This is a genomic window from Mesorhizobium sp. Mes31 (assembly GCF_024519675.1).
Classification (GTDB): Bacteria; Pseudomonadota; Alphaproteobacteria; order Rhizobiales; family Rhizobiaceae; genus Mesorhizobium.
Window position 1 is genome coordinate 57,672 of the sequence record NZ_JALJRL010000008.1, and the last position, 55,807, is coordinate 113,478.

At 64.0% G+C, this 55,807-nt stretch carries 56 protein-coding genes, 1 tRNA gene and 1 rRNA gene (2 of these 58 only partly in view); 38 read left to right on the forward strand and 20 right to left on the reverse strand.

Going from position 1 to position 55,807, the window contains the following annotated elements; all coding sequences use genetic code 11:
* Positions 1-630 carry the 3' portion of a phosphonate ABC transporter, permease protein PhnE gene (gene phnE, locus NR193_RS15415; protein ID WP_256751660.1) on the forward strand. 327 nt of this gene lie to the left of the window's left edge, so the window shows 630 of its 957 coding nt (coding positions 328-957); its start codon lies off the left edge, out of view; the stop codon is at positions 628-630.
* 3 nt (positions 631-633) lie between these two features.
* Positions 634-2,001: a phosphonate ABC transporter, permease protein PhnE gene (phnE, locus tag NR193_RS15420; protein ID WP_256751661.1), complete on the forward strand. Its 1,368-nt coding sequence runs from the start codon at positions 634-636 to the stop codon at positions 1,999-2,001.
* 231 nt (positions 2,002-2,232) lie between these two features.
* On the opposite strand, the gene NR193_RS15425 is transcribed toward phnE (NR193_RS15420), so the two are convergent.
* From NR193_RS15425 to NR193_RS15435, 3 genes are all read right to left on the reverse strand, one after another.
* Entirely contained in the window at positions 2,233-3,084 is an 852-nt protein-coding gene (locus NR193_RS15425; RefSeq protein WP_256751662.1) for a sugar phosphate isomerase/epimerase, read from the reverse strand.
* Positions 3,085-3,252: 168 nt separating this feature from the next.
* Positions 3,253-4,440 carry a Gfo/Idh/MocA family protein gene (locus NR193_RS15430; protein WP_256751663.1) on the reverse strand — a complete coding sequence of 396 codons (1,188 nt, stop codon included), beginning with the start codon at positions 4,438-4,440 and terminating at the stop codon, positions 3,253-3,255.
* A gap of 149 nt (positions 4,441-4,589) precedes the next feature.
* Positions 4,590-5,645, reverse strand: a complete 1,056-nt coding sequence (locus tag NR193_RS15435) for a sugar phosphate isomerase/epimerase (protein WP_256751664.1) — start codon at positions 5,643-5,645, stop codon at positions 4,590-4,592.
* Positions 5,646-6,044: 399 nt separating this feature from the next.
* On the opposite strand from NR193_RS15435, the gene NR193_RS15440 reads away from it, so the two are divergent.
* Genes NR193_RS15440 through NR193_RS15460 form a run of 5 tightly spaced genes read left to right on the forward strand, consistent with a single transcriptional unit; the run spans position 6,045 to position 10,286 of the window.
* The gene (locus tag NR193_RS15440; RefSeq protein ID WP_256751665.1) at positions 6,045-6,932 is read left to right on the forward strand and encodes a sugar phosphate isomerase/epimerase; all 888 of its coding nucleotides are present in this window, start codon (positions 6,045-6,047) and stop codon (positions 6,930-6,932) included.
* Between the two features lie 60 nt (positions 6,933-6,992).
* Entirely contained in the window at positions 6,993-8,162 is a 1,170-nt protein-coding gene (locus NR193_RS15445) for a mandelate racemase/muconate lactonizing enzyme family protein (RefSeq protein WP_256751666.1), read from the forward strand.
* A gap of 2 nt (positions 8,163-8,164) precedes the next feature.
* Positions 8,165-8,884, forward strand: coding sequence for a FadR/GntR family transcriptional regulator (locus NR193_RS15450; RefSeq protein WP_256751667.1), 720 nt, complete (start codon positions 8,165-8,167; stop codon positions 8,882-8,884).
* A gap of 2 nt (positions 8,885-8,886) precedes the next feature.
* Positions 8,887-9,867, forward strand: a complete 981-nt coding sequence (locus NR193_RS15455) for a hydroxyacid dehydrogenase (RefSeq protein WP_256751668.1) — start codon at positions 8,887-8,889, stop codon at positions 9,865-9,867.
* A gap of 41 nt (positions 9,868-9,908) precedes the next feature.
* On the forward strand, positions 9,909-10,286 hold the full coding sequence (locus NR193_RS15460; RefSeq protein WP_256751669.1) for a hypothetical protein: 378 nt from the start codon (positions 9,909-9,911) through the stop codon (positions 10,284-10,286).
* Between the two features lie 26 nt (positions 10,287-10,312).
* Here NR193_RS15460 and NR193_RS15465 read toward each other — a convergent pair whose 3' ends face one another.
* Positions 10,313-11,602 carry an amidase gene (locus NR193_RS15465; protein WP_256751670.1) on the reverse strand — a complete coding sequence of 430 codons (1,290 nt, stop codon included), beginning with the start codon at positions 11,600-11,602 and terminating at the stop codon, positions 10,313-10,315.
* A gap of 119 nt (positions 11,603-11,721) precedes the next feature.
* Here NR193_RS15465 and NR193_RS15470 point away from each other — a divergent pair, with 119 nt between their 5' ends.
* Positions 11,722-12,069 carry a GFA family protein gene (locus NR193_RS15470; RefSeq protein WP_256751671.1) on the forward strand — a complete coding sequence of 116 codons (348 nt, stop codon included), beginning with the start codon at positions 11,722-11,724 and terminating at the stop codon, positions 12,067-12,069.
* 109 nt (positions 12,070-12,178) lie between these two features.
* Here the strand turns inward: NR193_RS15470 and NR193_RS15475 are convergent, their stop codons facing one another.
* Complete coding sequence (locus NR193_RS15475; RefSeq protein ID WP_256751672.1) at positions 12,179-13,393, reverse strand: MFS transporter; 1,215 nt, start codon at positions 13,391-13,393, stop codon at positions 12,179-12,181.
* A 184-nt stretch (positions 13,394-13,577) separates the two neighbouring features.
* Between NR193_RS15475 and NR193_RS15480 the strand changes: the two genes are divergently transcribed.
* Positions 13,578-14,564 carry an AraC family transcriptional regulator gene (locus NR193_RS15480; RefSeq protein ID WP_256751673.1) on the forward strand — a complete coding sequence of 329 codons (987 nt, stop codon included), beginning with the start codon at positions 13,578-13,580 and terminating at the stop codon, positions 14,562-14,564.
* Between the two features lie 39 nt (positions 14,565-14,603).
* Here the strand turns inward: NR193_RS15480 and NR193_RS15485 are convergent, their stop codons facing one another.
* The 7 genes from NR193_RS15485 to NR193_RS15515 all read right to left on the reverse strand — a co-directional run bounded on the left by NR193_RS15485 (position 14,604) and on the right by NR193_RS15515 (position 21,408).
* Positions 14,604-15,689 carry an ABC transporter ATP-binding protein gene (locus NR193_RS15485; RefSeq protein WP_256751674.1) on the reverse strand — a complete coding sequence of 362 codons (1,086 nt, stop codon included), beginning with the start codon at positions 15,687-15,689 and terminating at the stop codon, positions 14,604-14,606.
* 106 nt (positions 15,690-15,795) lie between these two features.
* Positions 15,796-16,899, reverse strand: a complete 1,104-nt coding sequence (locus NR193_RS15490) for an ABC transporter ATP-binding protein (RefSeq protein WP_256751675.1) — start codon at positions 16,897-16,899, stop codon at positions 15,796-15,798.
* A complete protein-coding gene (locus tag NR193_RS15495) occupies positions 16,896-17,117 on the reverse strand; it encodes a hypothetical protein (protein WP_256751676.1) in 222 nt (73 codons plus the stop codon). Before NR193_RS15495 ends, NR193_RS15490 begins: the two co-directional genes overlap by 4 nt.
* Positions 17,114-18,073 carry a carbohydrate ABC transporter permease gene (locus NR193_RS15500; RefSeq protein WP_256751677.1) on the reverse strand — a complete coding sequence of 320 codons (960 nt, stop codon included), beginning with the start codon at positions 18,071-18,073 and terminating at the stop codon, positions 17,114-17,116. Before NR193_RS15500 ends, NR193_RS15495 begins: the two co-directional genes overlap by 4 nt.
* 1 nt (position 18,074) lies before the next feature.
* Complete coding sequence (locus NR193_RS15505) at positions 18,075-18,980, reverse strand: carbohydrate ABC transporter permease (RefSeq protein WP_091583477.1); 906 nt, start codon at positions 18,978-18,980, stop codon at positions 18,075-18,077.
* Positions 18,981-19,048: 68 nt separating this feature from the next.
* Positions 19,049-20,365 (reverse strand): ABC transporter substrate-binding protein, encoded by a 1,317-nt coding sequence (locus NR193_RS15510; RefSeq protein WP_256751678.1) that lies wholly within the window; start codon positions 20,363-20,365, stop codon positions 19,049-19,051.
* A 359-nt stretch (positions 20,366-20,724) separates the two neighbouring features.
* Positions 20,725-21,408, reverse strand: a complete 684-nt coding sequence (locus NR193_RS15515; protein WP_256751679.1) for a TetR/AcrR family transcriptional regulator — start codon at positions 21,406-21,408, stop codon at positions 20,725-20,727.
* Between the two features lie 111 nt (positions 21,409-21,519).
* On the opposite strand from NR193_RS15515, the gene NR193_RS15520 reads away from it, so the two are divergent.
* From NR193_RS15520 to NR193_RS15530, 3 genes are read left to right on the forward strand one after another with little or no spacing between them, the layout of a single operon-like run.
* On the forward strand, positions 21,520-22,716 hold the full coding sequence (locus NR193_RS15520; RefSeq protein ID WP_256751680.1) for a Tm-1-like ATP-binding domain-containing protein: 1,197 nt from the start codon (positions 21,520-21,522) through the stop codon (positions 22,714-22,716).
* A gap of 10 nt (positions 22,717-22,726) precedes the next feature.
* Positions 22,727-23,593: a phosphoenolpyruvate hydrolase family protein gene (locus NR193_RS15525; protein WP_256751681.1), complete on the forward strand. Its 867-nt coding sequence runs from the start codon at positions 22,727-22,729 to the stop codon at positions 23,591-23,593.
* Between the two features lie 6 nt (positions 23,594-23,599).
* A complete protein-coding gene (locus NR193_RS15530) occupies positions 23,600-24,016 on the forward strand; it encodes a cupin domain-containing protein (RefSeq protein WP_256751682.1) in 417 nt (138 codons plus the stop codon).
* Between the two features lie 28 nt (positions 24,017-24,044).
* Here NR193_RS15530 and NR193_RS15535 read toward each other — a convergent pair whose 3' ends face one another.
* Positions 24,045-25,235 (reverse strand): Xaa-Pro peptidase family protein, encoded by a 1,191-nt coding sequence (locus NR193_RS15535; protein ID WP_256751683.1) that lies wholly within the window; start codon positions 25,233-25,235, stop codon positions 24,045-24,047.
* 374 nt (positions 25,236-25,609) lie between these two features.
* Here NR193_RS15535 and NR193_RS15540 point away from each other — a divergent pair, with 374 nt between their 5' ends.
* From NR193_RS15540 to NR193_RS15565, 6 genes are all read left to right on the forward strand, one after another.
* On the forward strand, positions 25,610-27,220 hold the full coding sequence (locus tag NR193_RS15540; RefSeq protein WP_256751684.1) for an ABC transporter substrate-binding protein: 1,611 nt from the start codon (positions 25,610-25,612) through the stop codon (positions 27,218-27,220).
* A 128-nt stretch (positions 27,221-27,348) separates the two neighbouring features.
* Positions 27,349-28,335, forward strand: coding sequence for an ABC transporter permease (locus NR193_RS15545; RefSeq protein ID WP_256751685.1), 987 nt, complete (start codon positions 27,349-27,351; stop codon positions 28,333-28,335).
* On the forward strand, positions 28,332-29,162 hold the full coding sequence (locus tag NR193_RS15550) for an ABC transporter permease (RefSeq protein WP_256751686.1): 831 nt from the start codon (positions 28,332-28,334) through the stop codon (positions 29,160-29,162). The genes NR193_RS15545 and NR193_RS15550 overlap by 4 nt, the downstream gene beginning before the upstream one ends.
* Positions 29,159-29,956: an ABC transporter ATP-binding protein gene (locus NR193_RS15555; protein ID WP_256751687.1), complete on the forward strand. Its 798-nt coding sequence runs from the start codon at positions 29,159-29,161 to the stop codon at positions 29,954-29,956. The genes NR193_RS15550 and NR193_RS15555 overlap by 4 nt, the downstream gene beginning before the upstream one ends.
* Positions 29,953-30,729 carry an ATP-binding cassette domain-containing protein gene (locus tag NR193_RS15560; RefSeq protein ID WP_256751688.1) on the forward strand — a complete coding sequence of 259 codons (777 nt, stop codon included), beginning with the start codon at positions 29,953-29,955 and terminating at the stop codon, positions 30,727-30,729. The genes NR193_RS15555 and NR193_RS15560 overlap by 4 nt, the downstream gene beginning before the upstream one ends.
* Positions 30,730-30,737: 8 nt before the next feature.
* Entirely contained in the window at positions 30,738-31,244 is a 507-nt protein-coding gene (locus tag NR193_RS15565) for an L-2-amino-thiazoline-4-carboxylic acid hydrolase (protein WP_256751689.1), read from the forward strand.
* A 27-nt stretch (positions 31,245-31,271) separates the two neighbouring features.
* Here NR193_RS15565 and NR193_RS15570 read toward each other — a convergent pair whose 3' ends face one another.
* Complete coding sequence (locus NR193_RS15570; RefSeq protein WP_256751690.1) at positions 31,272-32,054, reverse strand: DeoR/GlpR family DNA-binding transcription regulator; 783 nt, start codon at positions 32,052-32,054, stop codon at positions 31,272-31,274.
* 220 nt (positions 32,055-32,274) lie between these two features.
* Here NR193_RS15570 and NR193_RS15575 point away from each other — a divergent pair, with 220 nt between their 5' ends.
* The gene (locus NR193_RS15575) at positions 32,275-33,057 is read left to right on the forward strand and encodes a hypothetical protein (RefSeq protein ID WP_256751691.1); all 783 of its coding nucleotides are present in this window, start codon (positions 32,275-32,277) and stop codon (positions 33,055-33,057) included.
* Positions 33,058-33,179: 122 nt separating this feature from the next.
* Here the strand turns inward: NR193_RS15575 and NR193_RS15580 are convergent, their stop codons facing one another.
* Together NR193_RS15580 and NR193_RS15585 are read right to left on the reverse strand one after the other, a co-directional pair.
* On the reverse strand, positions 33,180-33,791 hold the full coding sequence (locus NR193_RS15580) for an NAD(P)-dependent oxidoreductase (protein WP_256751692.1): 612 nt from the start codon (positions 33,789-33,791) through the stop codon (positions 33,180-33,182).
* A 40-nt stretch (positions 33,792-33,831) separates the two neighbouring features.
* Complete coding sequence (locus NR193_RS15585; RefSeq protein ID WP_256751847.1) at positions 33,832-34,470, reverse strand: DsbA family protein; 639 nt, start codon at positions 34,468-34,470, stop codon at positions 33,832-33,834.
* A gap of 158 nt (positions 34,471-34,628) precedes the next feature.
* On the opposite strand from NR193_RS15585, the gene NR193_RS15590 reads away from it, so the two are divergent.
* The gene (locus tag NR193_RS15590; protein ID WP_256751693.1) at positions 34,629-35,546 is read left to right on the forward strand and encodes a LysR family transcriptional regulator; all 918 of its coding nucleotides are present in this window, start codon (positions 34,629-34,631) and stop codon (positions 35,544-35,546) included.
* A gap of 24 nt (positions 35,547-35,570) precedes the next feature.
* Here the strand turns inward: NR193_RS15590 and NR193_RS15595 are convergent, their stop codons facing one another.
* A complete protein-coding gene (locus NR193_RS15595; protein WP_256751694.1) occupies positions 35,571-37,175 on the reverse strand; it encodes an FAD-dependent oxidoreductase in 1,605 nt (534 codons plus the stop codon).
* A gap of 148 nt (positions 37,176-37,323) precedes the next feature.
* On the opposite strand from NR193_RS15595, the gene NR193_RS15600 reads away from it, so the two are divergent.
* The 11 genes from NR193_RS15600 (at position 37,324) to NR193_RS15650 (ending at position 47,565) form a co-directional block, all read left to right on the forward strand.
* Positions 37,324-37,860: a cupin domain-containing protein gene (locus NR193_RS15600; protein ID WP_256751695.1), complete on the forward strand. Its 537-nt coding sequence runs from the start codon at positions 37,324-37,326 to the stop codon at positions 37,858-37,860.
* Between the two features lie 10 nt (positions 37,861-37,870).
* Positions 37,871-38,647, forward strand: coding sequence for an aspartate dehydrogenase (locus tag NR193_RS15605; protein WP_256751696.1), 777 nt, complete (start codon positions 37,871-37,873; stop codon positions 38,645-38,647).
* Complete coding sequence (locus tag NR193_RS15610; protein WP_256751697.1) at positions 38,647-39,459, forward strand: alpha/beta fold hydrolase; 813 nt, start codon at positions 38,647-38,649, stop codon at positions 39,457-39,459. The genes NR193_RS15605 and NR193_RS15610 overlap by 1 nt, the downstream gene beginning before the upstream one ends.
* Entirely contained in the window at positions 39,449-41,197 is a 1,749-nt protein-coding gene (locus tag NR193_RS15615; protein WP_256751698.1) for a hypothetical protein, read from the forward strand. The genes NR193_RS15610 and NR193_RS15615 overlap by 11 nt, the downstream gene beginning before the upstream one ends.
* A gap of 113 nt (positions 41,198-41,310) precedes the next feature.
* Entirely contained in the window at positions 41,311-42,282 is a 972-nt protein-coding gene (locus NR193_RS15620) for a thiamine pyrophosphate-dependent dehydrogenase E1 component subunit alpha (protein ID WP_256751699.1), read from the forward strand.
* 1 nt (position 42,283) lies between these two features.
* Positions 42,284-43,258, forward strand: coding sequence for an alpha-ketoacid dehydrogenase subunit beta (locus tag NR193_RS15625; RefSeq protein WP_256751700.1), 975 nt, complete (start codon positions 42,284-42,286; stop codon positions 43,256-43,258).
* 11 nt (positions 43,259-43,269) lie between these two features.
* On the forward strand, positions 43,270-44,568 hold the full coding sequence (locus NR193_RS15630) for an alpha/beta fold hydrolase (protein ID WP_256751701.1): 1,299 nt from the start codon (positions 43,270-43,272) through the stop codon (positions 44,566-44,568).
* 105 nt (positions 44,569-44,673) lie between these two features.
* Positions 44,674-44,997 carry an NIPSNAP family protein gene (locus tag NR193_RS15635; RefSeq protein WP_256751702.1) on the forward strand — a complete coding sequence of 108 codons (324 nt, stop codon included), beginning with the start codon at positions 44,674-44,676 and terminating at the stop codon, positions 44,995-44,997.
* Between the two features lies 1 nt (position 44,998).
* On the forward strand, positions 44,999-45,868 hold the full coding sequence (locus NR193_RS15640) for a hypothetical protein (RefSeq protein ID WP_256751703.1): 870 nt from the start codon (positions 44,999-45,001) through the stop codon (positions 45,866-45,868).
* Positions 45,868-46,791 (forward strand): 3-hydroxyacyl-CoA dehydrogenase NAD-binding domain-containing protein, encoded by a 924-nt coding sequence (locus NR193_RS15645; RefSeq protein WP_256751704.1) that lies wholly within the window; start codon positions 45,868-45,870, stop codon positions 46,789-46,791. Before NR193_RS15640 ends, NR193_RS15645 begins: the two co-directional genes overlap by 1 nt.
* 24 nt (positions 46,792-46,815) lie before the next feature.
* Entirely contained in the window at positions 46,816-47,565 is a 750-nt protein-coding gene (locus tag NR193_RS15650) for an SDR family oxidoreductase (RefSeq protein WP_256751705.1), read from the forward strand.
* Positions 47,566-47,593: 28 nt separating this feature from the next.
* Here NR193_RS15650 and NR193_RS15655 read toward each other — a convergent pair whose 3' ends face one another.
* Complete coding sequence (locus NR193_RS15655; RefSeq protein ID WP_256751706.1) at positions 47,594-48,346, reverse strand: pyrroline-5-carboxylate reductase; 753 nt, start codon at positions 48,344-48,346, stop codon at positions 47,594-47,596.
* A 110-nt stretch (positions 48,347-48,456) separates the two neighbouring features.
* Here NR193_RS15655 and NR193_RS15660 point away from each other — a divergent pair, with 110 nt between their 5' ends.
* From NR193_RS15660 to NR193_RS15690, 7 genes are all read left to right on the forward strand, one after another.
* Positions 48,457-49,230 carry a GntR family transcriptional regulator gene (locus NR193_RS15660; RefSeq protein ID WP_091583545.1) on the forward strand — a complete coding sequence of 258 codons (774 nt, stop codon included), beginning with the start codon at positions 48,457-48,459 and terminating at the stop codon, positions 49,228-49,230.
* Between the two features lie 140 nt (positions 49,231-49,370).
* On the forward strand, positions 49,371-50,483 hold the full coding sequence (locus NR193_RS15665) for a branched-chain amino acid ABC transporter substrate-binding protein (protein ID WP_091583548.1): 1,113 nt from the start codon (positions 49,371-49,373) through the stop codon (positions 50,481-50,483).
* Positions 50,484-50,610: 127 nt separating this feature from the next.
* Positions 50,611-51,561: a branched-chain amino acid ABC transporter permease gene (locus tag NR193_RS15670; RefSeq protein ID WP_256751707.1), complete on the forward strand. Its 951-nt coding sequence runs from the start codon at positions 50,611-50,613 to the stop codon at positions 51,559-51,561.
* Complete coding sequence (locus NR193_RS15675) at positions 51,561-52,556, forward strand: branched-chain amino acid ABC transporter permease (protein ID WP_256751708.1); 996 nt, start codon at positions 51,561-51,563, stop codon at positions 52,554-52,556. Before NR193_RS15670 ends, NR193_RS15675 begins: the two co-directional genes overlap by 1 nt.
* Positions 52,553-53,383: an ABC transporter ATP-binding protein gene (locus NR193_RS15680; RefSeq protein WP_256751709.1), complete on the forward strand. Its 831-nt coding sequence runs from the start codon at positions 52,553-52,555 to the stop codon at positions 53,381-53,383. Before NR193_RS15675 ends, NR193_RS15680 begins: the two co-directional genes overlap by 4 nt.
* The gene (locus NR193_RS15685; RefSeq protein ID WP_256751710.1) at positions 53,307-54,056 is read left to right on the forward strand and encodes an ABC transporter ATP-binding protein; all 750 of its coding nucleotides are present in this window, start codon (positions 53,307-53,309) and stop codon (positions 54,054-54,056) included. The genes NR193_RS15680 and NR193_RS15685 overlap by 77 nt, the downstream gene beginning before the upstream one ends.
* Positions 54,049-55,338, forward strand: a complete 1,290-nt coding sequence (locus NR193_RS15690) for an FAD-binding oxidoreductase (protein WP_256751711.1) — start codon at positions 54,049-54,051, stop codon at positions 55,336-55,338. Before NR193_RS15685 ends, NR193_RS15690 begins: the two co-directional genes overlap by 8 nt.
* Positions 55,339-55,541: 203 nt before the next feature.
* Here NR193_RS15690 and NR193_RS15695 read toward each other — a convergent pair.
* Positions 55,542-55,618 (reverse strand) — tRNA-Met (locus tag NR193_RS15695).
* Positions 55,619-55,778: 160 nt separating this feature from the next.
* A 5S ribosomal RNA gene (rrf, locus tag NR193_RS15700) occupies positions 55,779-55,807 on the reverse strand; it runs 86 nt beyond the window's last position.

Sequence of the window (55,807 nt, forward strand, 5' to 3'; positions counted from 1 at the left end):
TACATCCCCGAATATTTCGAGCTGATGCTGACCACGCTGAACGTGGCGCTTGTCTCGACCTTCATCGGTTTCGTCTTTGCCGTGCCGTTCTCCTTCATCGCGGCGCGCAACCTGACGCCGCATCCGGTGCTGCGGCTGATCGTCAAGCGCTTCATGGAACTGCTGCGCGCCTTTCCCGAGATCGTCATTGCCGGTCTGTTCGCGGCCATTGTCTCGATCGGCCCGATCGCCGCCATCATCGCCATCGGCCTGCATTCGATCGGCGCGCTGGGCAAGCTGTTCTACGAGATCAACGAGAACATCGACATGCGCGCCGAGGAAGGCCTGCGAGCGGTCGGCGCCAACTGGTTCGAGCGGGTACGCTTTGCCGGCCTGCCGCAGGTGCTGCCCAACTTCATGTCCTACACACTGCTGCGGATCGAGATCAACGTGCGCATCTCCACCATCATGGGCGCGGTCGGCGGCGGCGGTATCGGCGAAGAGCTGAAGCTGTCCATCTCCCGCGGCTTCGGCGCCAAGACGATAGCCTTGGTGCTGCTCCTGTTCACCACGATCTTCATCGTCGACCAGTTCTCCGCCTGGCTGCGCCGCAAGCTTGTCGGCGAGCAAGCTTTCATGGTGGGAGCTTAACCGATGACCACCATGACCGCCGATCAGATCCAGTCGATCGAGGAGCGCTTCCCGCACGTGTTCCAGCGCCCGTTCCACCAGCGCTTCGGGCCGCTGCTGTTGCTTGGAGGCACCCTTGTCTATCTCCTCTATGCCCTATGGTTCTTCAACCTGCCGCAGGTGATGCGGGAATCGCACTGGGAACGCCTGCCGCTGTTCCTGACCCAGTGGATAAGCTACGACGTGCAGCCGGTCTTCCGCCTCGACGAACCGCAGATCACCGCCAAATATCCACGCTTCTCGGTGCTCGGTCCTGACCCGCATCCGGACTGGGTCAAGACCAATGCCGACGGTTCGGTGACGATCCTGATCGATGGCGCCGCCAAGTCGGTCACCTTCGACAAGATGCAAGCGACGATCATTGCCAACGGTGAGACCGTGCCGGTCGCACTGGACACTGGCAAGCCGCTGATCTCCGGCCCGGTTCCCGACTGGATCACCGCGCATGAGGACGAGGTCGTCGCCGACATGGGCTTTGCCGGCGAGGTCCGCGTCGCTGCCGACCGCGTCAAGGTACGCAAGCGCTTCCTTGGCTGGGCGAATTTTGTCTTCGATACCCGCTCGCCGTTCTTCGGCAAGTCGGCGGGCGAAGTGGCCTCGCTGATCGTCTCCGGGCCCGAACTCAAGCCGGGCACGTCCAATCTGGCGCTGGCCGGCGACAACATCTGGAACAACGCCCAGTGGCAGCATGGCGATGTCTGGACAAAGCTCTTGCAGACCATCGTCATGGCGTTTCTCGGCACCGCGCTTGGCGGCATCGTCGCCTTCCCGCTCGCGTTCTTCGCCGCCCGCAACATCACGCCCAGCCGGCTGGTCAACCAGGTGCTCAAGCGCTTCTTCGACTTCATGCGCTCGATCGATATGCTGATCTGGGCGCTGTTCTTCACCCGCGCCTTCGGGCCGGGTCCCCTGGCGGGCAGCGCCGCGATCTTCTTCACCGAGATCGGCACGCTCGGCAAAACCTATTCCGAGGCGCTCGAAAACATCGACGACAAGCCGCGCGAGGGTGTCGTCTCGACCGGCGCCAACGGCCTTCTGGTGCAGCGCTACGGCGTGCTGCCGGAAGTGATCCCAGTGTTCATCAGCCAGACGCTCTATCAGTGGGAATCCAACACCAGGGGCGCGACCATCATCGGTGCCGTCGGCGCCGGTGGAATCGGCCTGAAGTTGTGGGAAGCGATGCGCACCAACTCCAATTGGGCCAATGTCTTCTACATGGTGCTGCTGACGCTGGTCGTGGTCTTCGTCTTCGACAACATTTCCAACTTCCTGCGCCGCAGGCTGAGCCGGACCATCCACGACTACAACAGGATCCAGGCCGAGCAGGGATAACCAGCCAAGGCCATGATTGGTAGCGGCCGACCGGGTTTTCGTCATCCACGGGCGGAGCAAGGAGCGAAGCGACACGGCGCAGACCCGAGGATCCATGCCGTGACCTATGAGCGTTGCAACGGTGCAGGAATTCTGTTCCGCGGCATTCCTCGATTAATGTCGCGGCATGGATCCTCGGGTCTCCGCGTCCGCTTCGCTTCCGCTCCGCCCGTGGATGACGAAGGAAGGCGCCTAAGCGGCTTTCTTCCACCCGTTCCTGATATGCTTGTAGCCGTCGCGGTAGACGGCTTCCGGGCTCTCGAAAAAATCACGCCATACCTTGGTCGCCGCCGCCAGGTCCTTGAGCGAGCGGCCGAACGCCTCGATCGTCAGCCAGTCGTCATAGCCGCTCTTGCGGATGGCGGAAAAAGTCTCCGTCCACGGAATATTGCCGCGCCCCGGCACGCCGCGGTCATTCTCCGAAATATGGATGTGCACGACATTCCCGCGGTGCTTTGTATAGGCGCCGATCGGGTCGGCCTCCTCGATATTGGCATGGAAGGTATCGTACATCGCCTTGATGTGCGGTCGGTCGATGGCGTCGATATGCTCCGACAGATCCGCCATCGTGTTGAGGAGGTAGCATTCGAAGCGGTTGAGCGCTTCCAGCCCTATCGTGACGTTCCTCTTGCCGGCATGGTCGCCGATGGCGCGCTGCGAGGCGACCGAACGCTTCTTCTCGGCAGCCGTCGGCCCGGAGCCGGAAAAGGCGCCGAGTGTCGAATGCAGCGGGCCGCTCAGCGTACTCGCGCCGAGCGCATTGGCGCAATCAATCGCCCATTTCATGTAGTCGACGCCGGCCTTGCGGGTTGCCGCATCGGCCGAGATCAGGTTCATCGCCGGATCGCCCATGGCCGAAACCGCGGTCCGCTCCAGCCCTATGCGATCAAGCAGTTCGCCGAGTTTCCTGTAGTCGTCAGGCGTGCCGGCAAAGATCGGTATCTCGACGCCATCGAAGCCGGTCGCCTTGATGTCGCGAAGCAGCGGCTCGTGTTTCTTCGACACCGCCGTCGTCCACAAGAACATGCACATGCCGATTTTCATCGCGCCCCTCCCCTTGAATCCCCCAGAACAAGGGGTGTTGAGATTCAGGTCAGGCCGAGTCGAAAACGACGGGTTCCGAGAACCGGAGCGGAGCGTACTTTCGAGTACGTGAGCACCGGAAGCCGTCGTTTGCAGGCCGGCATCACCTGAATATCGCCACCCCTTGGATTAAAGCTTCGTCCACGCTCCGTTCTTCTTCGACGACTTCACGCAAGCCTCGATGAAGGCCATGCCCTCGACGCCGTCCTGAATGGTCGGGAAGACGACATCCTTTGCCGGCTTGCCGCCTTTGCGCCGTGCCGCGCGGATCGCCCGCGCCGCCTCCTGGTAGATGTTGGCGAAGCCTTCGAGATAGCCTTCCGGATGGCCCGACGGAACGCGGCTGACACGCCCCGCTACCGGCAGAGCGCCGGCGCCATTTCGCGTGATCAGCTGCTTCGGCTGGCCGAACGGCGTGTACCAGAGATAGTTCGGGTCGGCCTGCACCCACTCCAGCCCGCCCTTCGAGCCATAGATGCGCAGCTTCAGCCCGTTCTCATGGCCGGGCGCCACTTGGCTTGCCCAGATCATGCCCTTGGCCGGATGCGTCTTGCCGGCCGGTTTGAAGCGCAGCATGACGTTGACATTGTCGTCGAGCAGCCGGCCCGGCACGAAGGCGTCGAGATCGGCCGACAAGGAATCGAGCTCCAACCCCGAGACGAAACGGGCGAGATTATAGGCGTGCGTGCCGATGTCGCCGAGCGCGCCGCCGGCGCCCGCCTGCTTCGGGTCGCCGCGCCACGACGCCTGCTTCTGGCCGGTGGCGGCAAGGTCCTCGGTCAGCCAGTCCTGCGGATACTCCGACTGCACGATGCGGATGTCGCCGAGCACACCCTTGGCCACCATCTCGCGCGCCTGCCGTACCATTGGATAGGCGGTGTAATTGTGGGTGAGCACGAACACCTTGCCGGACTTCTCGACTATGGCCGCGAGCTTCTTGGCCTCGGCCAGCGTCGTTGCCAGCGGCTTGTCGCAGATGACGTGGATGCCAGCCTCGAGGAAGGCCTTGGCCGCCGGCACATGCACATTGTTGGGCGTGACGATGGCCACCGCCTCGATGCCGTCGGGCCGTTTAGCCTCGGCCCTGGCCATTTCGGCGTAGGAGGCATAGCTGCGATCCGGGTCGAGGCCGAGTTCGGCGGCGGATGCCTTGGCCCGCTCGGGATTGGCCGACAGCGCACCGGCCACCAGCACGAAATCATTGTCCATGCGCGCCGCGATCCGGTGCACCGCGCCGATGAAGGCGCCTTGCCCGCCGCCGACCATGCCGTAGCGGATCGGGCCGCCTCCCGTTTCCGACTTCGATGCGCCGACCATGTCTTACTCCCTCGTTGTTTCACCTCCCCTTTGAGGGGAGGTTGATCCGCGCAGCGGACCGGGTGGGGTCGTGGAGGCAGAGCTCGGCATGAACCGACCCCACCCGGCCCTTCGGGCCACCCTCCCCTCAAGGGGGAGGGAAAGCAGCGTTAGATTCCCATCATGGCGCGCAGCACCTTCTTGTCGGTGGCGCCGCCGGCAAAATCGTCGAATGCCTTTTCCGTCACCCGGATGATGTGGTGCTGGATGAAGGGTGCGCCTTCGGCCGCGCCGTCCTCCGGATGCTTCAGGCAGCACTCCCACTCCAGCACCGCCCAGGAATCATAATTGTATTGGGTGAGCTTGGAAAAGATACCGCCGAAATCCACTTGCCCGTCGCCGAGCGAGCGGAAGCGGCCGGCCCGGTCGGTCCAGCTCTGGTAGCCGGAATAGACGCCTTGCCGGCCGGTCGGGTTGAACTCGGCGTCCTTGACGTGGAAGGCCTTGATGCGCTCGTGATAGATGTCGATGAATTCGAGATAGTCGAGCTGCTGCAACAGGAAGTGCGACGGATCGTAGTTGATGTTGCAGCGTCTGTGGCCGCCGACCGCATCGAGGAACATCTCGAAGGTCGCGCCGTCGAACACGTCCTCGCCGGGATGGATTTCGTAGCCGACATCGACGCCATTGTCCTCATAGACATCCAGGATCGGCTTCCATCGCTTGCCGAGTTCGGCGAACGCCTCCTCGATCAGGCCGGCCGGCCGTTGCGGCCAGGGATAAAGGTAAGGGAAGGCTAACGCGCCGGAAAAGGATACCGAGGTCTTGAGGCCAAGATTCTTCGAGGCCTTGGCGCCGAACTTCATCTGTTCGACCGCCCATTTCTGCCGTGCCTTGGGATTGTTGTGCACCGAAGCCGGCGCAAAGCCGTCGAACTGCGCGTCATAGGCCGGATGCACCGCCACCAATTGCCCCTGCAGGTGCGTCGACAGTTCGGTGATCTCGACGCCGGCCTCGGCGCAGATGCCCCTGACCTCGTCGCAATAGGTCTTGGAGGAGGCCGCCTTCTTGAGATCGAAAAGCCGCCCGTCCCAGGTCGGGATCTGCACGCCCTTGTAGCCGAGGCCGGCCGCCCATTTGGTGATCGCGGCCAGTGAATTGAACGGCGCGGCATCGCCCGCGAACTGCGCCAGAAACAGCCCAGGGCCCTTCATCGTTGTCGGCATCGGCATCCTCCCTCGTTTTGTCGCGACCAAGCATAGCGCCGATTGGAAGCAGGGCCAGCCACTTTGGTCTTTTCACACCAGCGCTTGTACACGCCATCATTCTGGTATTACCAAATGTGACGACTTGGTCAAGCCTCGCGATGTGTCACAGGAGCCATCCGAACACGTGAAAAGACGCGGTATATTCCAATATAATCAATGAAATAACCCCAACCAAAAGTTGCATTCCCGCACTTCTTGCCGTCCCGAAGAATTTGCTGTAGACCTCGGTTGAGGCCCAATTGGTCGAACCAGTTTGCGAGAAAAGGCTGGGGATGCCTTGGGGAGGAACCCATGCGTCGCCTTTCGGCGATGCATGTCGCAGGCGAACCATACTGGCGAATTTGGGAAGGACAGACCATGCATCTTTCGACGCACAACTGGATGCGCGCGGAACCCCTGGAGACGACGCTCAAGCGCATCAAGAAATTCGGCTATGAGTCGATCGAGATTTCCGGCGAGCCCGAGCAGTACAAGACCAGGGAGACACGCGCGCTCCTCAAGGAACATGGCATTCGCTGCTGGGGCGCGGTGACGCTGATGCTGGGCGAGCGCAACCTCGCCGCCAAGAACCAGGGCCAGCGCGAACGCTCCGTTCAGTATGTCAAGGACGTGCTGACCATGGTCAGCGAACTCGACGGCGAGATCATCACGCTGGTTCCGGCCACCGTCGGCAAGGTGGTGCCGGATGGCACCGAGGAAGAAGAATGGAAGTGGGTCGTCGACGCGACCCGCGAATGCTTCACTCACGCCAAGAAGGTCGGCGTCAAGATCGCCGTCGAACCGCTGAACCGCTTCGAGACCTACCTGTTCAACCGCGGCGCCCAGGCCCTGGCGCTGGCCGACGCGGTCAGCCCCGAATGCGGCGTCTGCCTCGACGCCTACCATATCCATATGGAAGAATTTAACGTCTACGACGCGATCCGTCAGGTCGGAAAGCGCCTGTTCGACTTCCATGTCGCCGACAACAACCGCTTTGCCGCCGGCCTCGGCCAGATCGACTGGCCGAAGATCGTCGCCACGTTGAAGGAGGTCGGCTACGACGGTGCGCTGACCAACGAGTTCGTGGCACCGGTCGACCGCACGCCGGCCGCGCCCTATCCCGACATGGTCGAGCGCCATCCGGTCGACATCTCGCCCGAACAGCTGAAGTTCATCCAGGATCACGGATCGAGCGTGCTGACGGAGAAATTCTACACCGACCAGATGCGCATCACCGCCGAAACGTTGCTGCCGCTGATCAAGTAGTCGACTGCTGTTGGGGAATTTGCCCTTCCGCCCCGACCGGCGGCAGGGCTGGGGAAGGCCATGCGTATCAAGACCGTCCAAGCCTGGTGGGTCCGCATCCCGATCGAAGCCGCACGGCAACACCGCAGCGATTTCGGTCAGGTGACGACCTTTGACGCCGCCATCCTGCGCATCGAGACCGATGACGGGCTGGTCGGCTGGGGCGAAGGCAAGAACGCCGCCGGCAGCGCCGGCAGCTACGGCGCCCTTGTCCACATGCTCAACCATGAGGTCGGGCCGCAACTGATCGGCCGCGATCCGGCCGATATCGGCATCATCTGGGAGATGCTCTACAATGGCGTGCGCCACGACAGTGCCGCGCGCGCCGGCCACGCCATGCCGCAGCTGGCGCGGCGCGGCATGAGCGTCGCCGCGATCAGCGCGGTCGACATCGCGTTGTGGGACATTCTGGGCAAATCGCTTGGGGTTCCGGTCTGGCGGCTGCTCGGCGGCCGCAAGCTCGATCGCATGCCGGCCTATGCGTCCGGCGGCTGGGCGCCCGCCGAGGCCATCGGCGAGCAATTGAAGTCCTACATCGCCAGGGGCGGCTTCAGGGCGCTGAAGATGCGGGTCGGCGCCATGGACGGCGCCGCGCATGTTTCAGCCGCGCGCGTCCGCGCCGCGAGGCAGGCGCTGGGTCCCGATGTCGAGTTGATGGTCGACGCGCATGGAACCTACACGGTGGCCGAAGCCAAGCGCTTCATCCATCTCGTCAACGACTTGGATCTCGCCTGGTTTGAGGAGCCGATCATCGCCGACGACAAGCCGGGCATGGCTGAAGTGCGCGCGTCCGGCCCCATTCCGATCGCCACCGGCGAAAGCGAAGCGACGCGCTATGCCTTCCGCGACCTCGCCGTGCTCAAGGCCGCCGACATCTTCCAGCCGGATCCTGCCTTCTGCGGCGGTATCAGCGAGGCGATGAAGATCGGCACCATCGCCAGCGCCTTCAACCTGCGTTTTGCCCCGCATCTGTGGGCCGGCGCACCCTGCTTTTTCGCCGGGCTGCACGTTTGTGCCGCGTCGCCGTCGAGTTTCACCGTTGAATATTCGCTCGGCGCCAACCCGATGATCCATGATCTGATCGAAGAGACTGTCGAAGCAAGGGACGGTATGGTAGCGATCCCGGAAAAGCCGGGTCTGGGGTTCACCATTTCGGAACGGTTCCTGGAGGCGCACGCGCAACGCGATTGACAATGAAAGAAAAGAACCTTCTCGCGGAACTCGCCGCCTACCTGTTCTCCCATTCGGACAAGGAGACCGGCCGAACGCCGTCGGAACGCGAGCTGGCGGAGCATTTCGGCGTCAGCCGCGGCCAGATCCGCGAGGCGCTCGCCATTCTCGAGGCCATGCGCATCGTCGAGCGCCGTGCCAAATCCGGCATCTACATCGACACCAAGCAGGCCAGCGTCGAAGCGATGGCGCTGTTCGCGCGCGCCGGCCTGCCGCTCGACCCGATCCAGATCTACGAGACGGTCGAATTGCGCAAGATCCACGAAATCAAGGCCGCCGAGCTTGCCTGTTCGCGCGCCACCGAGGAGAATTTCGAACGGCTGCGCGAAATCCTGAAAGCTTCGGAAGACCGCATCGCCACAGGCGAAGGTCTTGCCAAAGAGGACCGCGAGTTTCACCTCGAGATCGTCCGCGCCACCAAGAACAGCGTCTTCCACAATGTCTGCAGCGTCTACTACATGATGGGCGAACAGCGCCTGCCGATCTATTTCAACGACCCCGAGCGCAGCGTGCGCTCGCATGCCGAGCACATCCAGATCTATGAGGCGCTGCTGCGCCGCGACGGCAACCTCGCCCAGGCGCTGATGAGCGCCCATCTGCAAGGCGCGGAGAGCTACTGGAAGGGCCTTATCGAGGGCGGCAAAGCGGTTGCGCCCGCAAGCCCTACGCTCGAAAAGGCCTGACCGTGCCAAGGATCCTGTCGACTCATCCGCTGCATCCGCGCGCCTCGGCGATGCTGGCCGGCGCCGGTGAGCTTGTCGTTGCTTCCGCCCTCGATCCAGCCACGCTTGCCGCCGAGGCGAAGAATGCCGACATCGTCATCGTGCGCGCGCCCCTGCCGCCGGCGCTGTTCGAGGGTGCAGTGAAGCTGCGGGCCGCGATCCGCCATGGCGCCGGGCTCGACATGATCCCGATGGAAGCGGCTTTCGCGGCCGGCGTGCTGGTGGCCAATGTGCCGGCGGTCAATGCCCGCTCGGTTGCCGAACACGTCATGTTTGCGGCCCTCGCGTTGCTGCGCAACTTCCGCAGGGTCGACCGCGACCTGCGCACGAAAGGCTGGCTCGCCGGCCGCGAGCACGCCAATTCCAACAGCGAGCTTGCCGGCAAGACGATCGGCATTGTCGGCCTCGGCGCCGTCGGCCAGGCCGTCGGCCATATCGCGGCGCACGGCTTCGACCTGAAGGTGGTGGCAACCACGCGCAGCATGCAGCCTGCGCCTGAGAAGGTCGGCTTCCTGTCGATCGACGCGCTGGTCGAACAAAGCGACATCATCGTCCTGTGTTGCCCGCTGACGCCGGAGACGCGCGGCCTGATCAGCCGCGAACGCATCGCGCGTATGAAACCCAATGCGCTGCTGATCAACGTTTCGCGCGGACCGGTCGTCGACGACGACGCGTTGATCGAGGCCTTGCGGAAAGGCCGCATCGGCGGTGCCGCGCTCGACGTGTTTTCGACGCAGCCGCTGCCGCCCAATCATCCCTATTTCGGCTTCGACAACGTCATCATCACCCCGCATATGGCCGGGATCACCGAGGAATCGATGATGCGCATGGGCGTCGGCGCGGCTGGCGAGGCCTTGCTCGTGCTGGCCAATAAACTGCCGGTCAATCTGCGCAATCCGGAAGTGGTCGATCATTACCGGCGGCGGTTTCCGGCCAACCCGTAGCGCATCGCGGTTTCGCCTCAATTCTCCACGACGTTGCAGCCATGTCCGATCTTCGCCTTGCACGTCTGACTGTTGCCATCGCATTGATCTGCATCTCGCCATCGCTCGCTGCGGCAGAAAGCAGCGAATATGTCTACTGCAGCAATGGGATTGTCTGCTTCAGAGCCCCTTGCCCCTCGGGTAACGCTCTAGATCTGGTCACCGGCAAGATCGTCAAAGGCGTGGCACTCAACACCACCGAATTGCCGCTGCAAGACAGAGTCGCACCCGATACTTCCGACAAGCTCTACGCGGGAAAGCTCGTCGTAAGAGGATCGATCCAGCATCGCGGTGAGCCGAGCGAGCCGTCCATGCTGGTCGTTACCCGCATCGAACGCGCCTCTGACAAAGCCGAGCGCAGGCGCTGCGCGGCGCACTGATTGCTGATCTGCGGGTACACTGCTCGTCAGAACAGCCTCTGCACTTCCGCTGCGATGCGCAACAGGCGACGGTCATGGCCGTTGCGCGCGACCAGCATCAGTCCGGCCGGCAGCGCCATATCAGGCATCGGCAGCGAGATCGCGCAGAGGTCGAACTGGTTGGCGACCTGTGTGTTGCGCAAGAGCAGGCCTTCGGTGCGATCACGCAGTTCGGCATCCTCGGCCATGGAAACGATGGTGGGCGCCGTCACCGGCGTGGTTGGCAGCGCCAGCACATCGACCGATGCCAGCCGCTCGTCCATGGCGGCGGCGAGCGCGGTACGGCGCCGCAGTGCCCTGATATAGACCGGCGCCGGCAGCATGGCCGCCCGCGACAAAGGCCCGCTGACATGTGGGTCGACCGGCACCGATGCCCCTGTCGCCAGCCAGTCGGCATGCACTTCGGCCCCTTCCATGGCGGCGATCGAGCCACGCTTGGTCGCCGCGCGCATATCCGCAAGCAGATCGTCTATCGGCAGGTCCGTGACCCGAGCACCGGCCAGTTCGAGCTTGCCGAGACAGTGCTCGAATGCCGCCGCGACCTTGCCTTCCGTGTCTCCGAAAAGAACGCCTCGCGGGATGCCGACGCGAAGTCCGGCAAGCGGAATCGGCGCCAGCGTGGTCGGCACCTCGCCGGCCATCACCGCGTCGGCGACAGCGCACTGGGCGACGGTTCGGGCAAGCGGACCGATCGAGTCCAGTGTGGCGGACAACGGGAAGGCGCCGGTAAGCGGCACCCGCCGCGCCGTCGGCTTGAAGCCGACGACGCCGTTGAGCGATGCCGGGATACGCACCGAACCGCCGGTGTCGGAACCGATGGATATCTCGCTCGTCCCCTCGCCCACTGAAACGCCGGCACCCGAGGAGGAACCGCCCGCAATGCGGCTGGCATCCGCCGCATTTCCGGGCGTGCCGTAATGCTGGTTGTCGCTGATCGCGGTGAAGGCGAATTCGGTCATGTTGGTCTTGCCGATGATCACCGCGCCGGCCTGCCGCAGCCGGCTGACGATGGCGGCGTCACGCGGGGCGGGCGTCGCGGTCCTGCGCATCAGCGAGCCGGCCGTGGTTGGTTCGCCGGCGATATCGAACAGATCCTTGATCGAGACAATGGTTCCGTCGAGCGGTCCGAGCGTCACACCCGCCCGCTTGCGGGCATCGCTGGCGTCAGCCGCGGCCCGCGCGGGTTCCGCGTAAATTCTCGTGAACACGCGCTCCTCACCGGCACGGGCGGCGAGGCGCGCGAGGATGATTTCGAGATGATCCCGGACGGGTTGCATTGTCGGTGTCGGACTCCGGACGTGTTGAACGTCTTAAGGGTGGAAGCCAGTTGCATGGCTTGCCGAGACTTACCCCGGCGCAGGCGGTTTTGCACCTGCCGGATGGAGGGAATAACCCGATGCTCTACAAAGGCAGCTGTCACTGCGGCAAGGTCGCCTTCGAGTTCAAGGCTGAGCTGACCGTCGCCGTGCGGTGCAATTGCTCGATCTGCTCGCGCAAGGGCGCGCTGTTGTGTGCCATCCCGCACCAGACGCTGCGGGTTCTGGCCTGGGGCGATGATTTGGGCATCTACACATTCGGCGGTCACACCATCGCACACCGTTTCTGCCGCACCTGCGGAATCCATCCCTTCGCCGAGGATGTCCGCGAAGGCAGCGAGCGCACTGCCTATGTCAACATCCACTGCGTCGCCGATCTCGACCCTTCCACCCTGCAGGTCTTCGACTTCGACGGGCGCGCGGTTTGAGTTCGCTCGTAGCTGCCATCACAACGGCAGCGGCCCGAAAACCGGGAAGGTTCTCGGGCCGCTGCGCAATATCTGGAACCCTTGTCTATGTCGCCCCGTTGGGAGGAGACTACTCGGCCTGCTTCGGGCCGCGCAGAAACACGACGATCGCCGCCAGCAAGGTCGCCGCGCCGCAATAGGCAAACGCGCTGGCCACGCCGGCATGGTCGACCAGCAGGCCGCCGAACACGGCGCCCAGCGCAATCGCCACCTGGAATGTCGCCACCATCAGTCCGCCCGCACTTTCGGCCTGGTCGGGTGCGGCCCGCACCAGCCAGCTCTGCAGCCCGACCGGCACCGCGCCGAAAGCAAAGCCCCATGCAGCGACAGCGGCCGCGGCGACCGTTGGCGATGCGCCGAAGACCAGCATCGAGGCTGCGGCCAGTGCAATCAACAGCGGCGCCAAAGCGACCGCGGCCTTGAGGTTGCGTTCGGCGACGATGCCGCCGGCGACATTGCCGAAAAAGCCACCAATGCCATAGGCCAGCAGTACCAGCGAGATCGTCTCGATGTCGAGCAGAGGGACCTTCTCGAGGAAGGGGCGGACATAGGTGAAGCCGGCAAAGTGTCCCGACGCAACCAGCAGCACGACCAGCAGCGCCACCCTGATAGACGGCCGCTCCAGCACATCGAGCAAGGTGCGGAAGCTCGCCACGCCCGCTGGAGGCAATTTCGGAATGGTGGCCAGTTGCACCAGCAGTGCCAGCGCGCCGACCACGGTGGCGATCATGAACGCCGTGCGCCAGCCCCAGATGTCGCCGACATAGGCGCCGACCGGGGCAGCGGTGACTGTGGCCAGCGAAACGCCGGTCAGGATGATCGACATGGCGCGCGGCATCAGCCGCATCGGCACCAGGCGCAGCGCCATGGCAGCCGACATCGCCCAGAAACCGCCGAGCGCCACGCCGAGGACGACGCGGGCAAGCAGCAGCATGGTGAGCGACGAGGCAAAGGTGGCCAGGAGGTTCGACAGGATCAGGAATGACGTCAGCATCCACATCACCAGCCTGCGGTCCATGCGCCGGGTGATGATGGCCATGGTCGGTGCCGCAATGGCGCCGACGATCGCGGTTGCCGTCACGGCTTGTCCGGCTACGCCTTCGGTGACGCCGAGATCGCGCGCCATCGGCGTCAGCAGGCTGGCGGGCAGGAATTCCGCCGTCACCAGGCCAAACACCCCGAGCGCCAGCGAGACCACGGCACCCCATGCCGGCTCGGTTCGTTCGTCGGAATCGGCAGGGGTCAAAAGTGTGGCGTCGATAACGCCCGTCACGGGTTCGGCCATGGTCAGTCTCCGATCTGTTTGCAGCGCCACATAGGCAATGACCGACTGGGGCTCCACCCGTTACATGCCTTGCCGTCGCGGCTTGGCTACGGGGGTCCGGTCTCGATTTATTTGCGGCGCAACATTTGGCTGCACTGCAACATAGGGAGTGACGGCCTGGAGTTTCCATGCTAGAAACACCGTTATGTTTGACCGTTCGTCCAAAATTCCGGTCACTGGCGACCCGCTCACGGACATTCTGCGCGGGCTGCGTCTCGACGGTGTCGAGTATGGCCGCTGCGAGCTGAAAGAGCCCTGGGGCATCCAGTTCCCTGCTCATCCCGCCGCCCGGTTTCACTTCGTCGGCCGCAGAGGGTGCTGGCTGAAGCAGCCGTCCGGCGAGTGGGTTGAGCTCAATGCCGGCGATGCCGTGCTGTTGCCGCGAGGCGCTGCCCATGTGCTGGCCAGCGAACCTGGCGCGCAGGCCTGGCCAATTCACAGCTACAAGCGCGAGGAGGTCTGCAAGGACGTCTTCTGCACGTCGAATGCGGAGATGTGCGACAAGGACTGCCAGCCGGGCACACTGCTGTTCTGCGCCAGCATGTATTTCAACCTCGACGGCCTGCATCCCTTGCTCGGCATGATGCCGGATGTGATGCGCACGCATGAACTCGAAGCCTACGAACCCGGCATTCCACATCTGCTGGAGGCGATGGCGCGCGAAGTGACGATGGAGCGCGTCGGCTCCGGCGGCATTCTGGCGCGGCTGGCCGATGTGCTGGCCGCCACTGTCATCCGCTCATGGGTCGAACGAGGCTGCGGGGACTCGTCTGGCTGGATTGCGGCGGTCAGGGACCGCGACATAGGCCGCGTGCTGGCTGCCATCCATCTCGAACCCGACCACGACTGGACGGTCGACTCGCTGGCCAGGATGATGGGAGCCTCGCGTTCGGGATTTGCCGAGCGTTTCGCAACCATCGTCGGTGAAACGCCAGCGAAATATGTCACCCAAGTCAGGATGCATCAGGCGCGACAATGGCTGGTTCGCGACCGGATGAAAATATCAGTCGTTGCCGCACGTCTCGGGTATGAATCGGATGCTGCTTTCAGCCGCGCCTTCAAGCGCGTCATCGGCTCGGCGCCCAGCCACCTGCGCGCCGAGGAACAGGCTGATATCCGGCAGGCCGGTTAAAGCAGTCGGAGTCCGCGCCAAGTGGGCAGTCGGGACGCCCTACCCGGCGTGCCGCAGGCTGACACCACTGCCCTTGTCGAACAGCACCACCTTGTCCGGGTTCCAGGCAAAGCGCACAGCCTGCTCGATGGCGACATCGGTCCTGGCTGGCACCGTGGCGCGCAGCGTCGCGTCGCCGACGCGCAGCGTCAGGATCTTCTCGACGCCGTGGTTCTCGACGTCGTGGACACGCGCCTCGACCGGCGCGCCGCTTTCGAGATAGACGTCCTCGGGACGAACGCCGAAGACGAGCGGGCGACCATCGGTCGCGCCGCTCGCCTTGGCTCCCCCTGAAAAAGGTAGTTCGAAGTTCAGCGGCGCCATCACCGCGCGGCCATTCACCAGCCTGCCGTCGATGAGGTTCATGGGCGGCGAGCCGACGAAGCTTGCCACGTAGGTGTCGCGTGGATTGTTGTAGATTTCGTGCGGCGTGCCAGTCTGGACGATGCGGCCATGGTTCAAGACGCCGACCTTGTCGCCCATCGACATCGCCTCGATCTGGTCGTGGGTGACGAACAGGAAGGTGGCGCCGAGCTGCATCTGCAGGTTCTTGAGTTCCGTGCGCAGCGCCTCGCGCAGCTTCGCGTCGAGCGCCGACAGGGGCTCGTCCATCAGGAACACGCGCGGCTTGCGCACGATGGCGCGGCCGATAGACACGCGCTGCATCTCACCGCCGGACAGCCGGTCGGTCTTGCGGTCGAGCAGATGCTCGATCCTCAGCGTGCGGGCGGCGCGGTCGACGCGGTCCTTGATCTCGGCGTCGGGCAGCCGGCGGATCTTCGGCTTCAGCGGGAATTCGAGGTTCTCGCGCACCGTGTAGCGTGGATAGAGCGAGTATTGCTGCAGCACCAGCGCCACGTCGCGCTCGGCCGCTCCCCAGTCGGCGACGTCGACGCCATCGATGAAGACCTGGCCTTCGCTCGGCTTCTCGAGGCCGGCGATCAGCCGCAGCGTCGTCGTCTTGCCGGCGCCCGTCTCGCCCAGCAGCACGAAGAATTCGCCATCGGCGATGTCGAGATCGAGCCCGGTCAGCGCGGTATGATTTCCGAATGTCTTCGAGATGTTCTTGAGCTGGATATGGGCCATGGTCAGTTGTCTCGATTCTGCTCGGGGGCGGCCTGCCCTCCGCTATGGCTTCGGGCGTTCGACTGTTCGAAAAGCCAGATCGTTGGCTCTTCGCGGCCTTCGGCCATCACAGTCTCACCCCCAACGACTTACCGCTTGCCGCGTCGAAGAAGTGCGCCTGGGCCGGATCGATCCTGGCGAACACCTTCTCGCCGGGACCGCTGACGAAGCCGCTCTTGGTACGCGCGCGCAGCATCTTGGAACCGACCTTGAGGTCGACGATGTCGAAGGAGCCGAGCGGCTCGACGATCTGAGTCTCGACCGGCAGGAACCCTTCCGCCGCATCGTGGCGAATGAGAACGCCCTCCGGCCGGATGCCGAGCGCCAGCTGGCCACCGGCATGGCCGTTGAGCTTCGACAGCAGCGCCCGCGGGAACTCGAAGCCGGCGGCAGTTCCACCGACCGTCACCGAGACCGACGAAGCCGTTTCGGCGACCGCCGCGTCGGCGACGTTCATCACCGGGCTGCCGACGAATTGCGCCACGAACAGATTGGCCGGGCGCGAATAGACCTCGTCCGGCGAGCCGACCTGCTGCAGCACGCCTTCATGCATGATGACGATGCGGTCGGCGAGGCTCATCGCCTCGATCTGGTCGTGGGTGACATAGATGGTGGTCGAACCCTGCTTGATGTGCAGCCGCTTGATCTCGGCCCGCATCTCCTCGCGCAGCTTGGCGTCGAGCGCGCCGATCGGCTCGTCCATCAGCATCGCCTTGGGCCGCCGCACCAGCGCCCGGCCGATGGCGACGCGCTGCATGTCGCCACCTGAAAGCGCGGACGGTTTCTTGCCGAGCAGGTCCGATATCTGCAGCGTCTTGGCGACCGAACGCACTTCCTGGTCGATCTCGCTTTTGCTCTTGCGCGTGGCGCGCAAGGGGAAGGCGATGTTCTCGTAGACGCTCATATGCGGGTAGAGCGAAAACGACTGGAAGACCATGGCAATGTCGCGATCGGCGGCCTTCAGATGCTGGATGGGTTTGCCGTCGATGAGGATGTCGCCCTCGTCGATCGTCTCCAGCCCGGCGATGGCGCGCAACGTCGTCGTCTTGCCGCAGCCAGACTGGCCGAGCAGCACGATGAACTCGTTGTCGCTGATCTTGAGGTTCAGGTCCTTGATGACCTGGACGGCGCCGAAGAATTTCTGGACACCGCGAAGCTCGATCTGGGTCAATGCTGTGCTCCCGGATTTCGCATCTGTCCCGTGCCGGCTTTTTCTTCCGGTGCGATCTTCGAGGTGATGTTGAAGCCGATCAGCCCGATCAGGATGATGGTCAGGCCATATGTGTGCAGCAACATGTTCCAGGGCTGGCAGAGTGCGACGATGCCGAGCACCATGAGAATCTGCGATCCGGGCTCCAGGTATTTCTGGTTGATGGCGCGAAAGCTCATTTGCGGATCGCTCCGAAGGACATGCCACGCAACAGATGGTTGCGGAGCAGGAAGGTGAAGATCGCGACCGGCAGCAGGAACAGGAAGGTTCCGGCGGCGATCACCGTCCAGTCCGGCAGGCCGGAGCCGACCTGGCTGGGGATGAAGGGCGGCGCGGTCTGGGCGCGGCGGTTGGTCATGATCAGCGCGAAGGCATATTCGTTCCATGCCGTGATGAAGCAGAACACGGCGGTGGCGGCGATGCCGGTGGCGGCCTCCGGCAGCACGATCTTGAAGAAGGCCTCCATGCGCGTGTAGCCGTCGACCAGCGCAGCCTCCTCATATTCCTTCGGGATCTCGTCCATGAAGCCCTTCATCAGCCACACCGAGAAGGACAGGTTGAAGGCGGTGTAGAGGATGATCAGGCCGACATGGGAATCGTTGAGGCCGACAGCCCGGTACATCAGGAACATCGGGATCGCCACCACCACCGGGGGCAGCATGCGCGTCGACAGGATGAAGAACAAAAGGTCAGCCTCGCCCTTCACCTTGAAGCGCGAGAAGCCATAGGCGGTGAACGTTCCCATGCCGACCGCCAGCACCGTCGAGGTGATGGCGATGATCAGCGAGTTCAGGAAGCGGCTCGGATATCCCGACCACTGCACCTGGCCCTTGCCGTCGCGCACGATCTTCTCGCCGCCGTCGAAGACGACGCGCTCCCACCACGGAGCCGCCGCATACTCTTCCGGCGACGGTGGGCTGCGCATTTGCGAGCGCTTGGTGAACAGCTTCACGAACGGCGATATTTCCGGCTGGAAGACGACGGTCGGCGGGATGGTGGTGGCGAGGTTGCGCGGCTTGAACGCCGTCGAGGCGATCCAGTAGATCGGTGCCAGGAAGATGATTGTCACCACCAGCACCGCCACGATGGCGACGCGGTTGAAGCCGATTTCGGAAGAAGTGCGGACGGCGGCCATCTCAGCGCTCCTTCACCTTGTTGAGGTATTTGACGTAGATGTTGGTGATCGCCAACACCATGATCAGCACGATGTAGGCCAGTGCGCAGGAGCGCCCGGTCTGCCATTCCTGAAACGCCATCTTGTAGAGCCGGATCGAGATCAGCTCGGCCGTCGGCTGGCTGGTCAGGATGTAGGCGAGATCGAAGGTCTTGAACGCTTCCATGGTGCGGAAGATGACGGCGATCATCAGGATCGGCGCGACCAGCGGCAGCGTGATGCGGAAGAAGGTGTAGAACGGCCCCGCGCGGTCGATCGCGGCGGCTTCGTAGAGATGCTTCGGCACCGCCGACAGGCCGGCCAGCGACAACAGCATGACGAAGGGCGACCACATCCAGATGTCGGTCAGCGCAACGGCATAGAGTGCCATCTTCGGATCCGACAGCCATTCGAAGGTACCGAGGCCAAGCGCATAGTTGATGATGCCGAAAGACGGGTCGTAGAGCAGCTTCCAGAACAGGCCGACGACGGCCATCGACAGCATCATCGGCAGCAGCAAAAGCGTCGTCAGCAACCCCTTCATCGGAATGTCGCGGTTGAGCAGCATCGCCACGCCGAAGCCGACAAGCAACTGTCCGGCGACCGAGATGATGACGTATTTCGCAGTGATGGCGAAGTTGGACCACACATAGGGATCGTTGAGCAGGTCGCGATAGTTCTGCAGCCCGACGAAGTTCGCCGGCGCATTGGTCGACGCGCGAAAGTCGGTGAAGGAATAGCCGAGCGAATAGATCAGCGGAAAGATGTTGAAGACGATCAGGAACAGGACCGTCGGGATGATGAAGAGATTCCGGATCGAAATGTCGCTGAGGCCGCGCGCGGCCGCTCTTGAAGACCTGTCCAGCGTGGTGATCATCGTGGTCGCCAAGACCCTGCTCCCGTTTGCAGAAAAAGAAACGGAGGAGGCACCAACGCCCCCTCCGTGAAGCATGATTGTTACTTGACGCGGCCGTACTTCTTGAATGTCGCGTTCCAGTCGCCGGCCAAAGCGTCGAGCGTCTCCTTGGCGGTGCCTTCGCCGCCGATCATGTAGGGGTAGACGCGCTGGTTGAGCTGCTGCAGCAGTTCGGCGTATTCCGGCACCGCCCAGAAGTCCTTCACCTTGAACATGGTCTCGTAGAAGGCCTTGTTGTAGGGCGTGGCGCTCTGGAATTCAGGTGACTTCAGCACGGCGGCACTACAGGTGTAGCCGCCAAGTGCCGCCCACTTCTTCTGGGTCTCGTCCTTGATGAACCATTCAAGGAACTTCATCGCCTCGTCCTGCTTCTGCGAGTAGGAGACGATGGAGATGCCCTGACCGCCGAGCGCTGCGAACTGGTCGCCGCCGGGGCCAGGAGGATTGGCGAAGAAGCCGGTATTTTTGGCATTCGGGTTCGACGCCTCGTTGATCAGCGAGGGGAAGAACGCGAAGTAGTTCATGCTCATCGCGGCCAGGTTTTCGGTGATCGCCTGGTTGTCCTCGACGAAGAATGACTTGGCCCAGCCCGGAGGCGTGAACTTGTAGAGCTCCTTGTAGGCGTCGAGTGCCGCCACCGCCTTGTCGGAGTTGATGATGCCGTCGACCTTGTAGGTCGAATAGTCACCAAGCTCGCCGCCATAGGAGAACAGCGCGTTCTCGAAGCCCATCGCCATCGCGTCATAGGAATTGTCGGTATAGATGGCGATGCCGTATTTCTTCTGGTCCGGCCGGTAGAAGAACTCGGCGATGTCGCGCAGCGCCTTGAAATCCTTCGGCACATCGAGGTCGTAGCCGTACTTGGCCTTGAAGGCTTCCTTCTCCTTGGGATCCTCGAACCAGTCCTTGCGATAGGACCAGCCGACGGCGTCGCCTTCGAGCGGGATGGCCCAGTATTTGCCGCTGTTTCCGGGATATTCGGCGTAGTATTTCACCGTCGCCGGCGCCATCACGTCTTTCAGCTTGTACTTGTTGAAGAAGTCGGTGAGGTCGACATAGTGGCCGCCGGTCGAGCCGGCGCCGAGCCATTGTGAGTCGCCGACGACCAAGTCGTAGGCGTCGCCATGGGCATTGAACTCGGTGAAGGCCTTGGTCTGGAAGTCGGACCACGGCGTCGTTTCCACCGTGATCTTGACGCCGGTTTCCTTCTCGTACTCGTTGCCGAGTTCCTGCAAATAGTTGGCCGGATCCCATTCCGCCCAGAAGATGGTGAGCGACTTTTCCTGCGCGTAGACGGACGTTCCGCAGGCAAGCGTTAAGCCGATACCAGCAAGCACGCTGGTCACTAACTTGCGCATAATGATTTCCTCCCTTGTGCGCATTCTACCCTGTCATGCGAGCCGGCAACGGGGCCGGCTCCGGTAGTTCCTCCCGTGATCGCGCTCTTCCGGTTCCGGGCCTCCTCGCCCTGCCGGAAAATGGATCGCAGCCCTCACTTTCGATCCGCTTTTCTTCCCTGATCTGGTATTACCAATTTCGCATGCGCGTCAAGCCCTTTCTTGGCAACTCGACCTGTCCATTGCTACCGGATTACGGCTTTATCTGCCTGTTTTCCCATGATTTTCCTACTCAGTGATACGCGGAGGTGTTGTCCGGCACCCCGCACTGCGGTTAATATCAGTAGTCAGCACGCAAATCTGGTCTAACCAGATACGTGCTATTTCACGACTGCCGTTGGATCGACGCTGTTTCCTTCGCCGATCGATTCCGTGATCGCGGCACGCACCAGCGTCGCTGCTGCCCATTGCGCGACCGACATCATGCTGCGGCTGTCCAGTCCCCAGATGTCCTTGAGCACGATCAGCACCTCGACGCCGAAGATCAGCGACAGCGCCTGCGCCAGCCGCTTGAAATCGCGCGGCGGCAAGCGGCCCTTGAGCGGCGCGATCGCTTCTTTCAGCAATTGTACGCGGTGGCCGCGCGTGAAGGCCGGCTCACCACCCAGCGTGCCGGCCTGGCGCCTCGCCCACTGATCGAGCGACAGCTTCAGCGCCGCCTTGAACGTCGCCTCGAACGCCTCGATGCGCGGCATGGCCGTATTGAACAGGTCGGCGACCCGGCGCTCGGCATCGGCGGAGGTCGATTGCCAGGTCAGGATTGGCCCCAGCCCCTCGTCGACGACAGCCTGCACCAGTGCGGCCTGGCTCGGAAAATAGCGATAGGCGGTCGCGCGGGAAACTTCCGCGGCTTCCGCCACCTCACTGACCGACGGCGTGACGCCGGCCTGCATCAGCCTCGTCGCCGTCTCCAGCATCAGCCGTTTGGTGCGCGCGCGGGGTCCACGTTCGGCTCCCTCGGCGGTGTCGTCGCTCACTGCGGCTTGTTGACGTGAGACATCCATGTCAATACGATACGCGCGTCTCAAAAAATTGCAATGGCCTTCGGGTGGTCGAACGGGCGGGCAAAAGAGCGGCAAGCGGTGACGCCAGGCCCGCCTGGATTGGGGAACGCAATGAAGCGCATCTATGTGGTGGGCACCGCTGACACCAAGGGCGAGGAACTCGCCTTCCTGGCCGATGCCATCGCCGCCACGGGTGCCGCCGTGTCCCGCGTCGATGTCGGAACGCGCGACGCAACCATCCCCGTCGACATCACCGCGCAGGAAATTGCCAACCATCACCCCGGCGGAAGCAAAGCCGTGCTCGGCGGCGATGATCGCGGCGCCGCGGTCGCGGCGATGGGCATCGCCTTCGCCCGCTTTGCTCAATCGAGGAACGACATCGCCGCCATGATCGGCATTGGCGGCGGCGGTGGCACCTCGATCATCACGTCGGGCATGCGCGCGCTGCCGCTCGGCCTCCCGAAGATCATGGTCTCGACGCTCGCCTCGGGCGATACCGCACCCTATGTCGACGTCTCCGACATTATCATGATGCCATCGGTGACCGACATGGCTGGACTGAACCGGCTTTCCCGTGTCGTGTTGCACAATGCCGCCCAGGCGATTTCCGGCATGGCGGCCAGACCAGCGCCGCCACCCGACGGCAAGCCGTCGATCGGGCTCACCATGTTCGGCGTCACCACGCCTTGCGTGACCGCCATCGCCGACCGGCTTCGTTCGACCTATGACTGCTTGGTCTTCCATGCCACCGGCACCGGCGGCCGCAGCATGGAGAAGCTGGCCGACAGCAGCCTGCTGTCCGGCGTCATCGACATCACCACGACAGAAGTCTGCGATCTCCTGTTCGGCGGGGTGCTGCCGGCGACGGAAGACCGCTTCGGCGCGATCGCTCGCACCGGACTGCCCTATGTCGGTTCGGTCGGGGCACTCGACATGGTCAATTTCTGGGCGCCGTCGACCATTCCGGAACGCTATCGCGGACGGCTGTTCTACGAGCACAATCCGAATGTCACGCTGATGCGCACCACTGCGGACGAATGCCGCCAGATCGGCGAATGGATCGGCACCAGGCTCGCCCTCTGTGAGGGACCGGTGCATTTCCTCATTCCGGAAAAAGGCGTCTCGGCGCTCGACATCGAAGGGGGCGTCTTCTTCGACCCGGGAGCCGACGCCGTTCTGTTCGAGGCCATCGAGCGCACCATCAAGCCGAATGGCAGGCGCCGCGTGACGCGTTTGCCGCTGCACATCAACGATCCCGAATTCGCAGGGGCGGCAACCGCCGCCTTCCTCGACATCGCCAGACAGTGAGAGGCCAGACATGCCCGCCATACCGCGCAAGGACATACTGAAGAAATTCAGGGGAATGATCGACAAGGGCGTGCCGATTGTCGGCGGCGGCGCCGGCACCGGCCTGTCGGCCAAGGCCGAGGAAGCTGGCGGCATCGACCTCATCATCATCTACAATTCCGGCCGCTACCGGATGGCCGGGCGCGGCTCGGCCGCAGGCCTTCTCGCCTATGGCAATGCCAACGAGATCGTCAAGGAAATGGCCTACGAGGTGCTGCCGGTGGTCAAGAAGACACCGGTGCTGGCCGGCGTCAACGGCACCGATCCTTTCGTTATCATGCCGCTGTTCCTGACCGAACTGAAGACGATGGGTTTTTCCGGCGTGCAGAATTTCCCCACCATCGGCCTGTTCGACGGCACCATGCGGCAAAGCTTCGAGGAGACCGGCATGGGCTTCGGGCTCGAGGTCGACATGATCGCCGAGGCGCACAAGCTCGACCTGCTGACCACGCCCTATGTCTTCAACCCCGACGAGGCCCGCGCCATGACCAAGGCCGGCGCCGACATCGTCGTTGCCCATATGGGCGTGACGACCGGCGGCTCGATCGGCGCCACCTCGGCCAAGTCGCTCGACGACTGCATTGTCGAGATCGACGCCATTGCCGCCGCCGCCCGTTCGGTGCGCAAGGATGTCATCCTGCTTTGCCATGGCGGGCCGATCTCGATGCCGGACGACGCCCGCTATATCCTCGACCGCTGCAAGGGCCTGCACGGCTTCTATGGCGCCAGCTCGATGGAACGGCTGCCGGCGGAAGCCGCGATCGCCAGGCAGACCGCGGATTTCAAGGCGGTGACGCTTGGCGGCGAGAAGACCATGCAGAAGAAAAAGAAGGGATGATGAGAGATGACCGACAGGAGCAAAATGTTTGTCTATCCGAAGGACGTCAGCGCCTTCGGCTTCGACTGGGGCCGGCTTGCGCTGACTGTCGCGCCCGAAGTGAATGGCGCAAACCGCTTTTCCGGCGGCGTCGTCGACCTGCCGTCAGGCAAGGGCCACACGCGCCACAATCATCCCGGCGCCGAGGAGATCATCTTCGTCATCTCCGGCAACGGCGAACAGATGGTCGAAGACGAGAAGGGCAATCCGGTGGTCGAGAAGGTCGGTCCCGGCTGCACTATCTACGTACCGGAAAGCCGCTTCCACTCCACGCTCAACACCGGCGACGGACCGATGCAGCTCTTCGTCGTCTATTCGCCGGCCGGGCCGGAACTGGTGTTGCGGGAGTTGCCGGACTTCAGGCTGGTCGCGCCGGGGAAGTGATGAACTTATTATAGGGTGGCCTTGCGTTCTATGAAATCCCGCCCCGGTTCCACCCTCGGCCCCGGTCGCCGAACATCACATAACCAGCGTCGGTCACCGCAACCGTGTCTTCCAGCTTGATGAAGCCGCGCGTCGGGTGGAGCATCGTCGTCTCGATCGACAGCACCATGTTCCTTTCCAGCGGCTTGGCCGCATAGGTGCCTTCATAGGTCACCGGATGATTGGTCATCAGGAATGGCGCTTCGTGCGTGATCAGCCCCATGCCGTGGGCGAAGAAATCCGTGTAGGGCGCGACCTTGGATTTCTTCAGCACGCCCTCGGCGCGAGCAATCATGTCGCCGCCCAGCGTGCCCGCCTTCACCTTCGAAAAGGCCGCCTGCTGCACCGTCTCGACCTCGGCCAGCAGGTCCTCCAGTTCGGCATCCGGTTCGCCGAGAATGCCCATCCGGCAGAGGTCGCCGATATAGCCGTGATAGTTGCCGCCGGAATCGATCGATAGCACCTCGCCCTTCTTCCAGGCTTGCGGCGAGGCGGCGCGGTTGTGGCTGGAGCCAAGCGTCAGCAGGCAATATTCGAAATGCGCGCCGCGATTGGTTTCCTCGCGCCGCAGCTGCTCGATGATTTCGCTCTTGGTTGTACCTTCACGTGCCCAGGCAATGGTTGCCAGCATGGAATCGGTGATCAGTTCGGAGGCCGTGCGCAGCTTTTCCAGCTCCGCATCGGTCTTGATGGCGCGCATACTTTCCAGCATGGCCGTCGCATCGATCAGCTTGGCATCCGGCAGCGCCTTGCGGATCAGCGTAAAGGCGTCCGACGGCAGGAAGCCCGGCTCGATGCCGATGCGGGCACCAGCCTTGCCGATCTTTCGCAGGTGCTCGACGGCGAGGTTGGCCGCATCGAGCGTGCCCCAGCAGGCGGCGTGCAGCGTCGGCGTCCAGAACGGATTGTTCTGGTGCTCGCCGCCTTCCATGCGGTTGCCGATATAGGCGGCATGGTCGGGCCCGCCCTTCTCATAGATGACGACGGGCAGATAACGGCTGTGGCCGATCGCATCCATGGCGGCGAAGAAGATGAACTTGTAGCCGCCAAGCAGATATTGCGTGTTGTGCTTGGAGGTGGCGAGCAGCACATCGATGCCGGCCTCCTCCATCAGCCGGTCGACCCTAGCCTGGTCGAACGGGATATTGCTGACGGCACTCTTGCCCGGGGCAATGTTCATCTCTCTCTCCCTGAATTGCCTGGGATCGCCGGCTGTTCTGCTCCCGATCCCTCGGTTGTGGGTCAAGTCTGCACTACTTTGCCCACTCTGGTCTATCCAGGAATAGGAAAAACAGCCCCGACCGACCTCACCCTGGCGCTATCCGTCGCCAATTCAACAAATCTGGTCCTACCAGAATGAGCAAATTCAGCCGCTTCGTCCAAACTGGTCCAGCGGACGGAAATTTCAAAGCCAAGCGAGGATGCGCCAATTCCGTCTCTGGCGAAACCCTCGGCAAGGCTCATAATCGCGACCGCTGGGATGCTGGCGGGCTCGCGGGCACCCGGGGGGTATTGGCGCACCCGGTCGGGTCGCGGAGAGGACGGAGTTCGATCATGTCAGGTTTCACGATTTCCAGACGCACGATGCTTGCCGGTTCGGCGATGCTGCTGGCCTCCACCGCCATGCCTGATATCGGCCGGGCGCAAACGCCGAAGAAGGGTGGCCGGCTGGTGCTCGCCGCCGATTCCGAGCCGCGCAACCTCAACCCGGCGATTGTCGCCTCCAACGGCGTCTTTTTCATCTCCAGCAAGATCGTCGAAACGCTGGCCGAAGCCTCCTTCGACGGCAAGGACGGGCTCGCTCCACGGCTGGCTTTGAGCTGGGAGGGTGCCGCCGATGGGCTGTCGGTGACCTTCAAATTGCGCGACGGCGTCAAATGGCATGACGGCAAGCCGTTCACCTCGGCCGACGTCGCCTTCTCGGCGCTGCAGATCTGGAAGCCGCTGCAGAATCTCGGCCGCACCGTGTTCAAGGATCTGGCCAGCGTCGACACCCCTGACGATCTCACCGCCGTGTTCAAATTCGCCAAGCCGACACCGTTCCAGTTGATCCGTAACGCGCTGCCGGCGCTGAGCAGCGTGGTGCCGAAACACATCTACGAGGTCGGCAAGATCGAGGACAACCCGGCCAACAACGCGCCCATCGGCACCGGGCCGTTCAAGTTCGGCGAGTACAAGGCCGGCCAGTATTACCGGCTGACGAAGAACACGGATTACTGGGGCAAGGACGAGCCCTATCTCGACGAGATCATCTATCAGGTGCTGCCCGACCGCACTTCGGCGGCGAGCGCGCTGGAAGCCGAAGAAATCCAGCTCGCGGCTTTCTCTGCCGTGCCGCTTGCCGATCTCGACCGCATCTCCAAGGTGCCGGGCCTGAAAGTGATCTCCAAGGGTTATGAAGGGCTCACCTATCAGCTGGTAGTCGAGATCAATCATCGCCGCAAGGAACTGGCCGATCTCAAGGTGCGCCAGGCGATCGCGCACGCCATCGACAAGGATTTCGTCGTCAAGACGGTGTTCCTCGGTTATGCCGCCACCGCCACTGGCCCGGTGCCGAAGAACGATCCGCAGTTCTACACCGCCGACGTGCCGACCTATCCATTCGACGTCGCCAGGGCCAACGCGCTGCTCGACGAGGCCGGTTACAAGAAAGGCCCGGACGGCAAGCGCTTTACGCTGAAACTTTTGCCGGCGCCCTATTTCAACGAGACCAAGCAGTTCGGCGACTATCTGCGCCAGGCGCTCGCCGCCATCGGCATCGACGCCCAGCTGGTCAACAACGACTCGGCCGCGCACATCAAGGCCGTCTACACCGACCACGCCTTCGACCTTGCCGTCGGCCCGCCGGTGTTCCGCGGCGACCCGGCGATCTCGACCACAATCCTGGTACAGAGCGGCATTCCCGACGGCGTGCCCTTCTCCAATCAGGGCGGCTACAAGAACGACGCGCTCGATGCGCTGATCGCCAAGGCATCGGAAACGCTCGACACCGCCGCCCGCACCAACCTCTACAAGGCGTTCCAGAAGGAGGTCGCCGCCGACCTGCCTCTGATCAACGTTGCCGAATGGAGTTTCATCAGCGTCGCCCGCGATACGGTTGGCAACATCGCCAACAATCCGCGCTGGGCGGTCTCGAACTGGGCGGATACCTATCTGGCGGGCTGACCTCTCCAGGCTTGCAGACCGTCTATCCGGGTGCTCAGGTTCGACAATGAGAGTTCCTTCGCCCCCCTCTGTCCTGCCGGACAACTCCGCTGGGTTCACCCTCCCCCTTGGGGGAGGGTGAAAGTGGCATGACCCGCGCCCTGATACTCCTCCGTCGCCGCCTCGTCGGCAGCATCTTCGTGTTGCTGATCGTCGTCATCGGCACCTTCCTGCTGGTCGAAGCCGCCCCCGGCGACGCCGTCGACGCCTATATCGTCTCGACCGGCGGCGACGCCGGCATGATCGAGCTGTTGCGCCACCGCTGGGGCCTCGACCAGTCGGAGCTGACGCGGCTGGCCAACTATCTCTGGGCGCTGCTGCATCTCGATCTCGGCCAGTCGGTGACGTTCTCCAGGCCGATCCGCGACATGATCCTCGAACGGCTGCCCAACACGCTGCTGTTGATGGTCAGCGCCACCGCGCTGTCCTTCGGCCTCGGTTCCGCCCTCGGCATCTATGCCGGCGCCAGACCCGGCAGTGTCCGTGACCGCCTCCTGTCGATCGGCTCGCTGGCGCTTTATGCCGTACCCGGCTTTTGGCTCGGGCTGGTGCTGATCGTGGTCTTTGCCGTCGACCTGCGCTGGCTGCCGATCGGCGGCATCGAAACCCTGGCTTCCGACAAGACCGGCCTCGACCGCGCCGCCGACATCGCCATCCATCTCGTCCTGCCGGTGGCGGCGCTCGGCTTCATCTACCTTGCGCTCTATCTGCGCATGATGCGTGCCGGCATGGCAGAGGTCTGGCGCCAGGATTTTGTGCTGGCCGCCCGCGCCAAGGGGCTTTCGCGCCGCCGCATCGTGCTCGCCCACGTCGCCCGCAACGCATTGTTGCCGCTGGTCACCATGCTCGGCCTGCAGTCGGCGCAGATGCTCGGCGGCAGCGTCGTCATCGAGAGCGTCTTTTCCGTGCCCGGCCTCGGCCGGCTGGCGCAGGAAGCGGTGGCCGCGCGCGACACGCCCTTGCTGCTCGGCATCATCCTCGTCAGTGCCGTGCTGGTCGTCGTCATCAACCTGCTCGTCGACATCGCCTATGCCTTCCTCGATCCGCGCGTCGGCGCCGGCGAGGCCGATGCATGAGCCGCTTCCGCCGCTATCTGCGCACGCCCGAGGCAGTTGCGGGCGCCATCATCCTGGCGGCACTGATCGCCATGGCTCTGTCGGCATCGCTGCTGTTTCCCGGTGACCCGCAAGCGATCGCCGGCCCCGCACTCTTGCCGCCATTTCAGGACTCGTCGCTGCCGCTCGGCACCGATCGGCTCGGCCGCGACGTTCTGGCCGAGCTTTTCCATGGCGCCCGCACCTCGCTCGCCGTCGGGCTCGCGGCAGCAGCGGCGGCGCTCGTCGTCGGCTCTGTGATCGGTACGCTGGCCGGCTTTGCCGGCGGCCTTGTCGACGAGATGCTGATGCGCATCACCGATGCCTTCCAGACCGTGCCGAGCTTCCTGCTGGCGCTGGCCTTCGTCAGCGTTGTCGGGCCGTCGCTCGGCATCGTGGTGATTGCCATCGCGCTTGGCACCTGGACAGGGCCTGCTCGAATCGCCCGCGCGGAAGTCCTCTCCATTCGCGAGCGCGATTATGTAGCCAGCGCCCGCGCCATCGGCATGCATCCGCTCGAGATCGCCTTTCGCGAAGTGCTGCCCAATGCCTTGCCGCCGGTTCTTGCGATGTCCTCGGTAATCGTCGCCGCAGCGATCCTCACCGAAGCGGCTCTGTCCTTTCTCGGCCTGGGCGACCCAAACCGGGTCACCTGGGGCGGCATGATCGCCGAAGGCCGCACTGTTTTGCGCACCGCCCCCTTCCTGTCGATCGTCCCGGGCATAGCGCTCGTGCTGACGGTACTGGGCGTCTATCTCGCTGGTGAGGGCGTCGTCGAGACCACCGCCGTGAGAAGAGGCCTGTCGTGATCTTTCTGGCTTCGATCCGCGACCTGACGGTCGCCTACCGCCGCGACGGCACCGAAGTGGCGGCGCTGAGGAACATCAGCCTCGACCTCGCCGTTGGTGAGCGCTTCGCCATCATCGGCGAAAGCGGTTCGGGCAAGAGCACGCTGGCATTGGCGATTGCCGGGCTGTTGCCGGCTGCGTCTCAGATCGATGGGCGGATCGAGTGGCCCGGCCTCGGCCGGGCACCCCTCGGCGGCCGCGACATCGGCTTCGTTTTCCAGGATCCGTCCGCCAGCCTCGATCCGGTGATGCCGATCGGCAAACAGATTGCCGAAGTGGCGCGCACGCATCTCGGCCTCACATGGCCGCAGGCGTACGCGAAGGCAAAAAATCTGCTGGAGCGCGTCCGCCTGCAGGACGCGGACTCGGCCCTGCTGGCCTTCCCTCATCAGCTCTCAGGCGGCCAGAAACAGCGTGTGGCGATCGCCGCCGCGATTGCTGCCGGCCCGAAATTGCTGATCGCCGACGAGGCGACCTCCGCGCTCGACACCATCGTGCAGGCCGAGATCGTCACCTTGATCCGGCGGCTGGTGGCCGAAGACGGCATGACGCTGCTGTTCATCAGCCACGACATCGCATTGGCGGCCGAGCTTGCCGAGCGCATCGCCGTGTTCCGCCACGGCCAACTGGTCGAGCTTGGGGCGACGGCGCGGATTGTCGACGCCCCAGGCCAGCCTTACACACGCGCGCTGCTCGATGCCCATATCGGCCTCGACGCCGAACCGTTGCTGAACCGAAGCGGTCTCGCCACATGAGCCTGCTCACGGTTTCCAATCTCACCAAACGCTACCGTCGCGGCGGCAAGAGCATTGCCGCCGTCGACGAGGTCTCCTTTCATATCGATCCCGGCGAGACACTGGCACTGGCCGGGCCCTCCGGCAGCGGCAAGTCGACGATCGCGCGACTGGTGCTGCGATTGACCGAGCCGGACGCCGGACGCATCGCATTCGAAGACAAGGATTTCCTCGCCTTGAGTGGCGCCACCTTGCGTGCGCGCCGCGCGCGCCTGCAGATGGTGTTTCAGGATCCGCTTGCCGCCTTCAACCCGCGCGCCACCGTGGCGCGCGTGCTCGACGATCCCTTGCGCATCCATGGCATCGCCTCGCGCTCCGAGCGCCCGCGCCGCATCGCCGCCTTGCTGGAGCGCGTCGGGCTGGCGGCGGAGCTTGCCCCGCGCGCCATCCATGAAATCTCCGGTGGTCAGCGGCAGCGCGTCGCCATTGCCCGCGCCATCGCCACGAAACCGTCGCTGATCGTACTCGACGAGGCGGTGTCTGCCCTCGACGTTTCGGTGCGCGGGCAAATCCTCGAACTCCTGCTCGACCTGCAACGCCAGGAACGGATCGCCTATCTCTTCATTTCGCATGATCTCGGCGTGGTCCGGGCAGTCGCCCACCGCGTCGTCCTTCTCGATGCCGGGCGGGTTGCCGAGAGCGGCGATGCCCGTGCCGTCATCGACGCGCCGCGATCGGTGATCGGCAAGGCGCTGGTGGCGGCCGCGCCAAGATTGCACAGAGCCAGCCTATAGGACGCATCATGACCGACCCCGAAGCCAGAGCCGAAAAGCTGTCGCGCGAACTCGATTCCGCCTTTCGCAACCGGGCCGATCTCTACCGCTTGTTCCTCGACGAGCTGACCGGAGAACTGGGCGCCGAAAAGGCCGAGGCGATCATGATCCGCACCATCGAACAGCGCGGCAAGGAGGTGGCGGCAGCGGCTTTCGCCAGCTTCGGCCCCAACGACGCGCGCGCGATCGGCGAAGCCTTCCTGGCGGTCAGCCCGGATGGCGGCCGCATGTACCCGACCCATGTCCAACGCGGCAACGACCGCATCGCCTTCAAGGTCAAACGCTGCCCGCTGAAGGACGCCTGGGTCGAGGCCGGGCTCGGCGATGAAAAGCTCGCCACGCTCTGCCGCATCGCCGGCGCCTTCGACCGTGGCCTGTTCGAGGCGACAGGCGTGCGTTTCGAAAATGTCACCTGGACGCCGGGCCACGGCTCCGGCTGTTGTCACATTGCACTGACGAACCGGGATAGCGCCTGAACAAACGCACTGCCCTATGCGTAACTGTCAGCTGCCTGCAAAAACATGCAGCTCCGTTCCGGCTTCTTCGATCGCCGCGCGCAACTCGGCATGGGGCTCGACATCAGTGACGATGTCGGCGATGTCGCCAAGCGCGCACACGCGCTCAAGGCTGGCGCGGCCGAACTTGTCGTTGGTCACCACCAGCATTGTCGACAGCGCGCGCGAGATCATCGCCCGCTTGACCGCGGCCGCGCCAGATATCATGTCGTTCGGGCCATCGACCGTCAGACCAGACGCGCCGATGATGGCGATGTCGGCATTGTAGCGGCGGATGAATTCCACCGTGTCTTCGCCCAGCACGCTGCCCTCGCGCCTGTCATAGGTTCCCGGACAAAGGATGACGCGGAAGGTCGGGTTGGCGCCGGTCACCGACGCCACGCCGGTGGAGTTGGTGATGACGATCAGGTTGCGCGCCAATTGCGACAGATTGCGCGCCACCTCGTAGGTTGTCGAACCGCCGTCGATCATGACGATCTGGCCCTTTTCGATCAGGCCGGCCGCGCCGCGCCCGATCCGCGCACGTTCCTCGACCATGGTCAGGCCGCGTTCGGAAATGGCCGGTTCGGACGTCACCAGTGAAATCGTCGCGCCGCCATAGGTACGGTTGAGCAGCCCGGCCTCGCCAAGCTCCATGAGATCGCGGCGGATCGTTTCGCCGGCGACACCGATGCGCCTGGCGAGCTTCGAGATGCGGATCGACGCCGACCGGCGCACTTCCGACAGGATGAGCTCGTGCCGCTCCTTTTTCGTCAGCCGACCGTGCTCCATGACGCCCCCTTGCCGCAATCAGCGCGTTCTCAGCCCCGCCTGTCCATCAACTCCTGCCAGCGTTATGGCAGATGATGCCGGGCGCATATCCCGAACCCGAAGACATTAGCGATCCCGGCGCCATTGGGAAAGAAGCCGAACAAGGGTGACAGTGCGGCCCTTCCTTGGTCTGATTGGACGCACGAATCGGCGGCCGGCGCCTCATTGAAGGGATACTCCGATGCATGTCGTGACATTGCTGAAGGCGGATATGTTCGACGTCGAGATCGACGGCAAGCCGGCTTCGATCGCGCAGGCCTTGCCGGACTGGAACCCGCATGACCGGTTCGGGCTGGTGATCGACGATGCGCTTGGCGGCATCGGCGCCACCCATCTGCTGCAGATCGCCATCACCTCGTTCTACGACGTGAAGCCGAGCCGGCGCACGGAACTGACGGTCTACCCGGAAATCTATGCGTTCCATATCGGCAAGGGCCATGGGACCCATGCGCCCTATGATTTCTGGCCTGCCCGGCGCGAAGTCATCACTTCGCGCGATCATCGCGAGGTGCTCGATGCCATCAATGATCGCGGCATCACCCGGCTGGCCGTCCCCGATCGCCTGCCGCGCGAGGTGATGCATCGGCCGAAGGAAGTCGACGCGGCGCTCGACCGCATCGCCTCGGCATTCGTCTACAGCCCGTCGGGCCGGGTAGCGGATCCCGACCTCGTCATTTCAGGCAACGACAAGCGAACCGAATACAATCCCAACAGCGCCTTGCGGCCGCGCTACACCGACAGCCGGCCGGCTTCGGTGTCGACGGCGGCCAAGCCGGTCAAGGAGGTTGATCCGTCCTACCAGGAATGGCTCCGCAAAAGGGAACACGACCTGACCAACGAGGAACGCGCCTCTGTCGAACGCCGCCGCGAAGAGCTGAGAAAGGACGGCCTCGTCACCGAAACCTACCGGCGTGTCGGCGTTGGTGAAGCGCTGATGCGTCTGGCGTCGGCCGGGCTCGTTTGAGCCTCGGAGCATGATCCGAAAAGTGGAAACTGGTTTTCGGACGAGATCATGCTCAACAAACACATGGAGCCCCATCCCGATACCATCGGGATGGAACAGGCTCTACGACACCATTCGTTCGATCAATAGCCGACGGTGAAGCGCTGCCTGACATGGACCGGCTTCTCGATCTCGTCGGCCATGGCAATGGCGTAGTCCTCGAAGGAAACGCTGCTGCCCTTGTCCGCGGCGAGAAGCGTGTCCTTGCCTAGGCGGAATTTGCCGGTGCGCTCGCCGGGGGTGAACACAGCGGATGGCGACAGGAACGTCCAGTCGAGATCGCCGACCGTCTTCAACCTGTCCAGGAAGTCGGCGCCCTTCTGCGCCTCTGCCTTGTAGATCGCCGGGAATTCGGGGGTATCGACCAGACGCTTGCCAGGCGCGACTTCGAGACTGCCGGCACCACCGACAACAAGATAGCGCTTCACGCCGGCGGCGCGCACGGCGGCGATCAGCGTGTCGGCGTCGCTGTCCAGGAAATGCACGGCGCTGATCACGACGTCATGGCCGCGGATCAGGTCGACGAGACCTTGCTTGTCAAACAGATCACCCTTCCTGGCGGTCACGCCTGGCAAGGCAGCGATCTTTTCCGGATTGCGGGCGATGCCGGTAACGGTGTGGCCACGATCGGAGAGTTCCCTGAGGATGCGCGAGCCGGCGCCGCCGGATGCGCCGATGAGAGCGACTTTTGCCATGTCTTTTTTCCGTTTCCTGTTGGAGGTTTGGGGGATGGGATCAAGCCGCCGCGATATGGGCGACGAGATTGTCGAAGCTGCCGAACAGCGCGTTCGAACCGATGAGCAGGGGCGCGTCATTGCGGATGACCGCCAGCGACGGCACGCCATCGGCTTGCAGGCGCTGGAACAGCGCGCGGCCGCGGCCGACCAGTTCGCGGTGAGCCGTCAGCAATGCTTCGGTCGGCGCCTCCAGCATTGTCGCGGCATCCGTCATGCCGGCGGCGACGAGCACCTCGGCCACGCCACCGGTCGTCACGATATCGCGGCCGTCGACATAGCGCGCCCGCTGGATCGCCTTCAGCGCACTCAGCCGCTGGCTAGGATCTTCCAAGCCGGCGGCGCTGATGCCAAGTGTGGCGGCATGGGAGTCCAGCAAGGTGCCGCGGACATTGAGGACATTGTGCCGATAGGCCTGCGTGAACGGTTGTCCGGTCAGGCGCTCGATGCGCTGGTCGTTCGCCCACGCGTGGGCGGCAAAACCTTCATCCATCGGGCGTGCGCCGGCGCCGGAGAAAAAGCCGGTCGGCAGCAGCTCGACGCGCAGGCCGCTGGCCAACAATCTGTCGACCATGGGGGTGGCGCCATAGCACCAGCCGCAGAGCGGATCGAAAAGATACGTCACTTCTGAATTGGTCATCATCGCTGCCATCCTTGGCGCGGGACAGCGGCCTGGTTCGGGATATTGGGCTGCCGCGCCCGTCGAGTGTGTTGGCTCCCATATGGCAAACGGCGCTCTTGTGAAAAATAGAGATCAATAATACAAACTGTCTGATCAAATCAGACAAAGCAGTTGCCTTGACCGAACTTCTGAACCTCAATCGGCTCGTCTATTTCACCACGGTGATGGAAACCGGCTCGTTCACCGCGGCGGCGGACCGGCTTGGCGTGGCCAAGGCCGTGGTCAGCCATCAGATCGGCAAGCTCGAGGAGGAACTGGGCGCAACGCTGCTGCGACGCACGACGCGGCGTGTGACGCCGACGGAAGAGGGGCGCCTCTTCTGTGACCGCGCGATGATCATCCTGCGGGAGGCGGAGGCCGCCTATGGCGAAATCTCACATGGAGCGGTCGAGCCGAGCGGAACGCTGAGACTGACCGCGTCACTCGACTACGGCACCCAGATGGTGGCCCCGGTCATGGCGGCCTATCTGAGAACCTATCCGCATATGCGCATCGAGGCTATCTTCGACGACGCGGTCAGCAATTTGGTGGATGAGCAGATCGATCTCGGCATCCGCGTCGGCTGGCTCACCGATTCCTCGAACCAGGCGCGACGCCTGGGCACGATACGGCAGACCGTCGTGGCAAGCCCTGCCTTCGCCGCAAACCTGCCGCCGAACGTGAGCCCGCGCCAGGCAAGATCGCTGGCCTGGGTCGGCAATGCCCAGCTTCGCGGCATTGGCCAATGGCTGTTTTCCAGGGATGGCGAAACGGTGCTGACCGAACTCAACCCGGTCGTCATGTGCGACAAGAGCCCCGCTGCTCTTGCCTGCGTGCTCGCCGGCATCGGGCTGGGCGTGTTTCCGGATTACAGCGTGAGCGACGATATCGCCGAGGGACGGCTGGTGCCGGTGTTTGCCGACTGGAGCTTGCCTACCGGCGGCATCCATGCCGTCTTTCCACCGGCCCGGTTCCGGCCCGCCAAGGTGCGCGCCTTCGTCGATCTGCTCGCGTCCGCCGAGAAAAAGCGATCGCGCGGCGTCGCCATGGCGTGATGCCAAGGGCTGCAGGCCCCGCAATCATCGGTTCTGATGCAGGATCGTCTCGGCGGCGATGTAGCCCCAGGTCATATTGGGGCCGAGGGTCGTGCCGGCTCCCACGGCGCGCGTGCCGATAGGATTGGCCATGGCAAGTCCCGCAGCATAAAGGCCGGGGATGATCGAGCCATCCGGCCTCAACACCTGCGCTCGCTCGTTGGTGCGGGCGCCCCCCTTGGTACCGAGAATCGATCGATTGATGGTCATGCCGACATAGGGAGGTTTGTCGATCGGCTTCAGCCGGTTCTCGGGGCCATGCGCCTTGTAGTCCTCCCAACCGTTCTCGCCGCGGTGGAAATCCGCATCGTGCCCCTTGGCGCAAAAGCCATTCCAGCGGGCGATCGTCTCCTCGAGTGCCGCCGCCGGCAGCCCGAGCTTGGCGGCAAGGCCGGTGATTGTATCGGCCTTCTGGACCCAATCGCGCTCATAGGAGGCATACCAGCGGAAAGGCAGTGACGTTTTCAGGAACCGATGATCGCCGATGAGATAGCAGGGCAGATTGACGGGCACGCCGTCCGGCCCGCGCGCATCGATCGCCTCGCCGATGTTGAAGGCGTTTTCGCTGACAAAGCGCTTTCCACCGCGATTGACCACGATCGAATGCGGCTCGGCCTGGAAGGTCATCGGCAAGCCGTGCGGCTTTCCCTGGTAGCGCGTCGGCAGGCAGGGGTACACGTTCGCCTGATCCATGCGGTCCAGTTGCGCGCCGACGGAAGCGGCAAGTTTCTGGCCGTCGCCCTCGTTGCCGCGCGGACTGCCGATCCGGTCGAATGCGCCGGGGAAATGGTGTCCACGCATCTCGGCATCCCATTCGAAGCCACCGGTTGCGATCACGACGCCGCGGCGCGCGACAATCTTCGTTCGTCGGCCCTCGCTCTCCACTTCCGCGCCGGTGATGCGCGAGTCCGGATCCTGAAGCAGCGTGACGGCGCGCGTTCCCAACCGGAAGGTGACGCCGGCATCGAGGCAACCCCTGATGAGCCCGGTCATCAGGGCCGTGCCCTGGCCGCCGGAATTCGTCAGCCATCGCCAAAGAAGCCTCGGCCAGACCTTGAATCCGGCGCGGATAGGGTGGTGATAGACATCCAGGTCGACGATCTCCTGGTAAGTGAAGCTGTGCGGCAGGGTGGAGCGGCGCAGGCTCCGTGCGAACCTGCCCAGGATACGGCGGCTGAGCGGCCTCGGCGAGACCATGCGGCCGTAGAGCTTGCCGCCCGGCGCTTCGGTAAAGGGGTCGGGCTCGTTGATCAGGCGGAAATCGAGCGGCGTGTTGCCGGACAGGAAGCGCAGCATGTCCGGCGCGGCCTTGACGAACGCACACCAGAGCGTGTCTTCCTTCAGCTTCCACCCTTCGGGCGCGACTGCGCGCAGATAGGTGAGGGCGTCCTCGCGGCTGTCGGCGATGCCGGCTTCGGCCGCGACATGATTGGCGGGTATCCAGACCCCGGCACCGGACATGGCCGATGTGCCGCCCAGCCATTCGCTCTTTTCGATGACGAGCACCTTGAGGCCACCCTTGGCGGCCCTCAAAGCCGCCGAACAGGCCGCCGACCCCGACCCGATGACCACAACGTCGAATTCACCCATTGGCGGTCCCCTGCTGCATCGCCACGGCACTATAGGAGCAGAAAATTAAATCTGTCTACTCTTGTGTCGACACTTTTTGCGCTGTAACCTCGTGCAAGTCAGCAGCGTGCCCGGCATGATCTTCGTAGCCCTTTCGACAGGCAGAACCATGGACGATACCCGCCTTCCAACCGCACCCTCCGGCATCCATATTTCCGATTCCCAAACGCGTGAAAGCTATTGGCAGCCGGTACCGGCAAACGGCCATATCGACGTCGCGCTCGCGCCGCACATCGTCGGCATGGAGCACCCCTTCGCGCTGGGCACGCAATCGGTCGCGCCGGGCGGCTATGTGCGCGAACACACGCATGACCGCAACGAGGAGGCGATCTATGTCATCGAGGGTCATGGCCGCGCCGTCGTCGAGGGCAAGGAGTATCCGCTAGGCCCGGACAGCGTGGTGTTCCTGCCGAAGAATGTCAGGCACATGTTCATCAACGATGGCGAGACACGCCTGCGCTGGCTCTGGCTGATCGTGCCGAACGGGCTAGAGGACTTCTTTCGCCTTATCGGCAAGCCGCGCAAACCGGGCGACCGCGTGCCGTCCAATTTTCCGCGCCCGGAAAACGTCCTGGAAATCGAGCGCAAGACGGTCTTCGGAGCGGACCTCGCCGACAAGTTCGATCCCGTGAAACAGAACCCCTGAAGAAACCCTGATGGTGACGCTCGGCCTTATCGGCTACGGCACGATCGCGCGCGAGATCGTCTCCGCTTTCCCACAGGGTTCGGTTCGCTGGGTGGCTCTGCTGCGCGAGGGCGCATGCCCGGCCCTGCCGCCGAATGTCGGCGCGGTCACACAGCTTGACGCGCTCATCGGCATACGCCCAATGGCGGTGGTGGAGGCGGCTGGCCAGGAGGCAGTGGCCGCTTACGTGCCCGCGCTTCTTGAAGCGGGCATCCCGACTGTCATCGCTTCGGTCGGCGCACTGTCCGATCCGGGGCTTGCCGCCCGGCTGGCCGGGGCTGCACGCAACGGAGGCGCGCGCTTCGTCCTGCCGTCAGGCGCGTTGGGCGGCCTCGACTATTTGCGAGCGATAGCGGCACTTCCCGATGCGCGGGTGCGCTATACCTCGCGCAAACCGCCTGCCGCCTGGGCGGCGGAACTGGCCACTCTCGGCCTGTCAGCCGACAATGGTGCCGTGACCCTCTTTGAGGGTGCGCCTGCGGAAGCGGCAAAGCTCTATCCGAGGAACCTCAACGCGGCTTTCGCCGTAGCGCTCGCGGCCGGGCCTGACAAGGTCACGGTGCGCGTGGTTGCCGATCCGAACGCCGCCGGCAACACCCACGAGATCGAAGCCGAGAGTGCCGCCGGCACCACCTTCCTCCGGTTCGTCAATGCGCCCTCGCCCGACAATCCCAAGACTTCCGCGCTCACGGCACTCAGCCTCATCGCAACCCTTGGCGAGCTCCTTGATCTGGAAGGCCATCGTTGATGCCCTTCTTCACCGCCGCCGATGGTTGCCGCATTCACTACGAGACGTTCGGCAGCATTGGCCCGCGCCTCCTCCTTATCCCCGGGCTCGGCGGCGACGGCCGCTTCTGGGCCGGCGTCGTTGGGCTGCTCGAGGCCGACCATCGCATCATCGTCACCGACCATCGCGGCGCGGGTCGCAGCGATCGCCCGAATAGCCCTTACTCGATTCCCCTGATCGCCAGCGACATTGCTGGCCTGCTGGCACGGACGGGCGGTCCCGCCCATATTGTCGGACATTCCACCGGTGGCGCCATCGCTCAGGTGCTGGCGCTCGATCATTCTGAACTCGGCCTGAGCTACACGATCAGCAGTTCCTGGGCGCGGGCCGACAGCCGTTTCCATGCGCTCTTCAGCGCTCGCGCCGAACTGCTGGAGGCCGGCATGGCCGAAACCTACCAGCGCCTCGGCCATGTGCTCTGCCACGAACCGTCCTACCTCGAAGCGCATGCCGGACAGCTCGAGGCGGCGGTCGCCGCCGCCCCTCGGACCCTGGCGCCACTTGCCGCCAGCGCCGCGCGCGTGCGCATGCTGCTCGACCACGACCGCCTTGCCGACCTGCCGCGCATCGCCGCCCCGGTCCAGGTGATTGCGGCCGCTGGCGATATTCTGACGCCACCAGAGCTTTCGGAAGCGATCACCACCGCGATACCTGGTGCGGACCATGTGGTCGTTCCCGGCGCGCATTTTCATCCTCTCGCCGATCCCGAGGGTTTTGCCACCATCATTCGCCGTTTCATTGCCGAAGCAGACAGCAAATGTCATGACCGCTGAACTCGCCCCACCTCTCATCGACCCACGCCTCAAGCCAGGTGTCGAGCTCCTCGCCGGAGGACGCGCCATGGCGCGCGACTGGCGCCTCGGCAGTTGCCGCTTCCTCACCGAGACCGGAATGCCTTCCGAGGCCGCATGGAAACGCAAGGCGGCGGCCGAGAGGCGCGTCATGCAACATGCCCATATCGGCTTCAGAAGCGTCGACCGCACCATTGCAGCGATCGGCGAGGTGCACAGGCAATGCCGCAAGGCAGGGGTGACGGTCGACCGTTTCGGCATCACCCTCGACTGGTCGATGGGCTATCCGCAGGCCATGCGCGCCAAGGCAGCGCGCGGCACCGGCATCGTGCTGACCGGCCCCGAGGATTTTGCACGTATCACCAATGCCGCGCCTGCCGCCGCCCATTTCGGCGACTTCATGCTCGGACTGCCGGGCGCGCTGGAAAACACCGCCGCCGCCATAGCCGCGGGAGCGACGGCCGTCGGCAATCTGGGACAGTATTTCACCTTCCGGCTGCCTTACTGGGACGATGACGTTGCGACCACCGAAGCGACCGTCACCGCGCTCGGCCTGATTGCCGCGCAGGATGCCGAAATCCTTGTCCACTCCAATCTCGACGACGGATTCGCGGGACTGTTCGTCGACATGGCCTGTGCGCTCGGCATGGTGCTGATCGAAAAGCACATCGTCGAGGATCTGATCGGCGCGCGGCTCGCCCATTGCTACGGCCACCATTTCAGCGATCCGCTGTCGCGCACCGCCTTTCATGCCGCACTGGTGCGGGTCAGCGACACGCCAGGCACCATGATCTTCGGCAATACCGTCTCCTACCAGTCGACCCCGGCAGGCAATTACGCAAGCCTGGCAAGCTATCTGCTGGCCGACATACTGGCCGTCGGGCGATGGCCCTCCGGCCATGCGATCAATCCCGTGCCGGTGACCGAGAATCAGCGCATTCCCGATGTCGACGAGATCATCGACGCGCAGACCTTCGCTCACCGGCTCACGCTGCACGCGCCTTTCTACGATCCGGTCTTCGACTGGACCAAGGTGGAGGCGATGGCCGATGTGCTTGTCGCGGGCGGACGCCGCTTTGCCGATGCCGCCATGAAGGGGCTGGCCGAGCGCGGGGTGGATACCGGGGACCCGGCCGCGCTGATGCTTGCCGTCCGCCGCATGGGTCCGAAGCGCATGGAGGCGCTCTTCGGCCCGGGCGTGGCAAGCGCGCGCGGACGCACGCCACTGATCCAAGCCGAATGGGCTCGCGAGCTCAATCACAAGGCGGCAAGCTGGGTTTCGACGCAAAAACCGCTGGCAAGGCAAGAACCCCTGACCATCTGCATCGGTACGACCGACGTCCACGAACACGGCAAGTATCTCGTCGAGCAGGCGCTGGCTGGCCTGGGCGTTGCCATTGCCGATGCCGGCGTGGCCGTCGATCCCGAAGCGCTTGTCGCCCACGCGGCTGAGACCGGGGCCAATGCCATCGCCGTCAGCACCTACAACGGCGTGGCGCTTCGCTACGCGCAGGCGGTGAAGGCAGCGATGGTGGCGCGCGGACTTGTCCTGCCCGTGCTCATCGGCGGAAGGCTGAACGAAGTGCCGAAGGACTCCAATTCCGGCCTACCGGTGGATGTGACCGAGGACATCGCAAAGCTCGGCTGCGTGCCATGCGCCGATCTCGATGCGATGCTCGGCGCCCTTCGCTCCATCCCGCTGGCCTGCCAAAACGGGTAGTCCGCCGCATTATCGATCCGGTTTTCCAGACTTGTTTCGACCCTGCCTCGCGGAAGCCCTTGCAAAGTGTCGACACTTTTGTATTTAATTTCGGCATGAGATCGGGGACAGCCGTGAAAAACACTCCTTCCGTCGAACAACATCTGGAAATCTATCGCCGCATGCTGCTGGTGCGGCATCTGGAAGAGAGCCTTGGCGCGCTCCACAAGGAAGGGCGCACGCGCGGTCCGATCCATCGTTGCGACGGCCAGGAAGCTGTCGGGGTCGCGGCCACGGCGGCGCTGGAGACGGGCGACAAGGTCGCCACCACCCATCGCGGCCATGCCGTCTACATCGGCAAGGGCATGGCCATGCGTCCCGTGGTTGCCGAAATCCTCGGCCGCGCCACCGGCGCCTGCGGCGGGCGCGCCGGCCACATGCTGATAGCCGATGCCGAAAAGGGCGTGATCGGCGGCAACGCCATCGTTGGCGCGGGCATCCCGGCGGCAACCGGCATGGCGCTGTCCATGCAAATCCTTGGCAACGGCAACGTCGCCATGTGCATCTTCGGCGACGGCGCGGCCCAGACCGGCATCTGCCACGAGGCGATGAACATGGCGGGGCTGTGGAAGCTGCCTGTCGTCTTCGTGCTTGAGCACAACCAGTTCGGCTTGACCGTCCCATCCGACATCCAGTCGCCGGTCGAGGATCTGTCGATCCGCGCCGCCGGCTACGCGATGCCCGCCGAGATCGTCGACGGCAACGATGCGGTCGCCGTCTACCGCGCCGTGTCGGCGATGGTCGAGCGTGCCCGGCGCGGCGAGGGCCCTGGCATGGTTGAATGCAAGACCTACCGCATTGAGGGGTTTTCCACGTCCGACATGGGCGGTTACCAGAAGCCCGAGGACATCGCCGCCTGGAAAGCGCGCGACCCTTTGCGCGTCTCGCGCAAGGTGCTTTTGGGCAAGGTCGGCGAGGCCCAGCTCGCCGCGATCGAAGCGGCGGCCAAGGCCGAGGTAGCCGAGGCTTTCGAGACCGCGCTGTCCGACCCCATGCCGGAATTTTCCATCGACGAAGCCTGCAACCCCTATAGCGAGGCGCACTGACATGGCCATGATGCGGTACGCCGAAGCGCTCAACGCGGCGCTGCGCGAAGAGATGCAGGCCGACCCCTCCGTCTTCCTCTTCGGTGAAGACATCGGCCGCTATGGCGGCGTCTTCAAGGTGACGAAAGGGCTGATGGAGGAATTCGGTGAGACGCGCGTGCGCGACACGCCGATCTCCGAACAGGCGCTGACCGCCATGGCCGTGACCGCCGCCATGACCGGCACACGGCCGGTGCTGGAAATCATGTATGCGGATTTCATACCACTGACACTCGACGCGCTGGTCAACCAGGCCTCGATCTACAACTACATCTGGAACGGCCAGGTGAAGATGCCTTTCGTGCTGCGCACGCAAGGCGGCGGCGGCGCCGGTGCCGGCGCACAGCACTCCAAGGCGCTCGATTCCATGCTTGCGCACATTCCGGGCATCAAGGTGGTCGCCCCTTCGACGCCCGCCGATGCCAAGGGCATGCTGAAGGCCGCGATCCGCGACGACCAGCCGGTGGTCTTCCTCGAACACAAGCTGCTCTACAACACCCGCGGCGAGGTTCCGGACGGCGATGTGACGGTGCCGCTCGGCAAGGCGGCAACCATGCGCGAGGGTAGCGATATCTCGATCTTCGCCACCTCCAAGATGGTGGTGGAGGCGCTCAAGGCCGCGGACCTTCTCGCGGCTGACGGTGTTTCGGCCGAAATCGTCGATCTGCGGTCGCTGCGCCCACTAGACGTCAACGCCATCGTCGCCTCCATCGCGAAAACGCACCATGCCGTGGTGGTCAACGAAGGCTGGCGCTTCTGCGGCTACGCCGCCGAGCTTTCGGCAACGATCATGGACCACGCCTTCGACGAACTCGATGCGCCGGTGGCGCGCGTCACGCTGCCGGACATGCCGATCCCCTATTCCGAGCCGCTGGAAACGGCGATGCTGCCAAGCGCCGAAAAGATCCGCGCCGCGGCGCTGAAGACGCTGAAGTGACGGAGGCGGCGATGGTGGCCCATCCGATCACGATCGACAGCGCCGGCGGCGAATATATGGAAGCCGTGCTGGTGATCGCCTGGGCGGTGAAGCCAGGCGATCCGGTCAAGGCCGGCGATCTCGTCGTCACCGTCGAGACCGCCAAGGCGGCGACCGAAATCGAAGCCGACCGCGATGGATGGCTGGCGGAAATCTTCTTCGCCGAGGGGCAGGAAGCGCCGGTGGGCGCCGTGCTTGGCGCGATCGCGGACGAGAAGCCCATGGTTGGCCAGCCCGCCTCGCTCGCGCCGGCCGTCGCAACCGCTGCGCAGTCCAATCCGCGCGAGCTTGCGGCGAGTGAAGCCCCTTTCCCCGACCGGCAGCCCGGCAGCCGCCCGATCGCCAGCCCACTTGCCCGGCGACTTGCCGCCGCGGCCGGGCTCGACCTTGCCACCATTTCGGGAAGCGGTCCCCACGGACGCATCAAGAAGCGCGACATCGATGCCACCCTTGCCGCCCGCACGAACGAACGGGATGCCGAGGTCCAACGGACGCCGGCCCCGGGCCAGACATCGTCTGTTGCCGCGCCGACGTTGGCCAGACAAGCCGTGCCGGTGGTTTTCATCCATGGCTTCGGGGCGGATCGCTCCGTGTGGCGGCAGGTCGTTCCGCTGCTCGGGTCGGGAATCGAGACAATCAGCCTCGACCTGCCCGGCCACGGCAGTGAAGCCGCCACGACGGCGAGCAGCATCGAAGAGATCGCTTTCCTCCTCTCCGACCGGCTGGAGGCTATGGGCGTGGGCAATGCCCATCTCGTTGGCCATTCTCTCGGAGGTGCGGCGGCTCTCGCGCTCGCCCGGCTCGGCCGTCTCGCCGTGCACTCAGTCACGCTTCTCGCACCCGGCGGGCTTGGCCCCGAGATCAATACCGGTTTTATTGCCGGGCTTACCCGTGTGACGACCGTCCCGGCGCTGGAGCGGTGGCTGGCCGTCATGGTCGGCGACCCCTCGGTCTTGCCCGCTGGCTATGCGCAGGCCGCGCTGCGACAGATCGAAAAGACCGGCAACCGCGATGCACTCGCGGCGATGGCCGAAAGCCTGTTCCCGGACGGCACCCAGGGCTTCGACCTGGCGAACGCGCTCGCCGAACTCGACGTACCGACACGGCTGATCTGGGGCAGGCTCGATCGCGTCATCCCGGTCGCCCATGCGGCCCGCGCGCCGGGCTTCGCCGCCGTTCATCTTCTCGATGGCATTGGCCATGTAGCGCAGATAGAAGCGCCGGCGCTCACAGCCCGGCTGATCTCCGAGACCGTGCGGAGCGCCGGCTGAGCCGGCAGTTCGATTGATCCCGCGGGTCGGTCGCGGGAGGTAGACAAGACCACGTTACGCCGGCGTCAAGGACGCCGGAGCAGGATGCCAGAAGGAGTGCCCAGGATGATCTTCGACCATCGCACCTACACCGCCCGTCCAAACAAGCTGTCGCATTTCCTCACGCTCTACGAGGAGGTCGGCCTGCCGATGCAGCGACATTATCTGGGCGAGCCCTTCGGCTTCTTCCAGACTCATATCGGCGACCTCTCGCGCACCGTGCATCTGTGGAAATATGATAGCCTTGCCGATCGGGAAGAGCGGCGCGACCGCATGGAAGCCGATCCCGAATGGCAGGCCTATCGACGCAAGGTGATCGAGACCGACTACCTTCTCGACATGCGCAACCAGATTCTCAAACCCGTCTCCTTCTTCAATCCCGGAAAGTAAGATGGATCTGATTTTCTCTGCCGAGGGGCGCAGCTGGCCGCTGCGCCTCACCGGCGATGCCGAGCGCACCCGCCGTGCGCTGCTTTCGGTCCTGCCCATGCGCCTGCAACTCCATACGCCCAAGATCGCCGGCAGCCATATTTATTGGCATGCCCCCTTTGTCGAGGATCTGGAGGGGGCAACGCATGTGCTTGCCGCGGCCGCCGGCGCCTTCATCTACTGGCCGGTGCGGCAGTTCCTCGAAATCACCTTCGCGCCGCTCCAAGCGGAAAATGCCGAGATCACCGTTCTCGGCCATCTCGACGCGCCGGTGGAAGGCATTGCCGAGCTTGCCGCGACACTGAAGCGGGACCAGGGCCGCCGCATCCTGGAAGGCACACTTGGCAGATCGGATGGCAGCGCGCCGGGGCCGTTGGCGCCATCGCCGCTGCCGCGGGATATCATCGCCGCGCGCAAGGCACTGTGGGCGGCATGTCCCGCCGACATCAGCCGGGTCACCGCCTCGCGCGCCATCATGCACCCTGCGGGTCCTGTCTTCACCGCCGAGTCGGAAGCGCGGGTGCTGCACGAATTGCTGTGGTGGATACGCGCCGAGCGCGGCAGAAAGGACGAGGTGGTGCTGCGCCAGGTGGCCGCGCTGGCGCTCGACAAGACCGCAACCCGCCTGCGCGACTTCTGCCACATGGAGGAAACGCCGGCCCTGCTTTTCCGGCTCAAGGCGGCGATGGGCGACGGCTGTCCTTTCGATGCCCTGATCGACGAGGCGATCCTGGTTGCCGGGCGGATCGGCGCCTGGCTCGATCTTCTCATCCCGTGGAACGACCTCAACGAGGCCTTCCGCGCCGCGCTTGACGGAAGGAGGGCCGAGTAATGGAAAAGCTGACCATCGGCATTGTCGGTTTTGGCGTGATCGGGCAGCGCTGGACGGCTTGCTTTGCCCATGCTGGTCACGCGGTGCGCGTGTTCGACCCGACGGAGCGGCGCGAGGCCGCTTTCAGCGAGACGCTGCCTGCGCTGATGGCCGATCTCGACGCGTTGAAGGGGGCCTCGTCCACGCCCGGTGCCATCCGTATTTTCCCGACACTCGCCGAGACGCTCGAAGGCGTCGATTTCGTGCAGGAGAACGGCCCGGAAGATCTGCCGCTCAAGCGCCGGCTGCTGGCCGAGATCGAAGGCCATGTCGGTGATGAGGTCGTCATTGCTTCCTCCTCCTCGGCCCTGCTGGTGTCCGACATGCAGGGCGAGTGCCGCCGGCCCGGCCGCATCGTGCTCGGTCATCCTTTCAACCCGGCGCATCTGATGCCCCTGGTCGAGATCGTCGGCGGCAAGGCGACCGATCCGCAAGCCATCGCCCGGGCACGCGCCATCTATGAAGCAATCGGCAAGAAGCCGGTGACGCTCAACCGGGAAGTGACCGGCCATATCGCCCTGCGCCTGATGGGTGCGATGTGGCGCGAGGCAATCGCGCTGGTGCGCGACGGCGTCGCCTCCGTCGAGGACGTGGATCGTGCCTTCATGTATGGGCCGGGCGCGAAATGGACCCTGCAAGGCTCGTTCATTTCCAACAGCCTCAACGCCGATGGCATCGAGGATTTCCTGCGCAAATATGGCCCGACCTATCAGGCGATCTGGGACACGCTGCTCGACGCGAAGCTCGATGATGAGACGATCCGCGCGATCACGGCTTCGACAAATGCGGCGGTGGACGGACGCAGCCAGGACGACCTGAAGGCAGCGCGGGAGGCTGGCCTGGTCGGCATTCTGAAAACGGTGGCCGAACGCGGCGCGCTCTAATCGTCACGGTTCAGGAGAACGGCAATGAACTACCGTACTGCCCTCGTGACCGGTGCCTCGAAGGGCATCGGCGCGGCGATCGTCGAGAGCCTGGTCATGGAAGGATTGACCGTCCATGCGCTGGCGCGCAACCACGACGCACTGCAGGTCCTGCAGGCGCGGCTCGGACCAAGCGTCAAGCCGCTTGTCGCCGATGTACGCGACATCGAAGCGATCGCCTCCGCACTCGGTTCGACGGAAATCGACGTGCTGGTCAACAATGCCGGCGGTCTGGCGACCGTGCGCCCCCTTCATGAGCAAAGCGCTGAAGAGACAGCCGAGGTGGTGGCGCTTAACCTCACCGCGCCGTTGCAGCTCATCCGCCTGTTGCTGCCGGGCATGATCGCACGCAAGCGTGGCCACGTCTTCAACCTGACCAGCACGGCGGCCAGCGCCGTCTTTCCCGGCACGACAGCCTATGGTGCGGCCAAGGCCGGCCTCTCCCAGGCCGGCCGCATCCTGCGCTTCGATCTCGCGGGCACGGGCGTGCGGCTGACCGAGATCGCGCCTGGCCGTGTGGAAACGGACTTCTATCTGAAGGCCTTCGACGGCGACCGCGAAGGCCTGCGCAAACGCATGTACTCCGATCAGCGGCCGCTCGGCCCGGCGGACATTGCCGCGGTGCTTGTCGCCGCGCTGCGGATGCCGGACCATGTCGACATCGCCGAACTGACCGTCGCGCCAAGCGAACAGGCAGCCGGCGGCCAGGTCTATCCGCCCGCGCCGCAGCGGTGAACGCGCGTGGCGTCAGCGACGCCGCTCATCAGCCTTGCCCTGTCAATTTGTCGAGCACCGTCGCGCAAGCTTCCTCCCAGGCTGCCGGCACGCTACGCGCCGAAAGAACTTGCAGGCCCCGCTCGGTGATGCCACCCGGTGTCACCAGCTCTTCGAGCATCTGGTCCATCGGTTCGCTCTTCTCCGCGAGAAGCCGCCCGGCAGCCACGAAGGTCAAGGCCGTCAGCCGGCGGGCGACTGCCGGATCGAGACCTTCGGAACTCGACCAATCGGCCGTCTTGCGGATCAGATCCTGCGCCCAGCCATAGACGGCGGCGCTGACCGTCGCCACTTCGAAGTCCGCTTCGCTGGCGAGAGCGATCGCGGGGCCGAGCCGGTCGAGAACTGCCCGCGCCCGCTCGAGGTCGGGGAAATAGACTGTCGGACTGGCGGCAATCTCGGAGGCGGTGAACGGCATGGCGCGCACGGCGCGCGCGGGCGCGACCTCGAGCCGTGACAGCGGCACGCCGGCGCAAACCGAAACCACAAGCTGCCCCTCGCGCCAGGGCAGGCCCATGACCGTCTCCGGCGCTTGAGCCGGCCGTACGGCGAGAATCACGACATCGGCCCGCTCGACGAGATCGCGATTGCCGGTCGCCAGCCGAAAGCCATGCTGTGCGGCAAGCGCCGCGGCCTTGCCGCGCGGCGACAACAGGATCGTTTCAGGGTCGAGCCCGGAACGCAGGAAGCCAGCCAGCATGGACGCCGCCAGGTGCCCGACGCCAAGTATGCCTATGATCATCGTCGTCTCCCCGGTTGCAACCTGCGGCTTGCCATTCCCGTGAAGTTGGGAAAGAAAGAGGCACCGTAAAGTGTCGACACAGCCTGCAGACAAATCAGATTGGAATCTTCATGACCGAAAGAGCCGAGACCAGCGCCGACAGCGACCCGTCCCTTGCGAACGAGGCCGAAACGCGCCGCAGTGCCGACAGCAGCGAGCGCGCTTACACCACCATCCGCAAGCTTCTGGTCGAGTTCAAGCTGAAGCCTGGCGAACGCATCAACGAGGTCCAGCTTTCGCGCAGCCTCGGCGTGTCGCGCACGCCGATCCGCGAGGCGCTGAACCGGCTCGCTTCCGAGGGCTTCGTTTCGCTCACGCCCAATCGCGGTTTCTTTGTCAGGAGCCTCAGCACCGAGGGTCTGCTCGACCTTTACGAACTGCGCTCCATCATTGAATCCGCGGCTTTCAAGCTGATGTGCGAGCGCGCGGAAGACAGCGAGATCGACCGTTTGCGGCAGTACTGGGAGGCGATCGTCGATGGCTATCGCGACCAGCCGCCGGACATCATCCTGGCCGAGGACGAAGGCTTTCATCTGCTCATCGCCGAACTGTCCGGAAATCCGGAACTTGTCGGCCAGCTCGCCTCCATCAATGCGCGCATCCGCTTCATCCGCCGCATCCAAATCGAACACCCCTCGCATGACAAGGCGCAGATCACCTCTCACTCGGCGATCGTCGAAGCCGCCGTCAAGAGGGATGCCGAGAACGGCGCGAAACTGTTGCGCGAACATATCGAAATGACCGTCTCCGCGACGCAGCAGGCGCTCAAGGACGCCCTGCTCAAGGTTTTCGCGCCCGACAACGGCGCCGACCTGAAGCGCCGGCGACGGGCTCGCGACGCATAATCGATATCTGAGCACAAAATTGAACGCAATAGTGTCGACACTTTCTTGACGACGGTCTCTTTGTCTGCTTCGATGGGTTCCAAGGGAGAGAAGACCGGAACGGCCGCTCCTGTCGTGACCAGTAGCCAAGGGGAACCATCATGAGGAAATTTACCGCCACGCTCCTTCTCGGAGCATCGCTGTTCGCAGGCCCGGCCATGGCTGAGCAGACCACGATTGGTCTCTCCGCTCCGCTCTCTGGCCCGCAGGCCTATTTCGGCACCACATGGCATAACGGCTTCAAGCTCTATATCGACAAGCTGAACGCCGAAGGCGGGGTCAATGGCGTGACCATTGCCTATGAGCAGGAAGACGACAAGGCAGATCCGCGCGAGGGAACGCTCGTGGCGCAGAAGTTCTGTGACAATGCCCAGGTGGTGCTTGGCCTTGTCAACTTCAATTCCGGCGTCGCCCAGTCCACCCTGCCGATCTACGAGGATTGCACGCTGCCGACGATGACCTTCGGCTCCAACCCTTCGCTGACCAAGCAGGGCTACAAGTTCATGGTGCGCCCGGTCGCGAACGATCTGGCGGGCGCGCTGCTGCCGGCTGAATACGCGCTCGGCAAGCTTGGCGCCAAGACGGCCCTGATCGTCAACGACAAGCAGGTGTTCGGGCAGGGAATATCCGAGATCTTCGCCAAGAACTTCCAGGATGGTGGCGGCAAGGTCCTCGACACGATTGCCGTCGCGCCGAGCGACGTGGACTTCGCCGCCGTGCTGGCGCAGATCAAGCCGAAGAAACCCGACGTGATCTATCTCGGTGCCGTCATGCCGCAGCTCGCGCTCTTTGCAAAGCAGATGCATGAGCAAGGCATCACTGCCACGCTGATCGTGCCCGACGGTGGCTACACACCGGACTTCATCAAGCAGGCTGGCGAGCCCAACGTCCAGGGCGCGCTCGTCGCCATCCAGGTGCCGCCGATGGATGCCTCACCGGCGATCGCCGATTTCGCCAAGCTCTACAAGGCCAAGTATGGCGAGGACGCCGGCCCCTACTCGATCTACGGCTATGTGCAGGGACAGATCCTCGAACAGGTGCTCAAGACAACCAAGGGCCTGACGCGCGAGGACATCAACGCGGCGCTGCACGCGGTCAAGGTCAAGACCGCCGTGGGTGAACTGGAATTCGACGACACAGGCGAACTCAAAGTCGCCCCATCCTACCTCTACAAGGTAGAGGGCTCGGCCTTCCAGCTTGTCGGCTCAAAATAGCAGCCGGGCGCGGGAGCCGCCTGCCTTTTGAAGGCGGCTCCTCTTGCCTCCTGACGGCCGCGCCTGACAAGAATGCGATGGCCGGTTCGACCGGTCGATCGGAACTCATTGCACAGGACGCCAGCCCATGCTGGGAAACCTCATTCAGCAGACGGTCAACGCGTTGACCATCGGCTCGATCTACGCGTTGATCGCGCTCGGCTACACCATGGTCTATGGCGTGTTGCGCATGATCAATTTCGCCCATGGCGAGATGTTCATGCTCGGTGCCTATGTCGCCTTTCTGGTCCTCAGCATGCTCGTTGGCGATGTCGGCATGGCGGGCGCGATCGCGCTTACCGTGGCCTTTCTCGTGGCTATCTTCCTGGTGGGCTTCATTGGCGTCGGCATTGAACGCGTCGCCTACAAGCCGTTGAGAAACTCCACCCGGCTTGCGCCAATGCTCTCCTCGCTTGGCGTTTCGCTCTCGCTGGTCACCGGCATACAGATTCTTGCCGGGCCACAGCCGGTCGCCTTTCCGAGCTTCTTCCCCGTCGTCCGTTACGAGGTGATGGGGGGCACAATCACCTCGATGCAGATCGGCATCCTGGTTGCCGCCTTCGTGTTGATGTTCGGCCTCTATTTCCTCGTCAACCGCAGCCGTATCGGCATCATCGTGCGCGCTGTTTCGGAAAGCCGCCCGACCGCACAGCTTCTCGGCATCAACGTCAACGGCGCGATCTCCATGGTGTTCTTCGTCGGCCCGCTGCTCGGCGCGGCGGGCGGCATCCTCTATGCCAGCTATTACGGCATCATGTCGCCGTCCATGGGTGCCGTCATTGGCCTGAAGGCCTTCACCGCGGCGATCCTCGGCGGCATCGGCTCCATTCCCGGCGCCATGCTTGGCGCCTTCATCCTCGCTTTCGTCGAAGTTGGCGGAACCGCCTTGCTGCCCGTCGTCACCCATGGCGTGCTGGGCACTGAATATCGCGACGTGCTCACCTTCGCCATCCTCATACTCGTGCTTCTCGTTCGTCCCGCCGGCATATTGGGCGAGGCCGTGTCCGAGGAAAGCATCGTGTACAAGAGGGAATTCTGATGTCCGTCGCCGAGACCCTCGCTGCCGTCAGGCCGCGTTCAAGCCGGGCCTTGTCGCTCCTTGTCTTTGCCATCGCGATCGCGCTGATCGCGGCGACGCCCTTCCTGCCCAACTACTACATCCGCGTCATCGACAGCCTGCTGATCTACATTCTGCTCGGCATCGGCCTGAACATCGTCATCGGCTATACCGGCTTGCTCGATCTCGGCTTCGTCGCCTTTTATGCGGTCGGCGCATACAGCTACGCACTGCTCGCCAGCCCCCAGCTCGACCTGCATTTGCCCTTCCTGCTCATTCTGCTCGTCGCCGCCTGCCTCGGCGCGATCACGGGCATTTTGCTTGGCATTCCGGTGTTGAGGCTGCGCGGCGACTATCTTGCCATCGTCACACTCGGCTTTGGCGAGATCGTCCGCATCATCATCAACAATCTCGACTGGCTCACCGGCGGGCCGAAGGGCATAGCCCGCCTCGACAAGGCTTCGATCCTCGGCATCCAGATCGCGCGGCCCGTCGATTTCTTCTGGCTCTTGCTTGTTGTCGTGCTGCTGGCCGGACTTGTGGCCTGGCGGCTGGAGCGCTCCATCCTCGGCAAGGCCTGGGCAGCGATCCGTGAAGACCAGGACGCCGCGCGCGGTATCGGCATCAATACGACCAACGCCAAGCTTGCCGCCTTCGCCACCTCCGCGACCATCGGTTCGATCGCGGGAGCAATCTTCGGTGCCTCCCAGCGCTTCGTCAGCCCGGAAAGTTTCACGCTTCAGGAATCCGTGCTGATCGTGCTGATGATCGTGGTCGGCGGCATCGGCAACATTCTCGGCATCGTCGCCGGCGCGGCAATCCTGATCCTGTTGCCGGAGGTGTTGCGCGAATTCGCCGAATGGCGCATCCTGTTCCTCGGGCTGTTGATGATCTTCCTGATCATCGTGCGCCCGGCCGGCATCGTTCCGCGCAGCTTCGGGCCAGACAAGCTCATCCGGAGGCTGATCGGCAAATGACCCTGGCCTTTGACAGACTGCGCAAGGAATATGGCCAGGTCGTCGCCATCGACGACGTGACGGCCTCTTTCGCTCCCGGACTGATCCATGGAGTGATCGGACCCAACGGCGCCGGCAAGTCGACGCTCATCAACATGACCGCCGGCTCCTACACCGTCTCCTCCGGATCGATCGTGCTCGACGGAAAGCGCCTCGACAAGCTCAAGAAATATCAGATCGCCAATTCCGGAGTCGCCCGCACGTACCAGAACATCCGTCTCTTCGACCAGATGACGGCGCTCGAAAACCTCGAGGTCTGCTTTTACCCGACCGATGTCGGCGGCACCTGGAAAGAAGTGCTGTGGCCGCCCTATGCCTCGTCCCGGCGCGACCATCGGCGCGAGAAATGCATGGAGATCCTGCGTTTCTTCGATCTGCAAGGCCATGCCGACGCGGAAGCAGGCAGCCTGCCTTATGGCCGGCAGCGCATGCTGGAAATCGCCCGCGCGCTGGTTTGCAATCCGCGTGTGCTGCTGCTTGACGAGCCCGCCGCCGGGCTGAACCATCACGAGACGGCGGAATTGACCGCCAGGCTCGCCGCCCAGCGCTCGCCCGACCGGATCACCATCATCGTGGAGCACGACATGGATCTGGTCATGGCGCTCTGCGACAACATCATCGTCATGCATCACGGAAAGCTGCTTTTTCAGGGTACACCCGCCGAGGTGCAGGCCAGCACCGACGTCCAACTCGCCTATCTGGGAACCGCCAATGACATCGACGACATCCGAGCCGCTGCTCAGGATCGCCGGGCTCAGCTCGGGATACGGACGCGTCGGCGTTCTTGAAGACATAGACATCGACGTCGATTCGCACGAGATCGTCGTTGTTCTCGGCCCGAATGGCGCCGGCAAGACGACGCTGCTCAACTCCATCTCCGGCGTTGCGCGTCCGACCGCCGGCAGCATCACCTTCGAAGGGCGCGACATCGCCGGCATGCGGCCGGAGCAGGTCGTGCGTCTCGGCATCACCCATTGCCCGGAAGGCCGCCAGATCTTCCAGCGTCTGACGGTGGAAGAAAACCTGGTCGCCGCCCATATCGGCCGCGGCGGCAAGAGCTTTGAAGCGCTACGCGCCGAGGCTTTCGATCTCTTTCCGGTGCTGAAGGAGCGGCGCAATGGCATGGCAAGCCGCATGTCCGGCGGCCAGCAGCAGATGCTTGCGATTGGTCGGGCGCTGATGGCCGAGCCGAAACTTCTGATGCTCGACGAACCGTCCCTCGGCCTTGCCCCGAAGATCGTTCACCAGATCTTCCGCATCATCCTCGACCTGTCGCGCAACGGCATTTCCATCCTGCTTGTCGAGCAGAACGTTCAGCTCGCGCTTGAATGCGGCGATTACGCCTATCTGCTGAACACGGGCAAGGTGAAGCTTCACGCCCCCGCACAGGAAATGGCCGAGCATTCCGCGTTGAGCGAGCACTATCTCGGCGGGGCAAACACGGACGTTCTTCATGTTTGAGGTCGACTGGAAGACGCCGCATCTCTGGCGCAAGACTGCAAATTTGCGTCAGACGGCGCCGGCGCTCCAGGGCGATTTGAAGACCGACGTACTGATCGTCGGCGGGGGCTTCACCGGCATGGCCGCGGCACTCGGCGCGCGCGACAGCGGCGTCGATGTCATCCTCCTCGAAGGCAACGAGATCGGTTCGGCGGCCTCCGGCCGCAACAACGGCCTCGTCATTTCACACCATTCCAAGGCATCACCTTCGGAGTTCGAGGCGGCATACGGAAAGACCATAGGTACCCGCTACAACCGCATGGTGGCGGATGCGGCGGGTGTGGCCTTCGGCCTGATGCAGCGCTTCAACATCGATGCGCACCAGGTGCAGGAAGGCTGGATCCAGCCCGCCCACACCGAGGCGACGCTTGCCCGCACCCGGCAGTTCTACGAGGAATGGAAGGCCTTCGGCGCGAATGTCTCCAGCCTTGACCGCGCCGAAGCCACCGCACGCATCGGCAGTCCCTATCTCGGCGGCTGGATGGTTCACAATTCGGGCCATATCAATCCGTTTGCCATGACCATCGGCCTCGCGGCCGCGCTGGAGCGCGAGGGCGTGACCATCTGCGAGAACTCCCGTGCAACGCGCATCGAGAAGGTGGAGGGCGGCTGGCGCGTCTTTACCGCGTCGGGAAGCATCACCGCACCCGAGGTCGTGCTGGCGACCAACGCACTGACCGGCGACATCTGGCCAGGGCTCAAGAAGACGCTGGTGCCGCTCAAGGTGTTCCAGGCGGCGACCAACCCGCTGCCGCAGGACGTGCGCGCGAAAATCCTGGTCGGCAATCCGGCCGTATCCGACATGCGCAACGACATCCGCTATTTCCACTATGACCGCGACAATCGGCTGGTCAGCGGCGGTACGCATACATTCTGGTTTGACGAAGCCGATCGCGGCCGGACCAAGGTCTCGCGCATGCTGGGCAAGGCATTTCCGGCGTTTGGCGGCGAACCGGAGATGGTGGAATATTGGCACGGGACTTTCGCGGTGGTGCCCGACCGCAGGCCGCGCCTCTATCGCCTGGCTCCCGGCCTTGTGTTTGGTGGCGTCTATTCCGGCCGCGGCGTGGCACTTTCGATGTCGCTTGGCCAGGACATTGGCCGCTGGGCCGCTGGCCGGCGTACGGACGGGCAGATGCCGCTGCCGGTCACCAACATGAAACCGGTCCCGTTCCATCCGATCGCGGTGCAGGTCGCCAACCGCATGCACGCCTGGAACCGCTTCCAGGATCAAGGTTCCTAGAACTCTTGGCCGCTTCAAACCAAAATCCCGTCGGCTTTTGTGGCTGCGGGTTTTGTCTTTGGTTTGGGGAGAGGTTTTGTTTTTGTCTTTGCCCGGCGGCGTCGGCTAAGGCGTCCTTGCGGGCCCGTGATCCGGAGCAAATCGATGGCCACCGTCAGCCAGATACAAGAACAGCCCGGGCTGGGCCGGGCTGTTCTTGTATTTGGTTGCGGGGACAGGATTTGAACCTGTGACCTTCAGGTTATGAGCCTGACGAGCTACCGGGCTGCTCCACCCCGCGTCAACCGTTGCAGCGATCGCTGCCTGGAAAGCCAGTCGCCAAATGAAAGGGCCGCTTACGCGGCCCGGGATCCCGTTGGCGGGCCTGTTCGCAGAGAGAAGATTTCTCCCCATCCAGGATCATTTTGATTCTGGATGTGAGTTTAACGTGCGTTTGGCAGACCTGGCAGCGACCTACTCTCCCGCGTCT

Coding starts and splice junctions, on each gene's coding strand:
- phnE (WP_256751661.1), top strand. CDS start 634: ATGACCACCATGACCGCCGATCAGATCCAGTCGATCGAGGAGCGCTTC.
- NR193_RS15425 (WP_256751662.1), bottom strand. CDS start 3,084: ATGAAAATCGGCATGTGCATGTTCTTGTGGACGACGGCGGTGTCGAAG.
- NR193_RS15430 (WP_256751663.1), bottom strand. CDS start 4,440: ATGGTCGGCGCATCGAAGTCGGAAACGGGAGGCGGCCCGATCCGCTAC.
- NR193_RS15435 (WP_256751664.1), bottom strand. CDS start 5,645: ATGCCGACAACGATGAAGGGCCCTGGGCTGTTTCTGGCGCAGTTCGCG.
- NR193_RS15440 (WP_256751665.1), top strand. CDS start 6,045: ATGCATCTTTCGACGCACAACTGGATGCGCGCGGAACCCCTGGAGACG.
- NR193_RS15445 (WP_256751666.1), top strand. CDS start 6,993: ATGCGTATCAAGACCGTCCAAGCCTGGTGGGTCCGCATCCCGATCGAA.
- NR193_RS15450 (WP_256751667.1), top strand. CDS start 8,165: ATGAAAGAAAAGAACCTTCTCGCGGAACTCGCCGCCTACCTGTTCTCC.
- NR193_RS15460 (WP_256751669.1), top strand. CDS start 9,909: ATGTCCGATCTTCGCCTTGCACGTCTGACTGTTGCCATCGCATTGATC.
- NR193_RS15465 (WP_256751670.1), bottom strand. CDS start 11,602: ATGCAACCCGTCCGGGATCATCTCGAAATCATCCTCGCGCGCCTCGCC.
- NR193_RS15470 (WP_256751671.1), top strand. CDS start 11,722: ATGCTCTACAAAGGCAGCTGTCACTGCGGCAAGGTCGCCTTCGAGTTC.
- NR193_RS15475 (WP_256751672.1), bottom strand. CDS start 13,393: ATGGCCGAACCCGTGACGGGCGTTATCGACGCCACACTTTTGACCCCT.
- NR193_RS15480 (WP_256751673.1), top strand. CDS start 13,578: ATGTTTGACCGTTCGTCCAAAATTCCGGTCACTGGCGACCCGCTCACG.
- NR193_RS15485 (WP_256751674.1), bottom strand. CDS start 15,689: ATGGCCCATATCCAGCTCAAGAACATCTCGAAGACATTCGGAAATCAT.
- NR193_RS15495 (WP_256751676.1), bottom strand. CDS start 17,117: ATGAGCTTTCGCGCCATCAACCAGAAATACCTGGAGCCCGGATCGCAG.
- NR193_RS15500 (WP_256751677.1), bottom strand. CDS start 18,073: ATGGCCGCCGTCCGCACTTCTTCCGAAATCGGCTTCAACCGCGTCGCC.
- NR193_RS15510 (WP_256751678.1), bottom strand. CDS start 20,365: ATGCGCAAGTTAGTGACCAGCGTGCTTGCTGGTATCGGCTTAACGCTT.
- NR193_RS15515 (WP_256751679.1), bottom strand. CDS start 21,408: ATGGATGTCTCACGTCAACAAGCCGCAGTGAGCGACGACACCGCCGAG.
- NR193_RS15520 (WP_256751680.1), top strand. CDS start 21,520: ATGAAGCGCATCTATGTGGTGGGCACCGCTGACACCAAGGGCGAGGAA.
- NR193_RS15525 (WP_256751681.1), top strand. CDS start 22,727: ATGCCCGCCATACCGCGCAAGGACATACTGAAGAAATTCAGGGGAATG.
- NR193_RS15530 (WP_256751682.1), top strand. CDS start 23,600: ATGACCGACAGGAGCAAAATGTTTGTCTATCCGAAGGACGTCAGCGCC.
- NR193_RS15535 (WP_256751683.1), bottom strand. CDS start 25,235: ATGAACATTGCCCCGGGCAAGAGTGCCGTCAGCAATATCCCGTTCGAC.
- NR193_RS15540 (WP_256751684.1), top strand. CDS start 25,610: ATGTCAGGTTTCACGATTTCCAGACGCACGATGCTTGCCGGTTCGGCG.
- NR193_RS15545 (WP_256751685.1), top strand. CDS start 27,349: ATGACCCGCGCCCTGATACTCCTCCGTCGCCGCCTCGTCGGCAGCATC.
- NR193_RS15550 (WP_256751686.1), top strand. CDS start 28,332: ATGAGCCGCTTCCGCCGCTATCTGCGCACGCCCGAGGCAGTTGCGGGC.
- NR193_RS15560 (WP_256751688.1), top strand. CDS start 29,953: ATGAGCCTGCTCACGGTTTCCAATCTCACCAAACGCTACCGTCGCGGC.
- NR193_RS15565 (WP_256751689.1), top strand. CDS start 30,738: ATGACCGACCCCGAAGCCAGAGCCGAAAAGCTGTCGCGCGAACTCGAT.
- NR193_RS15570 (WP_256751690.1), bottom strand. CDS start 32,054: ATGGAGCACGGTCGGCTGACGAAAAAGGAGCGGCACGAGCTCATCCTG.
- NR193_RS15575 (WP_256751691.1), top strand. CDS start 32,275: ATGCATGTCGTGACATTGCTGAAGGCGGATATGTTCGACGTCGAGATC.
- NR193_RS15580 (WP_256751692.1), bottom strand. CDS start 33,791: ATGGCAAAAGTCGCTCTCATCGGCGCATCCGGCGGCGCCGGCTCGCGC.
- NR193_RS15585 (WP_256751847.1), bottom strand. CDS start 34,470: ATGACCAATTCAGAAGTGACGTATCTTTTCGATCCGCTCTGCGGCTGG.
- NR193_RS15595 (WP_256751694.1), bottom strand. CDS start 37,175: ATGGGTGAATTCGACGTTGTGGTCATCGGGTCGGGGTCGGCGGCCTGT.
- NR193_RS15600 (WP_256751695.1), top strand. CDS start 37,324: ATGGACGATACCCGCCTTCCAACCGCACCCTCCGGCATCCATATTTCC.
- NR193_RS15605 (WP_256751696.1), top strand. CDS start 37,871: ATGGTGACGCTCGGCCTTATCGGCTACGGCACGATCGCGCGCGAGATC.
- NR193_RS15610 (WP_256751697.1), top strand. CDS start 38,647: ATGCCCTTCTTCACCGCCGCCGATGGTTGCCGCATTCACTACGAGACG.
- NR193_RS15615 (WP_256751698.1), top strand. CDS start 39,449: ATGACCGCTGAACTCGCCCCACCTCTCATCGACCCACGCCTCAAGCCA.
- NR193_RS15625 (WP_256751700.1), top strand. CDS start 42,284: ATGGCCATGATGCGGTACGCCGAAGCGCTCAACGCGGCGCTGCGCGAA.
- NR193_RS15630 (WP_256751701.1), top strand. CDS start 43,270: ATGGTGGCCCATCCGATCACGATCGACAGCGCCGGCGGCGAATATATG.
- NR193_RS15635 (WP_256751702.1), top strand. CDS start 44,674: ATGATCTTCGACCATCGCACCTACACCGCCCGTCCAAACAAGCTGTCG.
- NR193_RS15640 (WP_256751703.1), top strand. CDS start 44,999: ATGGATCTGATTTTCTCTGCCGAGGGGCGCAGCTGGCCGCTGCGCCTC.
- NR193_RS15645 (WP_256751704.1), top strand. CDS start 45,868: ATGGAAAAGCTGACCATCGGCATTGTCGGTTTTGGCGTGATCGGGCAG.
- NR193_RS15650 (WP_256751705.1), top strand. CDS start 46,816: ATGAACTACCGTACTGCCCTCGTGACCGGTGCCTCGAAGGGCATCGGC.
- NR193_RS15655 (WP_256751706.1), bottom strand. CDS start 48,346: ATGATCATAGGCATACTTGGCGTCGGGCACCTGGCGGCGTCCATGCTG.
- NR193_RS15660 (WP_091583545.1), top strand. CDS start 48,457: ATGACCGAAAGAGCCGAGACCAGCGCCGACAGCGACCCGTCCCTTGCG.
- NR193_RS15665 (WP_091583548.1), top strand. CDS start 49,371: ATGAGGAAATTTACCGCCACGCTCCTTCTCGGAGCATCGCTGTTCGCA.
- NR193_RS15670 (WP_256751707.1), top strand. CDS start 50,611: ATGCTGGGAAACCTCATTCAGCAGACGGTCAACGCGTTGACCATCGGC.
- NR193_RS15675 (WP_256751708.1), top strand. CDS start 51,561: ATGTCCGTCGCCGAGACCCTCGCTGCCGTCAGGCCGCGTTCAAGCCGG.
- NR193_RS15680 (WP_256751709.1), top strand. CDS start 52,553: ATGACCCTGGCCTTTGACAGACTGCGCAAGGAATATGGCCAGGTCGTC.
- NR193_RS15685 (WP_256751710.1), top strand. CDS start 53,307: ATGACATCGACGACATCCGAGCCGCTGCTCAGGATCGCCGGGCTCAGC.
- NR193_RS15690 (WP_256751711.1), top strand. CDS start 54,049: ATGTTTGAGGTCGACTGGAAGACGCCGCATCTCTGGCGCAAGACTGCA.